Below are 57,671 nucleotides of genomic sequence, written 5' to 3' on the forward strand. Positions count from 1 at the left end.
CCCACTGGCCGGGGGGGGGCCCCTCCCCGGCCGCCCCAACCACGCCCCCCGCCCCGGGCGGGGGGGGGGGGGGGGGGGGGGGGGGGGGGGGGGGGGGGCCCCCCCCCCCACCCCACAGCTTCCGGCCTTTTCTTTGAGCGTCCCCGGTCTTTGAGTGTCCCCGGCCTCAGTGTCCCCGGCGCGGACCCGGTGGCAGGGCCGCCGGGGTGTGCCGCCCGCCCGGCTGGCGCGGGTCGCGCTGCCACGACCCCACGTACGGCGTGTGGCCGTGGCCGCCGCCGTACCCGCTGTGCGACGACGCGTGCAGTCCGGTGCCGAAGGCGGTGAAGCCCAGGTTCTCCTCGTTGCTCCGGTCCCCGGGCAGGGCCCGGAAGGACCGGCGGAACTCGGAGTACAGCGCGTCGTAGATGGGCGTCATGGAGTAGCCGTCCGCGACGTCCTGCGCGGGGCGCATCGAAGGGATCTGGCTCTGGTACTGCGGGCGTGGGGGGTCGTATGCGTGCACATATGTGCCAACGACCCCGGTGTCGGTCGGATGCGGGGTGCCCGGCGAATTCGCCGCTCGCGGGGGTTCTGTGAGCCGGACGGCCGGGCGCGCGGCCGTGGTCACGTGCCCGCCAGCGGCATCGCGGCCGCGACCAGCCGGCCGTTGGCCGCCGCCTTCTCCAGGGCCTCGCGCAGCAGGTCCTCGCGGGGCTGCTGGCCGATGGAGCCGACCGGCGCGGCGAAGACGAGGACGGTACTGGACCGGTTGGCCGCCGCCCGCCAGCCCTCGGTGACCTGGAGGGGCTGGTGCGCCTGCCACCAGGCGACGGAACCGCTGCCGCCGGTGCCCGGCTGGAGCACGGCGTGCAGCTGGCCCATGGCGAGCAGGACGGACCAGCCGGGCAGGAGGGTGGGCAGTGTCTCCAGGTCGGAGACGTGCCGGAAGCCCTGCTCGGCGAGGAGCGGCAGGAACTCGTCGGTGCTGCCGGCCGCGCCGGGCCGGGCGATCGGGGCGGTCGGTTCGACCACCAGCGCCGGGTGGAGATCGCCCTCGATCAGCACCAGGCCGCTGGTCACACCCAGAACGGCCTGGTCGCCGCCGGCCGCGCCGGGCTGCGCCGATTCGCCGCCGGTGATGGACCGGACGGCGCCCTGGAGCTGGTCCTCGGCGACCTGGACGACCTGGGAGGGGATGCAGGTGGCGTGGGCGAAGGCGAGGACGGCGGTCTCCTCGCCGACGAACAGCACAGTGCTGGTCCGCTCCTGTTCGGAGTCGCCGGGAGTGCGGCAGGACGTGCAGTCGTAACTGCCCGGGGAGTTGTCGCCGGCCAGCAGCCGGTCGGCTTCTTCGTCGCCGATCTCGGCGCGTACGTCCTCGCTGACATCGAGCATGCGCGGCACGGGTGGCTCCTCGAACTCGGTGCGTGGGCCGGGCTGTTCCCGGCTCGTAAAGAAGACAACGGGTGAGCGTGGCCCGGGTCACGCGGATCGGGGAACGGAAATCGAACCATCGGCACAGCGGGTGACCGACCGGCCGGAATCAGTCACCGCGTCCAACGCCTGGCGAGGACGGGCAAGTTGGCCCGGTGTCCCCGGTGGGACGGTCGCCACGTCGACGGATCGATTCGGCGCGTGCGGTGACCGGGTTGTCGTGGTCGACAAATCGGGAAGTCGCTGATCGGAAGAGGTGGCCGGAAAACGCCGGGTCTTTTCGGCACCGAACGCTCCATTCGAGCGTCTAACGGACCGAGCCGGTACGACCGGGACGACCAGGGGGACCCACCCACGTATGCGCCTTTCCTTCCTGCTCCACAACGCCTATGCCGTCGGCGGGACGATCCGGACGACGTTCACGCTCGCCGCCACGCTGGCCGAGCGGCACGAGGTCGAGATCGTCTCGGTCTTCCGGCACCGGGACGAGCCGGCCCTGGGCGCCCCCGCCGGGGTCGAGCTGCGGCACCTGGTCGACCTGCGGCCCGGCAGCCCCGGGTACGACGGTGAGGCCGGGGAGCACGGGCGCGCCAGGATCTTCCCGGCGGGCGACAGCAGGTACCGCCAGTACAGCGCCCTCACGGACCACCGGATCGGCGCCCACCTGCGGTCTCTGGAGGCGGACGTCGTCATCGGCACCCGCCCCGGGCTCAACGTCCACCTCGCCCGGCAGGCGCGCCGGGGTCCGGTCCGGATCGGCCAGGAACACCTGAGCCTCGACACCCACGCGGGCCGCCTGCGCCGCGAGATCCGCCACCGCTACCGGCTGCTCGACGCCGTCACCACCGTCACCGAGGCCGACTCCCGCGCCTACCGGACCGGGCTGCGGCTGCCCGGCGTACGGATCATGGCGATCCCCAACAGCGTGCCCGCGCCCACCGTCGCCCCCGCCGACTGCACCGGCAAATGGGTCGTCGCGGCCGGCCGGCTCACCAAGGTCAAGCGGTACGACCTGCTGGTACGGGCCTTCGCCCGGGTGGTGGAGGTCCGCCCCGACTGGCGCCTGCGGATCTACGGCGGCGGCGACGCGTCCGGCAACGAGAAGGACACGCTGCGCGCGCTGGTCGAGGAGCACGGCCTGCACGACCACGTCCTGCTGATGGGCTCCGCCAACCCGCTGGAGGCGGAGTGGGTCAAGGGATCCGTCGCCGCCGTCACCTCCAGCCGCGAGTCCTTCGGCATGACCATCGTCGAGGCGATGCGCTGCGGCGTCCCGGTCGTCGCGACCGACTGCCCGCACGGGCCCGCCGAGATCATCGAGGACGGCGTGGACGGGCGGCTGGTGCGCAACGGGGACCTGGACGCGATCTCCGGCGCGCTGCTCGCCCTGATCCAGGACGACGCGCTGCGCGGACGCGCCGGCCGGGCGGCGCTCGCCGCCTCCGCCCGGTTCGACCCCGCGCTGATCGCCACCCGCCACGAGGCGCTCTTCACCGAGCTGGCCAAGGGTTCGCGCGGCAGGCTGCACGACTCACTGCACCGGGGCCGGGGCGCCGTACTGGCCGGCACGCACTCCGCGCGCAACCTCGCCGTCGACGTGATCCGGAAGGGCAGGACCCCATGAGCGGGCAGAACGGACGGAGAGGGGCGGCGGAACGGGTCGCCGACTGCATCGCCGACTCCGCGGGAGGCATCACCTTCGACCTCGCGGGAGCCGCCGGGCCCGCCCCGGTGCTCGTCCTGCGCCGGCGCGACGGCGCCCCCGAGGACGGCACCGACCATGAGGTACGGCTGCCGCTGACCGGAGGCGGCGGGGACGCGCCGGGGGCGGGCGCGAGACCGGCGCTGCGGGCCGTGCTGCCCAGCACGGTGCATCTGGCCGAGGGGTACTGGGACGTCAGGACGGGAGCCGACGGCGAACACGCCGTACGCCCCGGGGTCAGGGACGTACGGGCGCTCGTGGACCGGATCCCCGGGTCCGACCGGGTCGCCGCCCGGATCCCGTACCCGACGGGCGACGGGCGCCTCGCCGTCCGCAGCTGGGTCCGCACCCCGCACGCCGAGGCCGGCGCGATCCGCTGCGAGCGGGGCGCGATGACGGTCGGGGGAGTGCTGTACGGCGCCGAGGCGCGGCCCGGCGCGGTGGCGGAGGCGCGACTGCGCGGCGGCGGCCGGGTCCACCGGGTCCCGGTCACCGGCCGGGGCACGTCCTTCGCCTTCACCCTGCCGTACGCCCTCCTGACCGACGTGCCGGTCGGGCGACGGCAGCGGTGGGACCTGTGGCTGCGGCCCGCGCCGGACGCGGCCGGCATCCGGATCTCCCGCATCCTGGACGACATCTGGGACAAGCGGAACATCCTCGTCTACCCACGCTTCGTCGGCCCGGGCCCGGAGACCTGGTCGGCCGCGCCCTGCTACGCGGCCGACAACGGACTCTGCGTACGACTGGAGCCCGCGCCGGACATGCCCTAGGGGCGCCCCAGCCGCGCCGCAGGGTCGAGAAGAAGGCCCGGACGTCCGCCACCAGCAGGTCGGGGACCTCCAGCGCGGCGAAGTGGCCGCCCCGTTCGAACTCCGACCAGTGGGTGAGGGGGTGGCCCGGCTCCGCGTACGCGCGGATCGCGATGTCCTCGCCGAAGTTCGCGACGCCCGTGGGCACCAGGGAGTTCTTCGGCGGGCCCCACAGGCCGCCGTGCGCGTTCTCCCAGTACATCCGCGCCGAGGAGCCGGCCGTGCCGGTCAGCCAGTACAGCGTCACGTTGGTCAGCAGGGTGTCCCGGTCGATCGCGTCCTCGGACAGAGGCTTGCGGACAGGAACGGTCCGCGACTCCTGGGAGACTGGCCCCATGCTGGACACCTCGGCGCGGCTCCTGCGCCTGCTCTCCCTGCTCCAGGCCCACCGCGCCTGGTCCGGCGCCGATCTCGCGGACCGGCTCGGCATCACGCCACGCACGGTGCGGCGCGACGTCGAGCGGCTGCGTGAGCTGGGCTATCCGGTGAACGCGAGCCCGGGCACGGGCGGTGGCTACCAGCTGGGCGCGGGCGCCGAGCTGCCGCCGCTGCTCCTGGACGACGAGGAGGCCGTCGCGGTCGCCGTCGGCCTGCGCACCGCCGCCGGGCAGGGCATCGAGGGCATCGGCGAGACGTCCGTACGCGCCCTGGCCAAGCTGGAACAGGTGCTGCCGGACCGGCTGCGCCGCCGGGTGAGCGCCCTCAACGCCTTCACTGTCCCCCTGCTGCGCGGCAGCCGGGGCACGCCGGTCGACCCGGCCGTGCTCACCGAGCTGGCCAACGCCTGCCGGGACAGCGAGCGGCTGCGCATCGCGTACCGGGACCACAACGGCGCCGACACCCGCCGCACGGTGGAACCGCACCGGCTGGTGTGCACCGAGCACCGCTGGTACCTGGTGGCGTGGGACACCGACCGGGCGGACTGGCGCACGTTCCGGGTGGACCGGATCACCCCCAAGCCGCCGCACGGGCCCCGCTTTCCCCCGCGCGAGGCGCCCGCCGAGGACCTGGCCGCCTATGTCTCGCGCGGCGTCTCGACCCGGGTCTACGCGGCCGAGGCGGTGATCAGGCTCCCCGTCTCCGCCGAGGAGGCGGCGCGGTCCGTGTCGCCCTCCACGGGCGTCCTGGAGGCCGTCGACGCGCACAGCTGCCTGCTGCGCACCGGCGCCGGGAGCATGGAGGTGATGGCCTTCCACGTGCTGTCGGTGGGCCTGGACTTCGAGGTGGTGGAGCCGCCGGAGCTGGTCGACCACATCAGGGCCCTGCGGGACCGGCTGTCGCGGGCCCTGCCCGGCACTGACGCGGCACTTACTTGAGACCGAAGTGACCGAAAACGAACGGGTCGGCCGTGTCCACCGTCGGGGGATCGTGCAAGGGAATCGTGAATTCCGCATGGTCCGACAATTCTCCGCCGCCCTTGCGGGGACGGCGGCGGCGCGAATTTGATAAGGGTGAATTTATGTGATCTTAGGGGGCGTGGAATTACTCCGGAGTGTCGAATCGGAGGGCCGAACGAGTGAAGTCGGGGCGTTGCGCCAGGAGGCGTGATCCTGTGACACAAGTGTGACGGCGGACCGGCGGGAAGGGCCCGTGTCCGGCGATTGCCCGGCTTCCTTCCTCGCCCGGGGGCGCCTACCGTGAGTGGCATGGCACCCACACCGACCCCCCAGGACCCGCCCTCCGACGACCTCGGTCCGTACGTGGGCCTCGACGCCGACGACGCCGGGAACCGGGCCCGGCGGCGGGGCTGGACAACGGTCCGGGCCCTGCCGCCGGGCGCGATCATCACGATGGAGTACGTGGTGGGGCGCCTCAATTTCGAGGTCGAGCACAACCGGGTGGTGCGCTGCTGGCGCGGCTGAAACGCCGTCCCCGCCGGCGTTTCCCCCGCCGCCCCCCGCCGTCCCCGCTCCCGCCCCGCGAGCACGGAAAAGGCCCCCGGCCATGGGCCGGGGGCCTTCCATGTCCTGAAAGCCCCTCCGGGGGCGTCCTGGGCGGCCGCTCAGCCGCCCGTCACCGGCCGCGAGCGCGGCGGACGGCGGCTGCCGGCCGGGGTGATGGGCGTACGTTCCGAGCGGACCGCGTGCGGACGCGGCTGCGTGAGCTGCGACGGGGGCCGCCCCGCTCCCGTCCGCCCGGGGTGACCGGCACCGATCGGTTCGCGCGGCGCGTCGTCGTCCTCGGGGTGACCGGCCCGCACCGGGGCCGGCCGGGGCCCGCCCGCGGCGACCGGGGCCGACGCCGCGAGCCTCCTGCGGGCGCGCAGCCGGTCCAGGACGGAGTCCCGTACGGCGAGGATCGCGCGCTCCATGCGGCCGATCATCGGCTCGCACCACGGCAGGGCGAGCAGGATCAGCAGCCCTGCCGCCCAGCCCAGCAGCACGTCGCTCAGCCAGTGCGTACCCAGGTAGACGGTGGTCGCGCCGACCCCCAGGGCCACCATGGACGACGTGATCGACAGATACCGCCTGGCCCGGGGCGTACTGGCCAGATAGGCCAGGATTCCCCAGGTCACGACGGCGTTGGCGGTGTGTCCCGAAGGAAATATATCGCCGCCCGCGAAGAGCTCCGCGGAGCCGATCTGGGTCGCGTAGTGGGGGCCGAGCCGCCCGAGGCCGATCTTGACCGCCCCGACGGTGATGTTGAGCAGCAGCAGGGCGGTGCCCAGGGCCAGCAGGGGCCGCACCGTGTGCTGGCGCCAGGAGCGCCACCCGAGCCAGGCCGCGATCATCACGGCCGTGGGGCCGCGCTGCCCGAGCACCACGAAGTAGTCGAGGAAGGCGTGGAGTCCCGGCCACTGCTGGTACGGCCGGAACAGCATGACCTTCCAGTCGAGGGTCACCAGCCAGGAATCGGCGAGCACGGCGACGACGATGGCGAGATAGAACGCCAACGTTCCGCCGAGGAGAGCCTTGCGGGTGCGACTCATCCGCGGGATCTCTATCTTCGGCGGCTCCGGCTCCCGATCCAGGCGGGCAAAGATGTTGGTGCGCACGTAATCGACGTTACAGCGAGTGAGTGACCGAACAGGGCGATCAGGTCTCTTTGTGATGACGATGTGATGTGGAGTATGTCTCAGGTCACGGTTTATCCGGCCCGGTTCCCGAAATCCACAGGACCCCGAACCCTATTAATCGGCATGGCGTTCGCGGAACTGTCTTTGTGCGGAACAGAATGAGTTCACCGGGACGCCGTGTGGAATTTCCCCGCCGCTTGCGGAAGCCCCGGCCGCGACGGAGGCGGCCGGTGTGGCGCACACCACACCGGATGGTCCGAACCGTGAGACCTGCACCACGTGACATGCGCGTTCCCTCGCGTACTGTGGCGGATCACCCGCGCGTCGATGCGGGGTCGCTGCGGGGTCGCCCGGAAGGTCTGGGGTCCCGGTCGGCCCTCCGAGTGCGGGGGACGCATCGGGAGGTACTCAGATGACCGGGACCACCACGGCCGCGGCACGGTCGCGCGCCGCCGTCGGCGGCGCCAACCGCTGGGTCGTCCTGGTCGTCCTCTGCGTCAGCCTGCTGCTGGTCGCGCTGGACGCGACCGTGCTGCACGTGGCCGTCCCCTCCGTCACCGAGGACCTGAACCCCAGCGGCGTCCAGCTGCTCTGGATCGTGGACGCCTACCCGCTGGTCTGCGCCGCGCTGCTGATCCTCTTCGGCACCCTCGGCGACCGCATCGGGCGCCGGCGCGTGCTGCTGCTCGGGTACGGGCTCTTCGCGGCCGCCTCCGCCGTCGCCGCCTTCGCGGGCTCGCCCATGGTGCTGATCGGGGCGCGCGCCCTGCTCGGCGTCGGCGGCGCGATGATCATGCCGGCGACCCTCTCCATCCTCCGCGCGGTCTTCCCCGACCGGCGGGAGCGGGCGGTGGCCATCGGGGTGTGGACGGCGGTCGCCGCCGTGGGCGCCGCAGTGGGCCCCGTCCTCGGCGGCTTCCTGGTCGAGCACTTCTGGTGGGGCTCGGTCTTCCTGATCAACCTGCCGCTGCTGGCGGTCATCCTGCCGCTCGGCCGCGTGGTGCTCCCCGAGTCCAGGGGCAGCTCCGACGGCCCCTGGGACGTGCTCGGCGCGCTCATGGCGGCGGCGGGCGTGCTCGGCCTGGTCTTCGGCGTGAAGCGCCTCGGCGCCGGGGAGGGCCCGCTCGGCCCCACGACCCTCGTCCCGCTCTGCGTCGGCGCCGCCCTGCTGGTCCTCTTCGTACGGAGGCAGCGCCGCCGGGCCAACCCGCTGATCGACATGCGGATGTTCGCCAGGCCCACGTTCTCCGTCTCCATCGGCTGCATCGTCCTCGCGATGCTGGCGCTGGTCGGCCTGGAGCTGATCGCCGTCCAGTACCTCCAGCTGGTGCTGGGGCTCAGCCCGCTGGAGACCGGGCTGCGGCTGCTGCCGCTCACCTTCGCCGCGATGGCCGCGGGCGCCACGGGATCGCTCACCCTGCGCCGGGTCGGGCCGCGCCGGATGGTGTCGTGGGGCTTCGTCCTCACCGCCGCCGCCGTGCTGCTGCTCGTGATGATGGGCCAGCACGACCGGCCGGGACTGCTGACCGCCGCGTTCGTCCTGCTCGGCTTCGGGGTGCAGTCCACGCTGTTCGGCGCGTACGAGTCGATGCTCAGCGAGGCCCCCGCCGAACAGGCGGGCGGGGCCGCCGCCATCGGCGAGACGTCGTACCAGCTCGGCGCGGGCATGGGGATCGCCCTGCTCGGCAGCGTGATGAACGCGTCCTACGCGCCCGCCCTGTCGTCCGTGAAGGGCGTCCGCACGTCCGACTCCACGGCCGCCTCCCAGTCCCTCGGCGAGGCCTACCAGGTCGCCAACCGGCTGGGCGGACCGGCCGGGGACTCCCTGCGGAGCGCCGCCCGCCACGCCTACGTACACGGCCTCCATGTCACGCTGCTGGTCAGCGCGGGCCTGCTGCTGCTCGGCGCGCTGGCCGCGCTGCGGCTGCCCCGGATCATGGAATGCCCGGCGCCGGGCCCGGCGGAGACCGCCGCCGCGGGGGCGCCGGAGCCGGTGGGCGTGATACCGGAACAGCGGGCGCAGGAGCGTCACGTACCGGACCTCCGCAAAGCGGCCCCCCGCGCGTCGGCCGACCGGGCGAGGCCACCGGACAAACAGCCGGCCTCGTCACGTCAGCGGCCCGCCCTGGTGCCCCGCGGCCCGTCCGGCTGACACCGGCCCCCGCCGCCGGCGCGTCCCGCGGGCGTTGCGGTCGCCGCACCGGGGCCGTAACGTCTGCGCCGAGCCGTAACTAACACTGCTAGTTTGAGCCGCGCGAGCCGCCGGAGGCAGCCCCTCATGCCCGTCCCTTCCTTCGACCCCGGTGATCCGCTCGGCCTCGACGACCTCCTCGAACCGGAGGACCTGGCGATCCGGGACACCGTCCGCGCCTGGGCGGCCGACCGGGTCCTGCCGCACATCGCCGAGTGGTACGAGAACGGCGAACTGCCCGTCCTGCGCGAACTGGCCAGGGAACTCGGCGGGCTGGGCGCGCTCGGCATGTCCCTGACCGGATACGGCTGCGCGGGCGCCACCGCCGTCCAGTACGGGCTCGCCTGCCTGGAGCTGGAGGCCGCCGACTCCGGCATCCGCTCCCTCGTCTCCGTCCAGGGCTCCCTCGCGATGTACGCGATCCACCGCCACGGCTCCGAGGAGCAGAAGCGGCGCTGGCTCCCCGGCATGGCGGCCGGCGAGCTGATCGGCTGCTTCGGCCTCACCGAGCCCGACCACGGCTCCGACCCGGCCGGGATGCGCACCCGCGCGCGCCGGGACGGCACCGACTGGGTCCTCGACGGCCGCAAGATGTGGATCACCAACGGCTCGGTGGCCGACGTCGCGGTCGTCTGGGCCCAGACCAGCGATCAGCCGGACGGGGTACGGGGCTTTCTCGTGCCGGCCGGCACCCCCGGTTTCTCCGCCCCGGAAATCACCCATAAGTGGTCGCTGCGAGCCTCGGTCACCAGCGAACTGGTCCTCGACGGGGTGAGGCTGCCGGCCGACGCCGTCCTCCCGGAGGTCTCGGGACTGCGCGGACCGCTCAGCTGTCTGAACCACGCGCGGTACGGAATCGTCTGGGGCGCCATGGGGGCCGCGCGCGCCAGCTTCGAGTCGGCGCTGGAGTACGCGAGGACGCGGGAGCAGTTCGGCCGGCCGATCGGCGGGTTCCAGCTCACCCAGGCCAAGCTCGCCGACATGGCCCTCGAACTCCACAAGGGCATCCTGCTCGCCCACCATCTGGGGCGGCGGATGGACGCCGGCCGGCTCCGCCCGGAACAGGTCAGCTTCGGGAAGCTGAACAACGTACGGGAGGCCCTCGAGATCTGCCGCACCGCGCGCACGATCCTCGGCGCCAACGGGATCTCGCTCGCCTACCCGGTCATGCGGCACGCGACGAACCTGGAGTCGGTCCTCACCTACGAGGGCACGGTCGAGATGCACCAGTTGGTCCTGGGCAAGGCGCTCACCGGTCTCGACGCCTTCCGGTGATCCGGGAGATTCCCGGATGAAACCGGACGGACCGGTGCGCGCCCCGCTCAGCTCTGGTTGAAGAAGCCGTCCTGCGCGCGGCCCGTGGGGTCACCGCTGACGATCTCGGTGTCGGCGGGGGTCAGCAGGAAGACCCGGGTGGCCACGCGCTCGATCGAGCCGCGCAGCCCGAAGGCCAGTCCCGCGGCGAAGTCCACGACCCGCTTGGCGTCGGAGGGCTCCATGGCGGTGAGGTTCATGATGACCGGGGTGCCGGCCCGGAAGAGCTCGCCGATGTGCCGGGCGTCCCGGAAGCCGTCCGGGGAGACCGTGGCGATCCTGCGGTCCTCATGGACGGCCTCGGAAGCGACCCGCGCCCGGGGGTCGGTCTTCCAGGTGTCGTCGCTCTCCGCACCCTCGGCGTACTCGTCGTCGTAGTAACGCTCGTCGTTGTCCTCGACGAGGCCCAGCCAAGCACTCGCCTTGCGCACCGATCCCATGGACGCCTCCTCTCACCGCGGTCACTAGTGGTTCCGCACTCCCTATGGTCGACCATGATGCGGATTCCGCGCCAAGGGGATAGCCGCCGCACAGGGCATTCGTGACGGTACTGGTGCAGAAGATGTGGCGGTTCGTCAAGGTTCCTCCTGCGTACGGGCCCTGAGGTCGTACAAAATATGACGTTCCGGCCAGATGGGTGACGCGGGGGTCGTACGGGTGAACGGTGTAGTCGATACGATGCCCTCCGCACAGACGAACGACTCCGGGGGGACCGTCGTGTTCGGGATCGTCAGACCATGCGGGCACCGCCTCACCGACGGCCTCAAGGCCGAGTGGACGGCCCATCTCTGCGGACTGTGCCTGGCACTTCGCTCCGGCCACGGGCAGCTGTCCCGGGTCGTCACCAACTACGACGGCCTGATCGTCTCGGTCCTGACGGAGGCTCAGTCAGCGCCCGCCCCCGGCCACCGGCGCACCGCGGGCCCCTGTCCGCTGCGCGGCATGCGGACCGCACCGGTCGCCCGGGGAGAGGGCGCGCGCCTGGCCGCCGCCGTCTCGCTCGTCCTGGCCTCGGCGAAGGTACGGGACCACGTGGCCGACGGGGACGGGCTGTTGAAGCGCCGGCCGCTCGCCGCCGCGGCGCGCAGGGTCGCCACCGGCTGGGACCGGGCGGGCGCCCGTACCGGCGCGGCGCTGGGATTCGACACGTCCGTCCTGGTCGACGCCGTCGACCGGCAGGCGGGGATCGAGGCCCTCGCCGGTCCCGGCACCGCGCTGACGGCCGTCACCGAGCCGACCGAGACGGCGACGGGCGCCGCCTTCGCGCACACCGCCGTGCTGGCGGGCCGGCCCGGGAACCGCGCGCCGCTGACCGAGGCGGGACGGCTCTTCGGACGGCTCGCGCATCTGCTGGACGCCGTGGAGGACCAGGAGACTGACGCCGCGTCGGGAGCCTGGAACCCGCTGACCGCGACCGGCACGCCCCGGGCGGAGGCCCGGCGGCTCGCCGACGACGCCGTGCACGGCATCCGTCTCGCACTGCGGGACGCGGAGTTCACCGACGGCCGGCTCGCGCACGTGCTGCTCGCCCACGAACTGCGGGTGTCGGTGGACCGGGCGTTCGGTACGACGGCGTGCGCGCACGCCGGGCACGGCGGCGCCCCGGCGGGGCACCTGCCGGGAACACCCCCGCGGGCACCGGGGACGCCGGGCATGCCGCAGACCCCGCAGGGGCCGCACGTCGAGCCGCCCCGGCCCGGACCGCGCGGATTCCTGGCCGGCTGCGCGGCCTTCGCCGCCCTGTGCTGCACGTGCCGGATGTGCTGCGCGGAGAGCTACGAGGGCCCGTGGTCACGCAAGAAGCGCGAGGGCTGCTGCCAGAGCTGCGACTGCGACGGGAACTGCTGCGACTGTGACGGCGGTTGCTGTGACTGCTGCGGATGCTGCGATTGCAGCTGCTGACCGTGGCGGGACGGCCGTGCGGGGAGACGGGACGGAGAGAGAGCCGGAGGCGGAGGCGGGAAGGGGGGAGCGAGGGGGGTGACGCGTGGAGCGGCGCTTGTGAAGGCACGCGGGAGACGGCGGGTGAGCGCCGGTGGTACGGAGGCCGTGCAGGGCGTCAGCTCAACAGGACGAGGACCACACTCGACCGAAGTCGATGTGGGAGCGGGTGACCAGCCACTGCTGCGCATACATGTGCCAAGTGGAACAGGCATCCGTTTCCCCGTCAACCGAGTGACCCGGGACGCCCGGAGTATGGACAAGCTTGACAGCGGACGGTACACACCGCTTAGCCTCTGAGCCACAAGCGGATCGTGCTGAGGGGCTCGGTCCGCCCGCGTTTTCCGTGAAGGCACATCCCGTGTTCGATCTCTGTATCCACGGAGCCTTCGCATGCCTGTGTCCTCGGATCCCACCCGCACCCCCGTCCTTGCGCGCCTCACCCGGTCCGTCGTCGTGGTCGGCGCGGGCCCGCGCGGCACGGGATTCCTGGAACGGTTCGCCGCCAACGCGCCCGCCCTGTACGACGGCCGCCCCCTCGACATCCACCTGGTCGACCCGTTCCCGCCGGGTGGTGGCCGGATATGGCGCCGCGAGCAGTCGCCGCTCCTCTGGATGAACTCGATGGCCGCCGACGTCACCATGTTCACCGACGACTCGGTGCGGCTCGGCGGTCCCGTCACCGAGGGGCCCGCGCTCCACGAGTGGGCGCGGAACGTCGCGGACGGGACCGCCGACCTCTCCGAGGAGACCGCGCGCGCCGATCCGGGACTGCGCGCCGAGATCACCGCCCTGAGCGACCAGGCCTTTCCCAGCAGACGGGCGCAGAGCGCCTATCTGAGCTGGGTGTACGAGCGGACCGTGGCCGCCCTGCCGCCGGGCGTCACCCTGCACCGGCACCCGACGCGCGCCCTGCGCGTCAGCGGTCCGCGCGGCGGGAGACAGCGGGTCTGGCTGGAGGACCGTACGGAACCGCTGCTCGCCGACCTGGTGGTCCTGACCCTCGGCCACCTCGACGCGGAACCGGAGCCCGAGCACGTGGAGCTGGCGGGGTTCGCCCGGCGGCACGGGCTGACGCACGTGCCGCCCGACTTCACCGCCGACAGCGACCTGTCGGCCCTGCCCGCCGGCGAGCCCGTGATCGTGCGCGGCTTCGGCCTCGCCTTCGTGGACCTCATGGTGCTGCTCACCGAGGGCCGGGGAGGGCGCTACTCCGTGGCCCCGGGCAGCCCGCGAGAGGGCGTCGGCGAGGAGCTGGTCTACCACCCCTCGGGGCGGGAGCCGGTGCTGTACGTGGGATCGCGGCGCGGTGTCCCGTACCACTCCAAGATCGGGTACGGCCTGAGCGGCGAGAGACCGCCACTGCCGCGCTTCCTCGGGCCCGAGCAGATCGACGAGCTGCTCCGCGGGCGCCGGCCGCTCGACTTCCGGCGCGACGTCCGGCCCCTGGTCGACAAGGAGCTGGGCTTCGCCCACTACCACCGGCTCTTCACCGCCCACCCCGAGCGCACCCGCATGGCCTGGACGGACTTCGAGGAGAAGTACGCCGCCGCGGCACCCGGCAGCCCGGAGCTGGACGCGCTCACCGCCGCCGCCGTGCCCGACCCCGCCGACCGGCTCGACCTCGGCCTCCTCGACCGTCCGCTGGCCGGCGTGCGCTTCGCGTCGCACGAGGCGCTCCAGGACGGCCTGCGCGACTACATCACCGCCGACCTGACCCGCCGGCACGACCCGTCCCACAGCGCCGACCTCGCCGTCTTCCTCGGACTGTTCTCCGTCTACGGACAGTTGACCCGGCTCGGCGACCTCGGGGACATGGGAGGCCAGTGGCACGGCTTCTTCAGCTACGTTGCCTCCGGGCCGCCGGGACCCCGGCTGCGCCAGCTCCTCGCCCTCTCACGGGCCGGGATCGTCCGCTTCCTCGGCGCCGACACGACGGTCGAGGCCGACGAGCGGAAGGGACTCTTCCGGGCGGGTGGCGCGTCCGTACCGGGGCACTACGTGGAAGCGCGCGCCCTGGTGGAGGCCCGGCTCCCCGACCCGGCGCCCGAGCGCACGCGCAGTCCGCTGCTGCGGGCGCTGTACGAGGAGGGGGCCGCCGCCACCTCCGCCGGGCTCGTCAAGGTCGACCCCGACGACGGGCGGCTCGTCGAGAGCGACGGGCGCCCGCATCCGCGCCGCTTCGCCCTCGGCCCGTACACCACCGCCCGGTCCAGCGGCGCCTTCACCCGGCCCCGCACCGGCGGCCCCGCCTTCCGGCAGAACGACGACGTGGCCCGCGCCGTACTGACCTTCCTCCGGGATCCCGCCGGCCATCAGGACCCCGGGGACGAGACCCGTACCGACCGTCCCCGTGTTGTGTCCGACTCCTGAACCGAACCTGAGAGGCCCGACATTGTCCGCCATCCGACCCCTGCATCTCGCCGCCGAGATCGGCGGTCCGCCGCGGTACGACGCCGCCGACTACGTCGACCTCGCCCGGCTCGCCGAGCGGGGCGCCCTCGACTTCGTCACCCTCCAGGACTCGTTCACCCGGCCAGGACTCGACGCGCTCGCCGTGCTGTCCCGGGTCGCCCCGGCCACCGAGCGGATCGGGCTGGTGGCGACGGTCACCACCACCCACACCGAGCCGTTCCACGTCTCCTCCGCCGTAGCCACCCTGGACTGGGTGAGCCGGGGCCGGGCCGGCTGGGTGGTCGACGTGTCGACCACGCCCGCGCAGGCCCGGCTCTTCGGCCGCCGCCACGCGGCCCCCGCCGAGGCCCTGTGGCGGGAGGCGGGCGAGGTCGCCGAGGTGGCGGCGCGGCTGTGGGACAGCTGGGAGGACGACGCCGAGATCCGCGACACGTCGACAGGGCGCTTCGTCGACCGCGCCAAGCTCCACCATGTCGACTTCGAGGGGACCACGTTCACCGTCCGAGGCCCGGCGATCGTGCCGAGGCCCCCGCAGGGCCACCCCGTCACCGTCGTGGACGCCGCCGGCGAGCACAGCGAGGACATCGCCGCGCGCCACGCGGACGTCGTCCTCATCCGGGCCACCCGCCCCGAGGAGGCGGCGGGGATCCGCGAGCGGCTCCGCGCCCGCGCCGCCGCCCACGGCCGGCGCCCCGACGCCCTGCGGGTGCTCGCGGCCCTCACGGTCAACCTCGGCGACGGCGAACGCCCGGCGGAACCGGGGCTGGAGAGCGCGCCCCGTACCACCGGCGGCGCCGGCGGCCCGTACTACCGGGGCGGCCCCGTCGACCTCGCCGAACTGATCGCGGCCTGGCACCGGGGCGGCGCCGTCGACGGCTTCCACGTCGCGCCCGCCGAGCCGGCCCGCGACCTCGAACGGCTGGTCAACGGTACGGTCGCGCTGCTCCAGCACCGCAGCCGGTTCCGCACCTTCTACCCGGGCGGCACGCTGCGCGAGCACCTGGGCCTGACCCGCCCCGCCAACCGGTACACCCACGCCGGGGGAGCGTCATGACCGCCGACACCCCCGCCGACACCCCCGCCGCCCCTTCCGGCCGCAGGACCCTCCACCTCGCCGCCCACTTCCCCGGCGTCAACAGCACCACCGTCTGGGCCGACCCCCGCGCCGAGTCGCAGATCGAGTTCTCCTCCTTCGAGCGGCTCGCCCGCACCGCCGAGCGGGGCCTGTTCGACTTCTTCTTCCTCGCCGAGGGGCTGCGACTGCGCGAGCACAAAGGCCTGATCCACGACCTGGACGTCGTCGGCCGGCCCGAATCGATCACCGTGCTCAACGCCCTCGCCGCCGTCACCGACCGGCTCGGCCTCGCCGCGACCGTGAACGCCACCTTCAACGAGCCGTTCGAACTCGCCCGCAGGCTCGCCACCCTCGACCGGCTCAGCGAGGGCCGCGCCGCCTGGAACGTGGTGACCTCCTCCGACGCCTTCACCGGGGAGAACTTCCGGCGCGGCGGCTACCTCGACCGCGCCGACCGCTACACCCGGGCCGCCGAGTTCGTCGCCACCGCCCGGGAACTGTGGGACTCCTGGACCCCGGCCACACCCGGCTCCCCGTACGGCGTCCCGCGCTCCTTCGCCCACACCGGTCAACACTTCGAGATCGAGGGCGAGTTCACCGTCCCCCGCTCCCCGCAGGGCCACCCCGTCGTCATCCAGGCCGGTGACTCCGAGGAGGGCAGGGAGTTCGCGGCCTCCACCGCAGACGTCGTCTTCAGCCGCCACAGCACCCTGGAGGCGGGCCGGGCCTTCTACGCCGACACCAAGGCCCGGCTGGCGCGGTACGGCAGACGGGCCGGCGACCTGAAGATCATGCCGGGCGTGACCTACGTCCTCGGCGACACCGACGCCGAGGCCCAGGAGCGCGCCGCCGAGATCCGCCGCCGGCAGGTCTCCCCGCAGAACGCCCTCCTCGCCGCGGAACGCGTCTGGGGCCGCGACCTCTCCGCGTACGACCCCGAGGGACCCCTCCCGGACACCGACCCGGACCCCGCCGCCGTCATCGGCCAGGGCCGGGTGACGGACGGCGACCCGCTCGCGGTCGCCGCGCGCTGGCGCGCCCTGTCCGAGGCCAAGGGGCTGTCCATCCGGGGGACGGTCATCGAGACCACCGCCAGGCAGTCCTTCATCGGCACCCCCCTGACCGTCGCCGAGGCGCTCGACAGCTTCGTCCAGCAGGAGGCGGCGGACGGTTTCATCCTCATCCCCCATCTCACCCCGGGCGGCCTGGACGACTTCGTCGACCGGGTCGTACCGCTGCTCCAGGAACGCGGTGTCTTCCGTACGGAGTACGCGGGGACCACGTTGCGGTCCCATCTGGGGCTTCCCGACCCCGTCTGGAAAGGCTGATCAGCATGACCACCGACACGCCCGGCGCACCCGGCACAGCGACCGACACCGACCCCGCCCAGGAGTGGAAGCACTGGCACGAACAGCGCGTCTTCGCCGTCTCCGCGCCGTACGGACCGCTCTCCCTCACCGGTACCCACTGGCTCACCGACTTCCCCGAGGGCCGCCTGCCCGCCGTACCGGGCGTGTGGCGCGCGGACGGCGACGAGGTGGTGCTCACCGCCGGGGACGGCGACGGGCTCACCGCCGACGGCGTACCGCTGACCGGTGAGATCCGGCTGACGGCCGACACCAGGGCGTTCGAGGACTCCAGGATTGCGGCCGGGGCGCGCCGGCTGGTCGTGCTGCGCCGCGAAGGCCTGTGGGCGGTACGCGACTTCGACCCAGGATCCCCGGCCCGGCGGTCGTTCCTGGGCATCGAGGCGGTTCCGTACGACAGCGACTGGGCGCTGACCGGGCACTTCCGGCCGTACGAGAGCCGTACGATCCTGCTGCCGAACGCGGACGGGCGCGAGCGGGACTTCACCCTCGGCGGTGAGGTCTCCTTCACGGTGGACGGGACGGACCACACCTTCCAGGCCGCCGTGGAGCCCGACGGCTCCCTGTGGGTCGTCTTCGCCGACACGACCAGCGGGACGGACAGCTTCCGGTTCCGCTTCCTGCGGCCGCCGGCCCCGGACGCGGACGGCACGGTGAGCGTCGACCTCAACCGGGCGGTGCTGCCGCCCTGCGCCTTCGCGGATCACTTCCTGTGCCCGTTCCCCCCGCCCGGCAACCGGCTCCCGATCGCGGTCCCGGCCGGCGAACGGCGGCTCGTGACCGGCTGATCCGGCACTTCCGGCCCTCCGGCACCACCCGTCGCGGCGGTCCGGAGGGCGCTCTTGCGCGGGGGAGTCGGCGGCCTCGATACTCCCCAAAGTGTTTGCCGGGGAGACGCCTGTCCGGGACCCGGACGGGCGCCCCGGCTGCGCCTCACGGGCCGGGCACCCCACCGCCGGGCCCCCGATTCCCCCCGGAGGAACGACACGTGAGGATCAAGCGCACCAACCCCCCAGGCTCACAGGCGAGAAGGACCCGGCTGTTCGCCGTCACCGCCGGACTGGCGGCCGCCGTGGCACTCGCGATACCGGCCGCCGGAGCGAGCGCACAGGACCGGGCCACCGTCTTCGGCGCCCAGCAGCTCACCGCCGCGAACGACGCCGTCCTCACCGCCGACGTGGCGGGCACCGCCTGGTACACCGACCCGGCCGGCGGCGAACTGGTCGTCACGGCCGACAGCACGGTCTCCGCGACCGAGATCCGGTCGATCCGGCGGGCGGCCGGGGCCAACGCCGGCGCGCTGCGCATCGAACGCACCCCGGGCACGCTCTCCCGCTTCATATCCGGTGGTGACGCCGTCTACGCCCCCAGCTGGCGCTGCTCCGTGGGATTCAACGTCCGCAGCGGCTCCACCTACTACTTCCTGACGGCGGGCCACTGCACGGAGGGCTACCCGCCCTGGTACGCGGACCCGGCGCACACCATCAGCATCGGCCCCACGGTGGGCTCCAGCTTCCCGGGCAACGACTACGGCCTCGTCCGGTACGACAACCCCGCCGTGACCCACCCGGGCACGGTCGGCAGCGTCGACATCACCGGCGCGGCCAACGCCACGGTCGGCATGTCCGTCACGCGCCTCGGTTCCACCACCGGGACCCACAGCGGCACGGTGACGGGCCTGAACGCCACGGTCAACTACGGCGGAGGCGACATCGTCTCGGGCCTGATCCGTACCAACGTCTGCGCGGAGCCGGGCGACAGCGGCGGCCCGCTCCACTCGGCCGGCCGCGCCATCGGGCTGACGTCGGGCGGCAGCGGCAACTGCACCTCCGGCGGCACCACGTACTTCCAGCCGGTCACGGAGGCGCTGAGCGCCTACGGCGTCAGCGTCTACTGACGGCGGCCCGGCGCCCGGTGAGCCCCTGTCCCGACCGGACGGGGGCTCACCTCTGCGAGAATGCCGGGTGGTCGGTGGTACGGAACGGGGGGCCGCGGGCAGTGAAAAGCATCGGAGTGACCGGTCACCGGGACATCCCCGCGGCGGCCAGATCACACATCAGGGCCGCCATCCTGGCCGTGCTCCGTGCCCACTCGGGCTCGCTGGAGGCCCTCTCCAGCCTGGCCGCCGGCGCGGACCAGCTCTTCGCGGACCTCGCGCTCGACCGGGGCGCGGAACTGACCGTCGTCATCCCCAGCGGGGACTACGAGGACGGCTTCGACGACCCCGAGGAACTGGCCCGCTACCGGCACCTCAAGGACCGGGCCACCCTGGAGGTCAGGATGGAGTTCCCGCACTCCACGGACGAGGCCTACTACGCGGCGGGCGCGTACATCGCCGACCACTGCGACCGGCTGCTGGCGGTGTGGGACGGCCGCCCGGCCCGCGGCCTCGGCGGGACGGGCGACATCGTGCGGTACGCGCGTGAGCGCGGGAAGCCGGTGACGGTGATCTGGTGCGACGGGGTGGAGCGGGCCTGACCGCCCGGCCGCGTGTGCCTTGAACTTCCCGCGCCTCAACTCCGATGCCGTACCAGCCAGTCCGTGTGCTGGGGCGAGACGATCCGCTCGGTCTCGTACACGGCGTTCGCCCACTGCGCCTCGGTGACCATCGTCGCCATCGCCGTGTGCATCGCCGCCAGGTCGTCCTCCACCAACGAGTGTGCGGAGATGAGCGGTTGATGCCGCCGGATCTCGTTCCACGCCAGACAGGCCGCCGCGGACGCCGACAGCAGCCCCAGTACGGCGGAGGATCCGGTGACGGAGAAGGTGCGCAGCACGGCCAGGAAGAGCGCCAGCAGGGTGAGGAGGGTGATGGTCACCCCCCAGAGGGTGGTGGCGTGACGGGAGATCACCGTGCGCCGGTGGTACCAGTTGCGCTGCTCGATGAGCCGGTCCCTGACGTACGTTTCCTTGCGGGCGCTGAACGCCTTGTCGCGCAGCATCTGCATGGGGGGAGTGATGAGTTGAGCCGCTCCCGCCGGGGCCGCGTCCCCGTCCCGCGGATCCTCCCAGCCGACTTTTTTGAGTTCCCTCAGGCCCGCCTCCATCCGGGTGGTGAAGAGTCCCGCCGGATCCTCGGCCCCGGAATCGAAGGGGGCCCCGTGCACCGCGTACCGCCAGGACATCGACTTGATGAACTCGGCCGCCGAGCGGTTGAGTTGCCAATGCGACTTTGCTCGGTGCCCGGCGGACCTGAGGGTGAATAGGAGTACGCCCGCGTACGCCAACGCGCTGAGCGCGCCCACGAGTTGGAACGTGTCCCCGAGCTTCCCCTCCCACGGCAGCGCGGCCAGCGCGGCGGCCAGGACCAGCAGCACCAGCTGGCTGCGGTTGGCGTTGACCGCCTGCCGCTGGCGCGTGATGGCGATCGCGTCCGCGTAGTGGAAGAGAACCGGCAGATCAGCGTTTCGGAAGACCATACTGTGCAGTGGTCCGCGTAACTCGGCCATGCGCGCCCCCGTCTGCTGTTGTGTTGTCACTCGTTCAGCTGAATGGCGCCTTCCGCACCGCGTCGCGAATTCCTGACAACGCTTTTGTCTCGGCCGCCCGTGCCGAGTTGCTGTACGAGTTCTGAAGAGTAAAGTCGAGCCGCTGACACTGCAACGGTGCCGTGTCTCCTGTTCGCACCTGATGATCAAGGACGGCCGTCGTGACCTTTCAGACCTCTGTCACCTTCGCTCCTGCGAAGAAGAACCGAGTCCCCCTCGCGGAGATCGACGTACGCGACGCCGAGGTCGCCAAGAAGCTCAACCGGGTGCTTCCCATGCCCACCGGCCGTGTCGCGCGCGTTTCGAGCTTCAACTCGGCCCTCTAGACTGGCGGAATGACTGGACCCCTGGTCCCATTCCGCGAGATCGTCTTAAAGGTCCACAGCCGGTGCGATCTCGCTTGTGACCATTGCTACATCTATGAACACGCCGATCAGAGCTGGCGCACCCGCCCCAAGGTGATCTCTGACGAGGCGATCTCCTGGACGGCTCTGCGACTGGCAGAGCACGCCAAGACTCATGCCCTGCCCTCCGTGTCAGTGATCCTGCACGGAGGGGAGCCTCTGCTGGCGGGTCCCGCCCGGCTGCGGCAGGTCTGCGCCGAGCTGACCGCGGCTCTCGAGGGAATCGCTGCCCTCGATCTGCGCATCCACACCAACGGGCTCCAACTTTCTCCCCGTTATCTCGATCTGTTCGACGAATTCGACGTCCGGGTGGGTATCTCCCTGGACGGCGACCGGACGGCCAACGACCGGCACCGCCGCTACGCGGACGGCCGCAGCAGCCACCCCCAGGTACTCAAGGCCGTCGCCCTGCTCCACGAGGAGCGCTACCGCCATCTCGACCTCGGGCTGCTCTGCACGATCGACGCGGCCAACGACCCGCTCGCGGTGTACGACGCGCTCGCCGCCCTCGATCCGCCGCGCATCGACTTCCTGCTCCCGCACGCCACCTGGGACGAGCCCCCGCCGCGCCCCGACGGCTCGCCCACCGCGTACGCCGACTGGCTGCTCGCCGTCTTCGACCGCTGGCAGGAGCAGGGCCGGCCCATGCCGGTACGGCTCTTCGAGTCGGTGCTCTCCACTCTCGGCGGCGGCCCCAGCCTCACCGAATCCCTGGGACTGGCCCCCACCGACCTGGTCGTCGTGGAGACGGACGGCACGCTGGAACAGGTCGACTCGCTCAAGAGCGCCTACGACGGCGCGGCGGCCACCGGGTTCGACGTCTTCTCCCACACCTTCGACGAGGTCGCCGGCCACCCCGGCGTACGGACCCGTCAGCTGGGCCTCGCCGGGGTGAGCGAGACCTGCCGGCAGTGCCCGGTCGTCCGCTCCTGCGGCGGAGGCCTCTACACCCACCGCTACAGCTCCGGCGCCCCGTCCGGGCCCGGGGCGGGACCCGCCGGATTCGACCGGACCTCGGTCTACTGCGCGGACCTCGAAGCCCTGATCCGCGGCATCGAGTCCCGTACGGCCGCCGCGACCACCTCGCCCGCCGTCACGGACACCGGGGAACTGCTCGCCGCCCAGCTGGACCTGACCCGCTCGCTCCTCGCGGAGCTGCACTCCGAACTGGCCGGCCGGGGCGGCGCGTCCTGGCAGGAGGCCTGGGAGCTGGCCGGGGTGGTCGAGGGGTGCTCCGACGGACTGGACGAGCTGCTCGCCCACCCGTACACCCGCCCCTGGCTGGTCGACTCCGTCGCGGCCCTGCGCGAGGAGCGCCCCGAGGCACCGGGCACCGCGCGCCGCCTGGCGGCCTATGTCGCCGCCGCCGTGATCCGCGGCGGCCTGGACGTGCCCGTCCGGGTCGCCCACCGGGACGGCGCCCTGCACCTCCCGACGCTCGGGGTGCTGCGCCTGGACGACGGGGCGGGTCTGCACGGCGCGGGTCTGCACGGCGGGGGACCGTACAGCGGAGGACCGTACGGCACGGGACCGTACGGCGCCGGCTCGTACGGGGAGGCCGAGGTGCGTGTCACGGAGAAGGGCTTCCTGGTGCGCGCCGGCGCGGTGGAGCGGCTGGTCGTACGGCCCGAGGAGGCCACCCCCTACTGGCGGCCCGTGCGCCGGCTCGGCCGGGACGGCGCCCCCGACCTCGCCCTCGACGACCTCGACCCGTACCGCGACCGCTTCGGCGCACCCGTCCACCCGGGGCTCGGGGACGCGGAGGCCGCGGGCTGGAGCGCCCGGCTGGCGGCGGCCTGGCGGCTGCTTCGGGACGCCGTACCGGACCAGGCGGCGGAGGCGGCGGGGACGCTGTCCACGCTGACGCCGCTGCTGTCGGCGGACACGGGAGCGGTGAGTGGCCCGCCCGGCTACGGAGCCCTGGGCGTCCCCGTCCACGGGGACGCCGGGGAGCTGGCGCTCGCGCTCCTGCGGGGCTTCCGCGCGGCGAAGCTGCGGGCGCTCACCGAGGTCGCCGACCTGTACGCGCCGGACGGCGGCCGGAGCCGCCGGGCGCCCTGGCGGGAGGCGCCGGTCCCGGTGTCGGAGCTGCTGGCGGGGGCGTACGAACGGGTCGGGCTCGCGGCGTACGACAGCTCCTACCGGGACCACGCCCGCCGGGCGCTGGGCACGCTGGAGGACACGGACGAACTCACGGTCAGCGGGAAGAGCCTGCTGGCCGCCCTGTGGAAAGAGGTCGACCATGCCTGACGCGACGGACGAGGCGACGGCGAGTACGGCGGGCGGGGCGGCGGCCGACCCGGAGGGCCGGGCCGCCACCGTGGCCGCGCTGGTGGCCGAGCTGCGGGCCCTGGGGGTCACGGACGGGACGATCCTCCTCGTCCACGCCTCCCTCGGCTCCACCGGCCTCGACGCCGACACCCTGCGCACCGCCCTGCTGACGGCCGTGGGCGGCGAGGGCACCCTGGTCGTGCCCGCCTTCACGGAGGAGAACTCCGACACCTCCTCGGCCCATCTGGCCCGTATCCGGGGGAAGACACGCCGGGAGGCGGCCGCCTTCCGGGAGCGGATGCCCGCCTTCGACGCGGCGACCACGCCCTCCACGGGGATGGGCCGGCTGGCCGAGTCCGTACGCACCCATCCGGCCGCGGTGCGCAGCGCCCATCCGCAGACCTCTTTCGCGGCCGTGGGACGCCAGGCGCGGGAATTGCTGGCCTCGCATCCCCTGCACAGTCATCTGGGCGAGGACTCCCCGCTGGGCGCCCTGGCCGCGTCCGGTGCGCGGGTTCTGATGATCAATGTGGGATTCGGCGTCTGCACCGCGTTCCATCTCGCGGAATACCGCGCCGGTGCGCCGACGCGTTCCTATCGCTGTGTGGTGAAAGGCCCTGACGGGATCGCGCGGTGGGTGGAATATGAGGATGTCACCCTCGACGACAGCGATTTTGAGTCCGTGGGCGCTTCGTTCCCCTGGGGTATGGAACAGAAGGGACAACTGGGAGGAACATCCGCCAGGCTGTTCCCGATCAAAGACGCGGTGGATCACGCGGAGTCGTGGATGACCGAAAAGCGGCGTTGATTGACCGAACGTCAAGGGGAGGGAGCGGGCTCCGCTCCGGAATGATGAGTTCGCCAAGACACAGGACGGGGGTCGTGTGCAGGCGTCACCACAGCAGCGAGCGGCTGACCATCGGCCGTATTTCTTTCTGAGTTACGCACACACACCGAGGGACGGGGCGGGAGGGCCCGACCCGGACATGTGGGTCGAGCGGCTCTTCCGGGATCTGTGCGGCCATGTGCTGGCCATGACCGACCTGCCGGCGGGTGCGCCGCCGGGCTTCATCGACCGGGAGATACGCTCCGGCGAGGGCTGGTCGGAACGGCTCGGCGAAGTCCTCTCCACCTGCCGGGTGTTCGTGCCGCTGTTCTCGCCGCGCTACTTCGCCAGCGAGATGTGCGGCAAGGAGTGGTACGCGTTCGCGCAGCGTGTCATCTACCAGCAGGCGAAGAGCAACAACCCGTCGGACGCGATCGTGCCGGCCCTCTGGGTGCCGGTGCCACCGCAGCAACTCCCCGGTCCCGCCGAGCGGTTGCAGTTCAACCACCGTGACTTCGGGGACCGTTACGTCACCGACGGGCTCTACGGGCTGATCAAGCTCCGGATATTCGCCGAGGAGTACGAGCGGGCGGTCTACGAACTCGCCAAACGCATCGTCAGTGTCGCCGATACCGCGGCCGTCGGCCCCGGCCGGCCCCTCGACTACCGCCAGGTGCCCAGCGCGTTCGGGGCCAACGGCGGTCCGCGCCCCATGCAGGTCACCGTGGCCGCGCCCACCCACCACGACCTGCCCGAGGGGCGGACCCCGCACTACTACGGCGGTACGGCCCAGGACTGGAATCCCTACCACCCCGACTCCGTCAGGCCGTTGGCGTACGTCGCACGGGATCTGGTGCGCTCGCTCAACTACCAGGCGGACATCATGTCGTTCGACGACGTCGCCGTACCGCACGACGGCAAACAGGCGCCCACCCGGCCGGAGATCCTGCTGGTCGACCGGTGGGCCCTGCACGACGAGGAACAGCGCGAGCGGCTCGCCGCGTTCGACGCCGAACACCGGCCCTGGGTGAGCGTCGTCGTGCCGTGGAACCGCGAGGACCAGCAGAGCAGGGCGGCCGAGACGGAGCTGAGCGAACAGCTGGAGCGGACCATGCCCAGGAAGATGGGCCAGGGCCGCACCGCCTGCCGGGCCGCCGCCAAGGGCGTGCCCAGCATGGAGGCGTTCGGCCAGATCCTGCCGCAGGTCGTCGAGGCCGCCGCCCAGCAGTACCTGAGACACGCGGCGGTCTACCCGCCGGCCGGCGGCAGCCACACCGAACGGCCGCGCCTGCGCGGCCCGATGGCCGCCGAGTACGCGACGACGTACTACTTGCCCGAGACGCACGACCTGGCGCCCGATGCGGAGGACACGGATGACAGAACGTCGTGACGGACGCATCGTCACCTTCTACTCGTACAAGGGAGGTACGGGCCGGACGATGGCCCTGGCCAATACCGCCTGGATTCTCGCCGCGAACGGAAAGCGTGTCCTGGCGGTCGACTGGGACCTGGAGGCACCCGGCCTGCACCGGTTCTTCCACCCCTTCCTCGACCCCTCCACCCTCGGTGCCACCACCGGGGTCATCGACCTGATCACCGAGTACGCGTGGGCCGCGACCAGCCCCGTCGAGCGGTCCGACGACTGGCACCGCGACTACGCGCGTATCCAGCCGCACGCCGTCTCCCTCACCCCGGAGAACCTGGGCTGGGAGTTCCCGGCCGGCGGCACGCTCGACTTCGTCTCCGCCGGGAAGCAGAACCGCGAGTACTCCGCGACGGTCTCCACCTTCGACTGGGACAACTTCTACGACCGGCTCGGCGGCGGCCACTTCTTCGACGCGCTGCGCGACGACATGAAGGCCAACTACGACTACGTCCTCATCGACAGCAGGACCGGTCTGAGCGACATCGCCGACATCTGCACCGTCCACCTGCCCGACGCCCTCGTCGACTGCTTCACCCTCAGCGACCAGTCCATCGACGGCGCCGCGGCCGTCGCCCGCCAGATCGACGAGCGCTACGGCGGCCGGGGCATCAAGATCTTCCCCGTGCCGATGCGCATCGACGAGGGCGAGAAGGAGAAGGCCGACGCCGGACGCGCCCTGGCCCGGCTCAAGTTCGACCGGTTCCCCGGCGGGCTCTCCGGGGAGGAACTCACCGCCTACTGGGGCGCGGTGGAGATTCCGTACCGCCCCTACTACGCCTACGAGGAGACCCTCGCGACCTTCGGCGACGAGGCCGGGCTGAGCAACTCGCTGCTCTCCGCCTTCGAGCGGGTCACCGCCTATGTCACCGAGGGCGCCGTCACCGCGATGCCCCCCGTCGGGGAGGAGGCGAGGCTGCGCATCAGGGACGCCTTCACCCGCCGCCGCCCCTCGCTGCCCGCCGACCTCTTCCTCAGCTATGTGGCCGAGAATCGGATGTGGGCCGACTGGGTCGAATCGGTGCTCACCCGGGCCGGGTTCCGGGTCGTGCCCCGGGACGTCTCCGCCGATCCGGCCGCCGCGGGGACCGGCAAGGGCGCGGCCGCGACCGCCACGGCCGCCGAGACGGCGGCCCGTACCGTCGTGCTGCTGTCCACCGCCTACCTCAAGTCCGCCCGCGCCGTGGAGGTGTGGACCCGCGCCGCGTCCGAGGACCCCGGCGGCGGCCGGCGGCAGCTGGTGCCGCTGCGGGTCGGGGACGTACGGCTCACCACGCCGTACATCGACCGCAACCCCGTCGACCTCTACCGGCTGGACGAAGTCCACGCCACCACCGCCCTGTTACGAGCGCTGGAGCGGCCCGTCCAGCTCACCGACGCGGTCGCGCCGGGCCCGCGCTTCCCCGGCACCGTCCCCAAGATCTGGAACGCGCCCGCCCGCAACCCCGGCTTCACCGGGCGCTCCCTCGTGCTGGAGCGGATGCGCGACCAACTGGGCGGCGGCATGGCCGTGGTGCTGCCCCAGCCGCAGACCCTGTACGGACTCGGCGGCATCGGCAAGACGCAGGTCGCCCTGGAGTACGTGCACCGCTTCATGGCCGACTACGACCTGGTCTGGTGGATCTCCTCCGAGCAGGTCGCGGACGTGGTGGCCGGCCTCGCCGAACTGGCCGTACGGCTCGGGGCCCAGGGCGGCGAGGACATGGCGGCCGCCTCGCAGGAGGCCGTCGACCTGCTGCGGCGCGGCGTACCGTCCTCGCGCTGGCTGCTGGTCTTCGACAACGCCGACGACCCCGAACTCCTCAAGCGCTTCTTCCCGTCGGGCGGTCCCGGCCACGTGCTGGTGACCTCGCGCAATCAGACCTGGTCGCAGTACGGCGACGCGCTGCCCGTCGACGTCTTCCTGCGGGAGGAGTCCGTCGAACACCTCCAGCGGCGCGCGCCCGGGCTGAGCGCCGTGGACGCCGACAAGGTCGCCACCGCCGTCGGGGACCTGCCCCTCGCCGTCGAACAGGCCGCCGCCTGGATCGCGGAGACCGCCACCCCCGTCGCGGACTACCTGGAGCAACTGGCCCAGCAGGCACCCAGCGTGCTGGCGCTCAACCAGCCCGCCGGCTACCCGGAACCGGTCGCCGCCACCTGGAACATCTCCATCCAGCGGCTCAAGGAACGCTCGCCCGCGGCGGTACGGCTGCTCCAGCTCTGCGCCTTCTTCGCCCCCGAGCCGATCTCCGCGAACCTCCTCTACAGCAAGGAGATGATCGAGGCGCTCAAGCCGTACGACGCCTCGCTCCAGGAGACGCTGGTCCTCGGCCGGGTCATCCGGGAGATCGGCCGGTTCGCGCTGGCCAAGGTCGACCAGGTCGGCAACAGCATCCAGGTGCACCGGCTGGTCCAGGCGATCATCAAGGCCCAGCTCACCGAGGAGGAGCAGCAGGACGCCCGGCACGCCGTGCACCGGATCCTGGCGGGCGCCAGGCCCGACGACGACGAGCCGATCGACAACCCCGGCACCTGGGAGCGGTTCAATACCATCTGGCCGCACCTCGTGCCGTCGGACGCCGCCCGGTGCAGGAAGCCGGAGACCCGCCGGCTGATGATCGACCGCGTGCGCTACCTCTGGAAGCGCGGCGACCTGCCCGCCGCCTTCGAACTCGCCAACGACCTGCGGGACGTGTGGCGGGAGAAGCTCGGCAACGACGATCTCCAATACCTCTACCTGCGGTTCCACCTCTCCAACATCCTGCGCTCGCAGGGCCGTTACGTGGAGGCGCGGGAGCTGGACGAGGAGACCCTGGCGCGCCAGCGCGTGGTGCTGGGGGCGTCCCACCCGCACACGTACATGACCACCAGCGGACTCGCCATGGACCTGGGCACGCTCGGCGAGTACGGCAAGGCGATGGAGCTGGCGACGGAGGCGCACGAAGGGTTCAGCTCGATCTTCCACGAGTCGCACCCCCGGACGCTCGCCGCCGCCAACAACCTCGCCCTGAACCTGCGGATGGTCGGATACTTCTCCCGTGCGCGGGAGTTGGACCAGGACGTCTTCGACCGGCGTACCGAGGTGCTGGGCCCGGTGCACCCGTACACCCTCTCCTCCGCCGCCAGCCTCGGGCGGGACCTGCGGGAGATCGGCCGGTACGAGGACTCGGCGGCGCTGCTCAGCCGGACGTACGCGACGCTCAAGGAGCAGATGGGGCAGGCGTTCCCGGGCACGCTCGTCGCGGCCAAGAGCCTGGCCGTGTCGCTGCGCAGGGCGGGCCGCCTGGAGGACGCGCGGCGGCTGACCACGGCCACCCGCAACCGCTACCGCGCCAAGTACGGCACGGAGGTCAATCCGGACTCGCTGGCCTGCGACCTGAACCTGGCCGCCGACCACTTCTCGGCCGGGGAGCCGGTGGCGGCCAGGGACCTGGCGCAGGAGGTCGTGGACCAGTACATGAAGGTGCCGGGGGAGCGGCACCCGTACACTCTCGCCGCGATCAACAACCTCGGGATCTACCACTGGGGTTGCGGGGCACCCGAGCTGGCGGAACAACTGCTCCAGGGCGCTCTGCGGGCCATGCGGGAGGTGCTGGGGGACGAACACCCGCACACGCTCTTCTGCACGGTCAACCTCGCCAACGCCAAGGCGGACCTGGGGGAGTTGGAGGAGGCGCTGGCCATCGAGCGGGCCGCTGTCGCCGGGTTGCGCGAGGCGCTGGGCGCGCACCACCCCGAGATGCTCGCCGTCGTCTCCAACCTCTGTGTGACGCTGGGGTCCTTGGGCCGCAAGGACGAGGCGGCGCCGATCCGCGCGGAGACGGTGGAGGAGCTGACCCAGCTGCTCGGCGAGGACCACGCGCTGACCCGGCTGGCGCGGGACGAGCGCAGGGTGCACCGCGACCTGGAGCCCCTGGTGGTGTAGCCGTCTCCTTCCGGGTGCCGGACGGGCTCGGGCCGGCACCCGGGAGCGCGGGGGAGCTTCGGTGGTCGCCAGGATTGGGCTTGGCGCTGGCCCAGCACGAACAGAACGAACCCGAGGAGCTTTCGGAATCAACCTTTGGCTGACCGGAGGGCGGACGTTGAACGCGATCCCGGCATGGAGGCGCTGACCCCTGCCTACCGCCCCACCGCCGGGTCGAAGCGGTCCCAGGCGCGGTGGTGTGCCAGCAGTTCGGTGACGCCGTCCAGTACCGCCGTGGGGTCGGTGGCGGTGGTCACCACGCCGGGGGCGTCGGGTGCGATGCCGGCGGTTTCCAGGGCGTCGGCCCCGTCCGCCCACGCGCCCAGTGCCTTGCCGTGCCGGTACGCCTCCGTGATCAGCAGAAGGACCCGAGGGTCGATCCCGGCGGCCACCGCCAGGTCGTCGTCGACCTTGGCGTCGCGGGCACCGCTCGCGTCGGCGCCGGGGGCCGGTGCGCCGGCGAGGAGGATGGCGTCGAACTCGGTGGAGCGGGCGGTGGCGAACGTGCGCTGCACGGTGACGGGTTCGCCGTCCTGGTCGAGCTTCCCGCCGGTCGGGGCGATGACCAGCGGGACCATGCCGGCGTCCAACACCGCCCGGCGGACCGCCCGTACGCCGGACAGATCCTGGTCGCCGGCGGTGACGATGCCGATGATCCGGCCGTCGCTCGGCCACCTGCCGCCCAGCTGTGACAGGGCGGGGCTGGGCTGCGGCTCGGTCAAGGGTACGGTCGCCCCCGGCGCCGGCAGACCCAGTCCGGCGGCGACCTGCTCGCACAGCTCGCCGTCGATGTTGGCGAGGACGAGCAGGGCCCGTTCCTTGATCGTCTGCTCCCAGCACTTGTTCAGTTCGAAGGTGTACGCGGCCACGATGTGCTCGCGCTCCGTGGGCGTCACGCTGAGCCAGAACAGCCGGGCCTGGCTGAAGTGGTCGTCGAACGACGCCGGCGCCTCGCGGACCTTGCGGGACGCCGGCACCTCGACCGGTACCTCGATGTAGGCACCGGTGTCGGCGCCGGCCAGGAACGGGCAGCCACCGTCGAGGGAGTTCGGCCGGTAGGGTGCCACACCGCTGTGGACGGCGCTCTGGTGCATGCCGTCGCGCAGCATGTCGTTGACCGGCGCGTGGGTGCGGTTGACCGGCAGCTGGCCGAAGTTGGGTCCGCCCAGCCGGCTGATCTGGGTGTCGAGGTAGGAGAACAGGCGGCCCTGGAGCAGCGGGTCGTTGGTGACGTCGATGCCGGGCACCAGGTGGCCGACGTGGAAGGCGACCTGTTCGGTCTCGGCGAAGTAGTTCGACGGGTTCGCGTTGAGCGTCATCAGACCGATCGGCTGGATCGGCGCGAGCTCCTCGGGCACGAACTTGGTCGGGTCCAGCAGATCGATGCCCTCGAACATCTGGTCGTCGGTGTCGGGGAAGGTCTGCACTCCCAGTTCCCACTGGGGGAACGCGCCGGCCTCGATCGCGTCGGCCAGGTCCCGGCGGTGGAAGTCCGGGTCGACGCCCGCGGTGATCTGCGCCTCCTCCCAGACCAGCGAGTGGACGCCCAGCTTCGGCTTCCAGTGGAACTTCACCAGCGTGCCGGCGCCCTCGGCGTTCTCCAGCCGGAAGGTGTGGACGCCGAAGCCCTCCATCATGCGGTAGGACCGCGGGATGCCCCGGTCCGACATGTTCCACAGCGTGTGGTGGGTGGCCTCGGTGTGCAGGGTGACGAAGTCCCAGAACGTGTCGTGCGCACTCTGGGCCTGCGGGATCTCGCGGTCGGGGTGCGGCTTGCCGGCATGGATCACGTCGGGGAACTTGATCGCGTCCTGGATGAAGAAGACCGGGATGTTGTTGCCGACCAGGTCGAAGACGCCCTCGGAGGTGTAGAACTTCGTCGCGAAGCCCCGGGTGTCGCGAACGGTGTCGGCAGAACCGCGTGAGCCGAGCACGGTGGAGAAGCGGACGAACACCGGCGTCTCGACGTCCTTCGCGAGGAACGCGGCCTTGCTGATCCCCGACGCGGTGCCGTAGCCCTGGAAGACGCCGTGTGCGGCGGCGCCCCGGGCGTGCACCACCCGCTCGGGGATGCGCTCGTGGTCGAAGTGGGTGATCTTCTCCCGCAGGTGGTGGTCCTGCAACAGCACCGGTCCGCGCGGGCCGGCCTTGAGCGAGTGATCGGTGTCGTACAGCCGGGCGCCCTGCGCGGTCGTCAGCCGCTCTCCGCCCTGCGCCACCTTCTTCGGCGGGACTCCGGTCTCCTGCCCGGTCGGGCTGTACGTGTCAGGCCCGCGCTGGTCGGACTTGGGCGGCAGCGGACCGGCCGGCTCGGTCGGCTCGTCCAGCGGCGGCGGCACGGGTCCCGGCGCACCCGGGATCTCGTTGCCGGGCCGGACGGCGTCCTGCACCTTCTCGGCCACCTTGTCGGCGACAGCCGTCACGGGGTTCTTCTTCGCGTTCACTGCGTTCCGATCGTTGAGGGAGGGGGCGGAGTGACACCGTCGGAGGTCTGGGGCCAGTGGGGTCCGCAGGAGCCGGGTACCCCCTTCCGGCGTCGTGACGCGACAGCGCACCCGCTCGACGGACGGATTCACCCGATCGGTGTCCCCGACAGTCACTGTTCACGGCTGTTCACCGCTGCTGACAGCGGCCCTCACCGTGAGCCGGACGTCGCACGGGCGAGCGTGGGCGCGAACCGTGCGGAGGGGAAGACACCCTCTGGGCTTCAGCGAGTCCGACCGGGGGCGAGCCGAAGCCTCTCAGTGCGCCTGCGGCGCCCGTACCTCCACCGTGCCGTCGTCGGCCGTGCGGGTCTCGAACGAGGGCTGTGGCGAGGTGGCGGGACCGCGCACGTTCCAGCCGTCCGAGAGCCGGAAGACGCTGCCGTGCCAGGGGCACGTGACGCAGCCGTCGGCGAGTGTCCCCTGCGAAAGCGGGCCGGAGTCGTGACTGCACCGGTCGGCCAGGACGTTGATGTGCCCCCCCGCCTCACGCACCACCAGCAGGGCCACCTCACCCACGAGCCGGCGTACCGCCTCACCGACGGGGAACTCCTCCATCCGCCCCAGGGTCTGCCAGCCCGGGTCCATCACATGCGACACCGGCTCCGCCTTGTTGGCACCGGCGGCCTGCCGATAGGCGAGGTGCCCGCCCAACGCTCCCCCGAGGCCCAGCGCTCCGAGGCCGGCGAGACCGAGCGCCCGGCCGAGCACGGGCCGGCGACGGCCACGGGCCACCCAGGACGCCGTGTACAGGCCGATGGCCGCGCCGTTCGCCAGCGCGTGCACCAGTCCGACACGACCCTGTTCCTCGTGCTGCTCCGCCCAGTCCACCCATCCCGCCAGGGCGGCCGGGAGGGCCGACACCACGCCGAGCCCCACCAGAAGACGTGCGTGACGGCCCCCACCGGGCACGGCGTCCAGCACGGCGGCCGACAGCCAGGAGCCCGTCGGGATCTGGACCAGGATCGGATGGAGAGGGTGTCCCAACGGCCTGCCGTGCAGTACGTCCCGGGAGCGGCCCAGGGGCAGCGCGTGCACCAGCCGTCGCATCCCGGTGATCAGCGGGTCCAGCTTTTCGAGGTGGCCGAGGCGGTCCACGGACGCGAGCAGGGCCGTCTCGGCCCGCCTGACCGTCTCGTCCGCCCGTTCCACACGAGCGGTGGCAGGGGCCGGCTTCGATGTGCGCATGGACAAGGAGTTGCCGATGTCGCTGTTTTTGAAACAAGTGGCGCGGCTGTCCGAACGGGTCACACCGATGGCGCCGGTCCTCCGGTCCCTCACAGACTGAAGCCCCGGAGCGAATGCCTCCGACTCGCCGGCCACGGGAGGCGACGGACCATGGCACACCCTTCCGGCGGCGACGCGGCGAACGGCGGCGAAGGTCCCCGCCGCACCACGGCGGCGGCCAAGGGACCCATGAACCTGCGCATGGAGTCCTGGCGCGGGGCGTTGAAACGTACCGTCAGGGAATTCAAGGAAGACAACCTCAGCGACTGGGCCGCCGCCCTCACCTACTACGGGGTTCTTTCCCTCTTCCCGGCGCTCCTGGCACTCGTGTCCATCGTGGGGCTGCTGGGCAGCTCGGACATCCAGTCGCTGATCGACAACGTCGGGAAACTCGCGCCCGGGTCGGTCCGTGACCTCCTGGACCGTGCGCTGACGCAGATCCAGAACGGCCGGACCGAGGCCGGGGTGGGTCTCGCGGTCGGGATCGTCCTCCTGGCGGCCGTCGCGATCGGGGTGGTGTTCACCGGTTCGCTGGCACGCGAGACGGGGCGTGTCCTGGGGGTGGGGAACACCGGCGTCACCGTGTGGAACTACGCCAAATGGCCCGTGATGGTCGTGCTGTTCAGCCTGGTGATCGCTGTGCTGTACTGGTTCGCTCCCAACGTCCGGCGCGGCTTCCGGTGGATCACCGTCGGCAGCGTCCTCGCGGTCCTCCTGTGGATTCTCGCCTCCGCCGCGTTCGCCGCGTACGTGGCGAACTTCGGCAGCTACAACAAGACCTACGGCAGCCTCGCCGCGATCATCATCTTTCTCGTCTGGCTGTGGATCTCCAACATCGCCCTGCTCCTGGGCCTCCAGTGCAACGCCGAACTCGAACGGGGACGCGCCATCGAGGCCGGGCACCCTCCCGACGAGGAGCCGTACTCCGAGCCGGGCGACACGCGGAAACTCTGACAGGCGCCCGTACTCATTCGCCGACGAGCGGTCCGGCGCGGAGCCGGGACAGGATGCGCGACAGGAGACGTGAGACGTGCGTCTGGGAGATGCCGACCCGCCCGTACGTGAAGGATCCACGCACCGGCGACCGTACGACCACCCCGGCTTCTCGCCGGAAGCCGGACGGTACTCATGATCACGCGGAGTGCTCACGGAACCGCGGAACCTGGACGGGACCAGTGTGAGGCGGGCGCGGCGGTCAGTCGTTGAGCAGCCAGGTGAGGGTACGGGGCAGGGCGTGCAGCGCGGCGAAGTGCGCGGCGGCCGGCTCCAGCACGGTGGTGACGTCCGGGATGCGCTCCGCCAGCCAGCGGGTGTGACCGACCGGTGAGAAGACGTCCTTCTCGCCGTGCCACAGCAGCACAGGCCCCTGGATGTCGGCGGGGTCGAAGCCCCACGGGCTGCAGAAGGCGAGCGCGTCGTCGATCCAGCCGTACGCCGAAGTCCTCAGCGCCTCCTGGTAGTTCCGCAGCAGCATCGTCCTGACACCGATGTCGGAGACCACCCTACGGTCGGAGTCGGTCAGCTCCCTGCGCAGATCGTCCAGCAGCCGCACCGGGTCCTTCCTGATCGCGTCGGCGCGCGGGGTGAGCCGGGCCGCCACCCCGTCCGGGTCCACGGACGCGGTGGTGTACTCCAGGACGTTCGAGGCGGCCATGCCCTCGAACCAGTCGAGCCCGGCCGCGTCCCGCGGCGCGAGGGTGACCAGCGCGGCGGTACGGGTCACCCGGTCGGGCAGCAGCGCGGCGCAGGCCAGCGCGTGCGGAGCGCCGCCCGAGCGGCCCACCACGGCGAACCGCTCCAGGCCCAGGGCGTCGGCGATCGTCGTCACGTCCTGGGCCACGTCGGCGACGCTGCGCCCCTGGAGCCGGTCGGAATCCCCGTACCCCGGACGGTCGTAGGCGATCAGCTGCATCCCCCGCTGGTACAGGACCAGGCCGCGGGGGGCGGGGCCCAGTCTGCTGCCCGGCGTGCCGTGCAGCAGGAAGATCGGTCTGCCGTGCGGGTCGCCCAATCGCTCCACCATCAGATGCCGCCCGTCCGCCCCGCGCACGCGACGTCGCAACCCCCGCCCCTTCCTCGTGTACAAGCACCGTGTTCCTGCATTCCCCGCCGGTGTGCTGATCACCCCTCAGGGCGGGCGGCGAGGCCGGTTCACGCCGTTTGTCCCGGGGCAGCCGTGGGGCTCCTGGGACGGATGGGAGGAGTGAGGGTCGGTTTCAGGACAGGACTAGTCCTCACCCCCTGCTGCTCCGCTGGTCGCACCGGGTGTTCGCAGATGGAACCGTTCCTGTCCCGCCCCGGATGGCCGAGAGGCCCGGGGCCGTTCGGCTGGCGGTGAGCGCGTCCTGAACTCGACCTTGTGTGCTACTCGCCGGTCTCGGAATAGTGGGCGCCTCATCCCCGTGCCAGGACACCCCACATGTTCCGGCACGGTTCCCCCCACAGGAGGTCGATGGTGCAGCACCGGCGCATTTCGAAGAAGCGGGCGACGCTGGCAGGTGGTGCGGTGGTCGCGTTGGTGGCGGCCGGCCTTACCTTCCAGACTGCGAACGCCAGTGAAGGAACGGCTCCTCCCGCCCTGAAGTCGCTGACGGCGGCGGCGGCCGGAAATCTCGCCTCGACGCTCGACGACAGCCTGGGCGGCGACACGGCCGGCTCGTACTACGACGCCTCGACCAAGGCGTTGGTGGTGAACGTGGTCGACGAGCAGGCGGCCGAGACGGTCCGCGAGGCCGGCGGCCGGGCCAGACTGGTCGAGAACACCCTGGGCGAGCTCAAGGACGCGTCGCGCACCCTCGCCGACCGGGCGGCCCTCCCCGGCACGTCCTGGGCGGTCGACCCGGTGACCAACAAGCTCGCCGTCACGGCCGACAGCACGGTCGTGGGCGCCGCCTGGGACCGGCTCGGCGGTGTGGTGAAGGACCTGGGAGGCAAGGCGGAACTTTCCAAGGTGGCGGGGGAGTTCCAGCCCTTCGTGGCCGGCGGTGACGCGATCACGGGCAGCGGCGGACGCTGCTCGCTCGGCTTCAACGTGGTCAAGGACGGCCAGCCGTTCTTCCTGACGGCGGGGCACTGCACGGAGGCCATCCAGACCTGGTCCGACGCGCAGGGCACCCAGATCGGGACCAACGCGGGTTCCAGCTTCCCGGACAACGACTACGGCCTGGTGAAGTACGCCGCCGGGGTCGCCCACCCCAGCGAGGTCGATCTCTACAACGGCACCGCGCAGGCGATCACCGGGGCGGGCGCGGCGACGGTCGGGCAGCAGGTGACCCGGAGCGGCTCCACCACCCAGGTGCACAGCGGCCAGGTCACCGGGCTCGACGCCACCGTGAACTACGGCAACGGCGACATCGTCAACGGGCTCATCCGGACCACGGTCTGCGCGGAGCCGGGCGACAGCGGCGGCTCGCTGTTCGCGGGCTCCACCGCGCTCGGGCTGACCTCGGGCGGCAGCGGCGACTGCACGGCGGGCGGGACGACGTTCTTCCAGCCGGTGCCGGAGGCGCTCGCCGCGTTCGGGGCGCAGATCGGCTGACCCGCGTCACCTCTGAGCATCACCTCTGACCGGCCTCACGCGCCGGACGGGCCCGGATCGGACCCGTCCGGCGCGTGAGCCGTTCCCGGGCCGGTGGTGGCGGGCTCCCCGCCCGGCGGCCGGCCGTCGCCGGCCGTTCCGCTCCGCCCGCCCTTCCCGCCCTTCCCGCGCAGCGAGGACATGACCAGCAGGAGCAGGGTGCCCCCGACCGCCCAGGCGGAGAGCACGATCAGCCGCACGGCGATCGCGTTGCCGTGGAAGTACGCGATCGAGCGGGCGACCCAGGTGGCGGAGCCCGGCGGCAGCGCGGGCCCGATCGAGCGCCAGAAGTCCGGCAGCAGCGGGATCGGTACGGCCCCGCCCGCGCTCGGGTTGCCCGCGACGACGATCAGCAGGATCGCCGCGCCGATGCCGACGATGCCGAAGACCGACTGGAGGGCCAGGGTGGCCGCGCCGACCGCGAAGACGGTGAGCGCGCCGAGTCCCCACAGCCCGAACAGGCTGCCCGGCAGCGCCGACAGGATCGGCCCGGTGATCACCGCGCCGAGCAGGCCGCCGACGATCGCGTACACCGCCGTCACGAGCAGCCGGATCGTCGCCCTGCCGCGGTTGGCCGGCCGCGCCCCGGCGCTGATCGCGAGGGCACCCGCGCACAGGTAGCCGCCGACACACCAGCCGACGACCAGGTAGAACGAGGACAGGCCGTGGGCGTCGTGCGGGGAGGCGGGCGCGACGTCGTCCAGCCGGAGGCCCCGCCGCTGCCGCTGTTCGATCTGGTCGAAGACGCTCACCACGACGCTGGTCTCGGTGGACCCCTGCCCCGAGGCGACCAGCAGGGTGTCGGTGGTGCCCCGGGTGTCGATGATCAGCGCGGCGTCGATGTCGCGGTTCAGCATCTGGTGGCGCGCGGTCCCCTCGTCGGGGAGCGTGCGCGGGGAGAGCGGCTTGCCCGGCAGCTGCCCCAGCTCGGCCGCCAGCTGTCCGGCGAGCTGCCCCGGGGCGACGACGGCGACCTTCACGTCCGTGGGCTTCGGACTGTGCAGCGCCCCCACGTAGGACGCGATGAAGAGCAGCTGCAACCCCAGCACCCCGACGATGAGCAGCGCGGCCCTCGGGGTGACCGCCGTCTTCACCTCGTCCAGGAAAGTCATGCCCCCACGGTCCGGGGCCGGGGGTATCCCCGCAGGTGGGAGGGGGCCGAATGGTCGAGGGAACGCTAATCGTACGCACGTTCGAAACTTGGTCTATGGTGGGGACGGGGGAGGTGAGAACGGTGAGAACGGACGGAGCCAGGAGGTGCGGATGCCCAGGTTCACGCATCTGCGTACCGTCTCCGGGTTCTCCCTGCGGTACGGGGCCTCGCACCCGGAGCGGCTGGCCGAGCGCGCGGCCGCGCGGGACATGGACGCCCTCGCGCTGACCGACCGCGACACCCTCGCGGGCACGGTCCGCTTCGCCAAGGCGTGCGCCGAGGAGGGGATCCGTCCGCTGTTCGGGGTGGAGCTGGCGGTGGGCGAGCGGGGGGCCGAGGGGGCCCGTACGGCGGCGCGATCCGGCGTCGGCGAGCGGGCCCGTACGGGAGGCTCCGGCGGGGTTCGTACGGCGGATTCCGGCGTCGGCGAGCGGGCCCGTACGGCAGGATCCGGCGGCGCCGCCCGCCGGCGGGTGCCCGTGCGGGGCGGTGCCTTCGTGGACGAGTCCGCGCCCCGCGCGGTTTTCCTCGCCCGGGACGGTGCGACCGGCTGGGCGGACCTGTGCCGCCTCGTCTCCACCGCGCACGCCGCCGGGGAGGGCAGCCCCCTGCTGCCCTGGCAGGACAACCACGGCGACGGGCTGACCGTGCTCCTCGGCCCCGGCTCCGAGACCGGCCGGGCCCTCGCGGCGGGACGCCCCGACCGGGCCGCGCGCCTCCTCGCGCCCTGGCGGGAGGTCTACGGGGACGCGCTGCGCCTGGAGGTCGTGCACCACGGCCGTACGGGCACAGGACCGGGATCGCTGCGGCACGCCGCCCGCACGCTCGGGTTCGCCACCGAGCAGGGGGTACGGGCCGTGCTCAGCAACGCCGTGCGCTACGCCGACCCCGGGCAGGGGCCGGTCGCCGACGTGCTCGACTCGGCCCGCAGGCTCATGCCCATCGACCCGCGCGGCGTCCTCGACAGCGGGGAGCGCTGGCTCAAGGAGCCGGACGCGATGGTCCGTACCGCCGAACTGGTCGCCGAGGCCGCCGGATTCCGGCGGGACATCGCGCACCGGCTGCTCGCCCTGACCGAGGAGACCGCCGCGAGCTGTGTGGTCGACCCCGAGGACGACCTGGGCATCGGCACCGTCCACTTCCCCGAGCCCCGGCTGGTCGGCGCGGACCGCCGCAGCGCCGCGCGGGTCCTGCGCTCACGCGCCGCCGCCGGGATGGTGCTGCGCGGCTACGACCGGCGCGACAATCACCGGGAGTACTGGGACCGGATGGACGGCGAGCTGCGCACGATCGACCAACTCGGCTTCGCCTCCTACTTCCTGACGGTGGCTCAGGTCGTGGACGACGTGAAGGGGATGGGGGTCAGGGTCGCCGCGCGGGGCTCCGGCGCGGGGTCCCTGGTCAACCATCTGCTGGGCATCGCCCACGCGGACCCGGTCGCGCACGGCCTGCTGATGGAACGTTTCCTCTCCACTCGCAGGCAGCCGCCCAGGCAGCCCACCGGATGGCGTGAGCTGGAGCTCCCCGACATCGACATCGACGTCGAGTCCGCGCGGCGGCTGGAGGTCTACCGCGCGATCCTCGACCGGTTCGGCCCCGAGCGGGTCGCGGCCGTCGCCATGCCGGAGACGTACCGGGTGCGTCATGCCGTACGGGACGTGGGCGCGGCCCTCTCCATGGACCCCGCCGACATCGACCGGATCGCCAAGTCCTTCCCGCACATCCGGGCCAGGGACGCCCGCGCCGCGATGGAGGAACTGCCCGAACTGCGCGCGCTGGCCGGGGAGTCGGAGCGGGGCGGCGCGAAGTACGGCCGGCTGTGGGACCTGGTGGAGGCGCTCGACGCGCTGCCGCGCGGGATCGCCATGCACCCGTGCGGGGTGCTGCTCTCGGACGCCTCGCTGCTGCGCCGTACCCCGGTGGTGCCGACCAGTGGCGAGCACTTCCCCATGGCCCAGTTCGACAAGGAGGACGTCGAACGGCTGGGGCTGCTCAAACTCGACGTCCTGGGCGTACGGATGCAGTCGGCGATGGCGCACGCCGTCACGGAGATCGCGCGCGCCACGGGCGAGGAGCTGGACCTGGACGATCCGGCACAGGTGCCGGAGGGCGACCCGGAGACGTACCGGCTGATCCGCTCCGCCGAGACCCTGGGCTGCTTCCAGATCGAGTCGCCGGGACAGCGCGATCTGGTCGGCCGGCTCCAGCCCGCGACCTTCCACGACCTGGTGGTCGACATCTCGCTCTTCCGGCCAGGACCGGTGGCGGCCGACATGGTGCGCCCGTTCATCGAGGCCAGACACGGCCGGGCGCCCGTCCGTTACCCCCACGCCGACCTGGAGAAGGCGTTGAGCGAGACGTACGGGGTGGTCGTCTTCCACGAACAGATCATCCGGATGGTGGACATCATGACGGGCTGCGGCAAGGAGGAGGCGGACAAGGTGCGGAGAGGACTGTCCGACCCCACGTCGCAGGGCCGGATCCGGGTCTGGTTCGAGCGGCTGACGCGGGAGCGGGGGTACGCGCCCGACGTGATCGCGCGTACCTGGGAGATCATCGAGGCGTTCGGCTCGTACGGCTTCTGCAAGGCGCACGCGGTCGCGTTCGCCGTACCGACCTACCAGTCGGCGTGGCTCAAGGCGCACCACCCGGCCGCCTTCTACGCCGGGCTGCTCACCCATGACCCGGGGATGTATCCGAAGAGGCTGCTGCTGGCGGACGCGCGGCGGCGGGGGGTGCCGGTACTGCCGCTGGACGTGAACCGGTCGGCCGTCACCCATCGAATCGAACTGGTGTCTGGTAGAGGGTCTGATGGGGAGTCCCGGCCGTCCGGCGGGGACTCCCGGCCGGGGACCTGGGGGCTGCGGCTGGCGCTCTCCGACGTCCATGGCATCAGCGAGGCGGAGACGGCACGGATCGAGGCGGGGCAGCCGTACTCCTCGCTGCTGGACTTCTGGCAGCGGGCCAGGCCGGGCCGCCCGGTGGCCGAACGGCTCGCGCAGGTGGGCGCGTTGGACGCCTTCGGCGCCAACCGCCGGGATCTGCTGCTGCACCTGTCCGAACTGCACGGAGCGCAGCGGAGGGTGGGCTCCCGCGGTGACCAACTCCCGCTCGGCGGAGGGCAGCGGACCGCTCCCGTCGGACTGCCCGACCTGGGCGACGCGGAGCGTCTCAGCGCCGAGTTGGGCGTGCTCGGCATGGACGCCTCCCGTCATCTGATGGGGGACCACTACGCGTTCCTCAAGGAACTGGGCGCGATCTCGGCCAAACGGCTGCGGGACGTGCCCCACGGCAGGACCGTCCTGGTGGCGGGGGCCAAGGTGGCGACCCAGACCCCGCCGATCCGCTCCGGGAAGCGGGTCATCTTCACGACGCTGGACGACGGGACGGGCCTGGTGGACCTGGCCTTCTTCGACGACAGCCACGAGGCGTGCGCGCACACGGTGTTCCACTCCTGGCTGCTGCTGGTACGGGGGGTGGTGCAGCGGCGCGGGGCGCGGAGCCTGAGCGTGGTCGGGGCGGCGGCGTGGAACCTGGCGGAGCTGGTGGAGCTGCGGAAGGAGGGCGGCCTGGAGGCGGTCGCGGCGGCGCTGGACGCGCAGGCGCCGGCTTCTTCGCCTTCTTCGCCTCCTTCGCACGGCTCGCCTTCTTCGTCCGACTCGGCTTCGGTACCGGCCTCTTCGGCCGCCGCCGCCCCGTCCGGGGACAACGGCCGGCGGATCAAGATGTCCACCGGTTACGAGATGAACCCGTGGTCCGACCTCCGGCCGCCCGGCGAAGGCCTGCCCACCGGGCGGAAGTTGTGGCACTCCAGCCCGGGGAGCGCGGGATGATCCTCTGTGTACGCCTGCCCCGCGACGCCGAGCCGGCCCTGCCCGCGCTGCTCGGGCTGATCGAGGACATCAGCCCGGTCGTCCAGGTGCTGCCACCCGGCTCCGCGCTGGTCGATGTGCGCGGCGCCGAGCGGTACTTCGGCCTCGACGCGGCCGGGATCGCCGCCGTCCTGCGGGTGCGGGCGCTCGCGCACCTCGGCACCGGCTGTGTGATCGGGGTGGCCGCCACCCCCATGCTGGCCCGGATGGCCGCGGACGAGGCCGCGCCGGGGACGACGTTCGTCGTGCCCGACGACGAGCGCGCGGTCGAGCGGTTCCTGGCGCCGGGACCGGTCGGCGCGCTGCCCGGGATCGGTACGGCGACGGCCCGGACGCTGCGGTCGTACGGCCTCGACACCATCGGCGCGGCCGCCGCCGTACCGCTCTCGACACTCCAGCGGATCATCGGGGTGCGCCTGGGGCGCGAGGTGTACGAGAAGGCGCACGGCATCGACCGTACGCCGGTTGTCCCGAACGCCGCCGCGCGCTCGATCGCGGCCGAACGGACCTTCCCGCTGGACGAGTTGCACCAGGAGCGGCAGCGGCGCGCGCTGCTCTCGATCACGGAGGAGCTGGGAGTCGGGATGCGGGGGGCGGGCCAGGTGTGCGGTGCCCTGACCCTCACCGTGCGGTACGCGGACCGGTCCACGACCGTCCGTACCCGCGCGCTGCGTGAGCCGACCGCACACTCCGCGGCGCTCGCCGGAGCCGTATACCGGATCCATGGGTCGCTCGGACTGCAACGGGCGCGGGTGCGGGCTCTTTCCGTACGGGCCGAGGGGCTGATCCCGGCCGGCCGGGCCGCCCGGCAGCTGACGTTCGACCCGGCCGACGACCGGGCGCGGCGGATCGAGGCGGTGGCCGACCTGGTCCGGGCGAAGTTCGGGGCCGGAGTGTTGCTGCCGGGATCGCTGGCCGCGTGAGGTTAACGTGAAGCACGTCACATTTTACTGACGCGTAACTTCCCTTCTGCTTTCTACTCGTGCGTAACTTGCGGGAGAACAGCCAACCTTGTGGTCCGGGCCATGTGGGCTGACAGTCATCGCCATTTCCCTTGAGCCGCAAGGAGATCGCCCGATGCTGCCCTGGAACGACCCGAACAGACGGTCGTGGACGCGTGTGCCGGTGCTGCTGGCCGCGCTGCTGACCGCACTGACGATCACCGTGACCCCGGCCGCCGCGACCACGATCGACACCCCCACGCGCGTCACCGCTTCCGCCGCCTCCGTTTCCGCTCCCCCCGCCCCCGCCTCCGCATCCGCCGTGAGCAGTGGGTGGAACAACTACTCCTGCAAACCCTCGACTGCGCACCCCCGTCCGGTTGTCCTCGTCCACGGCACCTTCGGGAACGCCGTCGACAACTGGCTCGGCCTCGCGCCCTACCTGGTCGACCGGGGTTACTGCGTCTTCTCGCTCGACTACGGCCAACTCCCCGGCGTGCCGCTGTTCTACGGCCTCGGCCCCATCGACGCCTCCGCCGCGCAGCTCGCCACGTACGTCGACAAGGTCCTCGCCGCGACGGGCGCCCCCGAGGCGGACCTCGTCGGGCACTCGCAGGGCGGGATGATGCCGCGCCACTACCTGAAGTTCCTGGGCGGGGCGGCGAAGGTGAACGCCCTGGTCGGGATCGCCCCCGACAACCACGGCACCACACTGCTCGGGCTCACCCGCCTCCTGCCGTACTTCCCCGGCGCGCAGGACCTGTTGACCGAGACGACACCGGGGCTCGCCGACCAGGTGGCCGGATCCCCCTTCCTGACCCGGCTCAACGAGGGCGGTGACACCGTCCCGGGTGTGCGCTACACCGTCATCGCCACGCGGTACGACCAGGTGGTCACGCCGTACCGCTCCCAGTTCCTGACCGGTCCCGGTGTGCGCAACGTGCTGCTCCAGGACCTGTGCCCGGTCGACCTCTCCGACCATGTGGCGATCGGGATCCTCGACCGGGTCGCCTTCCACGAGGTGGCCAACGCGCTGGACCCGGGCCGGGCGACCCCGACCACCTGCGCGTCGGCGATCGGCTGACCCGCGCCACGCCGGGCCCGTGCCGGGTTTCGTAACTCGTTGTGATGAAGGGCCGTTTGATTACGGTTGGTGAGCGGCCAGGAGCAGCATTCTTCCCCTCGGCGGACGCACCCCGTGTCCGCGTTCCGACGGAAGGACACCCCCATGCTGCGTATTCTGGCCGGCTCCCTCGCCACGGTCGCCGCTCTCGGCATCGGCCTGACCAGCCCCGCGACCGCCACGACGACGGCTAAGACCGCTTCGACGGCGGCCGTGCCCACGGTCGCGGCTCCGGTTCCGGTGGCGGGGCTGTCGTGTGACGGGGACACGTACAAGTGCACGGCGGATCTGAAGTTCGGTGACGGTCGGTGGAAGGCGCGTTGGGACGCGTCGGTGTTCCACCAGGCGCCGGGCTCGGCGGAGCGGAGTGCGGCGGCGGTCGCGGCTCCGGTTCCGGTGGCGGGGCTGTCGTGTGACGGGGACACGTACAAGTGCACGGCGGATCTGAAGTTCGGTGACGGTCGGTGGAAGGCGCGTTGGGACGCGTCGGTGTTCCACCAGGCGCCGGGCTCGATGGAGCGGAGTGCGGCGGCGCTCGCCGCTCCGGTCCCGGTGACCGGTCTGACGTGTGACGGCGACACCGGCGCGTGTACGGCGGATCTGAAGTTCGGTGACGGCGGCTGGCGGGGGGGTGGGGGCGCCACCATGTCCCCCGCGGCGTTGCGGGTATCCCGTCCGCCCCGGGCCGCCGGGCCCGCCCCGGGGGGGGCCCCGGTGTGACGAGCGCTCGTCACACCGGGGCCCACCGCTGTCCGCGTGGGGTCAGCGGCCGTGGCGCCCGGAGGGTACGGCCCTGCGGCGGACCGTGCCGAACATCACCGCGGCGCCGATGGCCAGCGCCGCCGTGCCACCGATCGCGAAGTACGGGGTGGCGCCGTCGGCGCCGGTCTCGGCGAGGTTCTCCTCGGTGCCGGTGGGCTGCGCGCCGGCCGCGGCGGCGGTGTCGGTGCCGGCGTCGGTGGCGGTGGCGTCGGGGGCCTGTCCGGCCGGGGCGGCGGCGTTCTTGGCCTCGGGGTAGTTGGCGTCGTCGTCGCCCTCCGCCTCGGCCGCCGGCTTCTCCGCGGCGGCCGTGTCCGTACCCGCGCCGTTTCCGCTGCCGGGGCCGGTGGAGGCGTCGTTGTCGCCGTGCCCGTTGTGCTCGATGGTCGACTTGTCCGCGCCGTCGGCGACTTCCTGCTCGGTGGGCGCGGACGGGGCCGGTACGGCGCCGTCGACCGTGCCGTTGTCCTTCCCGAAGACCACGTCGGAGCAGGTGTAGAAGGCCTCGGGGCTGTCCGAGCGCTGCCAGATCGAGTAGATCAGGTGACGGCCGGTCTTCTTCGGGACGATCCCCGTGAACACGTAGTCACCGTTCACCAGCTTCGGGTCGGTGACCTTGAGGAAGGGCTTCGCCTCCAGGTCCGACCACGTGAGCGGCTTGGCCGGGTCGTACCCGTCCTTCGTGACGTACAGCTCGAAGGAACCCCGGTGCGGCGCGGTGCCCTTGTAGCGGAAGGTGCGGTTGCCCGCCGTCATCGGGGACGACGGCCAGTCGGCGCGCGCCAGGTCGAGCCCCTTGAACTTGTCGTTGCCCGCGCTGCACAGCTTGCCGTCCGGGATCAACTGCTGGTGCTTCCCGGCCGCGTTGGCGATGTTGACGCCGTTCCAGTCGTACAGCGCCTGGGTGCCACCGACCGCCACCGCCGCCTTGCACGCCTCCGACTTGGGGCTCTCGGGACCCTCCGCGTAGCACGCGGCCACCCGGCTGACCGGGTCCGTCATCGAACCGTGCGCGGCGGCCGGGCCGGCGGCGAGAGCGGCCAGCGCGAGGGGAGCGACGCCCAGGACGACGATCCCGGTGGCGGTACGACGAACGGTCATGAAGTGGTTCTCCTTCTGAGCGGCACCAGCTGCGAGAGCTGTACAGGCGAACAGTCCGGAGCGGGAGGCACCCGGGAACAAGGCAACCTCCCGATGCCCCACCCCCCGGTCCCGACCCCGCTCCGGCGCTCAGCAAACTAGCCGCTCCCGACCCCCGAATCCGCCGTCACCAGGGGGCGGAGCCGATCCTTATGTCTCTGTTAAGGAAGACCTAAGAAGCCCCTGAGGAAACCACCGCGCCGGCTCCGCCACACCGCACCGCACCTCAGCCGATCCACCGGTAGCGCCGCTCCGGCCGCCCCGTACCGCCGTACTTGAGCGTCACCCGCGCCCGTCCCGTGTCCGCGAAATACTCCAGGTAGCGCCGGGCGCTCACCCGGGACAGGGCGCCCGCGTCCGCGCACTCCGTCGCCGACAACCCGTCCGGGTACTCACGCAACGTACGTTCCACCAGGTCCGCCGTATGGGCGGCCAGCCCCTTCGGCAGCTCCCTGCTCCCCGGCGGCCGGGTGCCGAAGATCTGGTCGACGTCCTCCTGGCGCGCCTCGCCCAGCCCCGCCAGCCGGGTCCGCAGCGCCGCCACGTGCCGCAGCTGCTCCTGGAGGGCGGTCTGGTTGAACGGCTTGATCAGATAGTGCAGCGCTCCGGTCCGCAGCGCGGCCCGGATCACCCCCGCGTCCCTGGCCGCCGTGATGAACAGCGCGTCGGCCACCGCCCGGCCCGTGTCCCGCTCCTCCGCCGCCCGCAGCTCGCGCAGCACGCTGATGCCGTCCATGTCCGGCAGGTAGATGTCGAGCAGGACCACGTCGGGGCGCAGCGCCTCGGCGGCGCGCAGCGCGTCGGCGCCGTTGTGCGCCACCCCGACGACCGTGAAGCCGTCCATCGCCGACACAAAACGGCTGTGCAGCTTCGCGACCATGAAGTCGTCGTCCACCACCAGCACTTTCATCACGCCGTCACCGTAGGGCGCGACCACAACGACCACAACGTCCGTTGATTCCGGAAGAGAGACAGGTTGTTAACACGCGGGCAACATGTGGGCCACTTCACAGTTTTCCGAGGGAAATCCGAAAGGAAATCCGAAAGGCGGCACACGTGCGACTCCGCACTCCCCTCGCCCTGCTCGGGTCGGCACTGCTGGTGCTGGTGGGGCCGCCCCTGCTCAGCGCGGGCAGCGGCGACGACACCGGCACACAGATCCCCGGCCTGCGTTTCATGGTCCCCAACACGCCCGGCGGCGGGTACGACATCACGGCACGCACCCTGGCGAAGAACGCCGAGGACGCGGAGCTGACCCACAACATCGAGGTGTTCAACCTGCCGGGCGCCGGTGGCACCGTGGGCCTCACCCGGCTCGTCGGGGAGCACGGCAACGGCAAGCTCGCCATGTCCATGGGCCTCGGCGTCGTCGGCGCCGTCCACACCAACAAGTCCCCCAAGACGCTCGCCGACACCACTCCGATCGCCCGGATCACGGAGGAGTCGGACATCGTCGTGGTCGGCAAGAACTCCCCGTACCGCACCATCGCCGACCTGCTCACCGCCTGGAAGAAGAACCCCGCCAAGGTGCCGGTCGGCGGCGGTTCCTCGCCCGGCGGGCCCGACCACCTCGCCCCCATGCTGATGGCGAAGGCCGCGGGCATCGCGCCCAAGACCGTCAACTACATTCCCTTCGACGGCGGCGGGGAACTGCTCGCCTCCATCCTCGGCGACAAGGTCGCCTTCGGCGTCTCGGGCCTCGGGGAGTACCTCGACCAGATCAAGGCCGGTGAGCTGCGGCTCCTCGCCGTCACAGGACCGGAACGGATACCGGGCCTGGACGCCCCCACCCTGCGCGAGGCGGGCCTCGACACCGACTTCACCAACTGGCGCGGCATCGTCGCACCGCCCGGCCTCTCCGACGCCGAGAACGCCAAACTCCTCACCTTCGTCAAGAAACTGCACGACTCGCCCGAGTGGCGCGAGTCCCTCAAGAAGAACGGCTGGGACGACGCCTTCCTCACCGGCGACGCGTTCGGCGACTTCCTCGCCGCCGAGGACCGCCGGGTGGACTCCGTCCTCAAGGAGCTGGGACTGTGACCACACCGACCGAATCCACCGCCACCTCCCCCGCGACACCCGCCGGCGGGCCCGGCGCGCGCCGCACCTGGCTGCGTGAGCACTCCGAGATCGGTGTCGGCGTCCTGCTGCTCGCCCTCGGCGTCCTCGTCCTCACCGACGCCCTCACCATGGACGTCGAGATCACCCAGCGCGGCCCCGTCGGCCCCAAGACCGTCCCGATCGTGGTCGGTGTCGGCCTGGTCGTCGTCGCCGTCCTGCTCACCCTCGACGTCCTGCGCGGCGGCCGGGGCGAGGCGGAGGGCGGCGAGGACATCGACCTGAGCGAACCGGCCGACTGGCGTACGGTCCTGCTCCTCGCCGGAGTCTTCCTCGGCAACGCCGTCCTCATCGGCCCCCTCGGCTTCCCGATATCCGGCGCCCTGCTCTTCTGGGGCTCGGCGTACGCGCTCGGCAGCCGCCACCTCGACCGCGACCCGCTGATCGCCGCGAGCCTCTCCCTCGTCACCTACTTCGTCTTCGACAACCTGCTCGGTGTCCCCCTCCCCGGTGGCCCGCTGATGGGGGTGCTGTAAAAAACATGGACTCCCTCAACTCCCTGATGGACGGGTTCGGTACGGCTCTCACGCCGATGAACCTGCTCTGGGCCGCGATCGGCGTGCTGCTCGGCACGGCGATCGGCGTCCTGCCCGGCATCGGCCCGGCGATGGCCGTCGCCCTGCTGCTCCCGGTCACCTACGGACTCGAACCCACCGGCGCGTTCATCATGTTCGCCGGGATCTACTACGGCGCGATGTTCGGCGGCTCCACCACCTCGATCCTGCTCAACACCCCCGGCGAGAGCGCGGCCGTCGTCGCGGCGATCGAGGGCAACCCGATGGCCAAGGCGGGACGCGGCGCGCAGGCGCTCGCGGCCGCCGCCGGCGGGCACTTCGCCGGTGGCATGATCGGTACGATCCTGCTCGTCGTCCTCGCCCCGACCGTCGCCTCCCTCGCGGTGGACATCGGCGCCCCCGACTACTTCGCGATCATGGTGCTGGCGTTCATCGCCGTCACGTCCGTCCTGGGCTCGTCCCGGATCCGCGGACTCGCCTCGCTGCTCATCGGCCTCACCCTCGGCCTCGTCGGCCTGGACCAGATGACCGGCCAGCAGCGCCTCACCTTCGGCTCGCTCCAACTCGCCGACGGCATCGACGTGGTGATCGTCGCGGTCGGCCTCTTCGCGATCGGCGAGGCCCTGTGGGTCGCCGCCCACCTGCGCCGCTCCTCGGGCGAGGCCATCCCGGTCGGCCGCCCCTGGCTCGGCAAGGAGGACGTACGGCGCACCTGGAAGCCCTGGCTGCGCGGGCCGCTCATCGGCTTCCCGTTCGGCGCGATCCCGGCCGGCGGCGCGGAGATCCCGACCTTCCTCTCGTACGTCACCGAGAAGCGGCTTTCCAAGCACAAGGACCAGTTCGGCAAGGGCGCCATCGAGGGCGTCGCGGGCCCCGAGTCGGCGGCCTCGGCCTCGGCCGCCGGGACCCTCGTCTCGATGCTCACCCTCGGCCTGCCCACCACGGCCGTCGCCGCCGTGATGCTCGCCGCCTTCCAGCAGTACGGCATCCAGCCGGGACCGCTCCTCTTCGAACGCGAACCCGACCTGGTCTGGGGCCTGATCGCCTCGCTCTTCGTCGGCATGGTGCTGCTGCTCGCGCTCAACCTGCCGCTCGCGCCGGTCTGGGCGAAGCTGCTGCGCATCCCCAGGCCCTACCTCTACGCGGGGATCCTCTTCTTCGCGGCCGTCGGCGCGTACGCGGTCGGCGGGGAGGCGCTGGACCTGGTGATCCTGCTGATCATCGGTCTGATCGGGTTCGGGATGCGGCGGTACGGGCTGCCCGTGCTGCCGGCCGTCATCGGGGTGATCCTCGGCCCGGCGGCGGAACAACAGCTGCGGCGCGCGCTCCAGATCAGTGACGGGAGTGTGAGCGGCCTCGTCAACACACCCTTCTCGGTCACCGTGTACGCGGTGGTGGTCCTGTTGCTGGTGTGGCCCCTGGTGAGCAAGCTGATCGCCCGCGGGCGGGGGCGTGGCGAGTCCACGCCATAGCCGTCCACGTGGGCCGGAAGCCGGCCACCGCCCGCCGTCGTCCGGGGGCGCCGAGGGACTCCCCGAGGCGCCCGACGACACACAGCGTGGCCGAAAACCGCTCAACTCGGGCATGCGCCACGGAAAAGGTGACCGCGGGTGACCGTGAATGGGCTCCCGCTGTCAGTGGTGGCTGGCACCATCGGAACATGACCTCGATCGACTGGGACGCTCTCGCAGACTCCTTCGACCAGGAGCCGGACCACGGGCTGCTGGACTCCGCCGTCCGGATGGCCTGGGCCGAGCGCATGCGTGACTGGCTGCCCCGGGAGCCCTCCCAGGTCCTCGACCTCGGATGCGGTACGGGCACGCTGGCCCTGCTCGCCGCCGAGCAGGGCCACCGCGTGACCGGTGTCGACCTCTCGCCCGCCATGGCCGGGCAGGCGAGGGCCAAGCTCGCCGGGCGGGACGCCGAGATCCTGGTGGGGGACGCGACGAGGCCGCCGGTGGGGGAGCGGACCTTCGACGTGATCCTCGCCCGGCACGTGCTGTGGCTCCTGCCGGACCCGGGCGAGGTGCTGCGCCACTGGGCGTCCCTGCTCAGGCCGGGCGGCAGGTTCGTGCTGATCGAGGGGGTCTGGTCCGGTACGGGACTGGCCCCGGCCCGGCTCATGGAGGCGCTGGCCCCGCTCACCGAGCGGGTCCACTACGAACGCCTGTCCGCCGACCACGAGCTGTGGGGCCGGCCCGTCGACGACGAGCGGTACGTCCTGGTGGCGCAGGCCGCCCGGCCCGGGCGTCACACCGAGGTGGTCGACGTCCATCTGATCCTGCGCAGGGGCGACGAGGTGCTGCTGGCCCGCCGCTCCGGCACGGGGTACGGGGACGGGCTGCTCAACGGCCCCTCCGGGCACGTCGAGGCGGGCGAGGACGTCAGGGCGGCCATGATCCGCGAGGCGGACGAGGAGATCGGCGTCGAGCTGGCGCCCGACGACCTGAAGGTCGCCCTGGTCATGCAGCACCGGGGCCCCGGCGGCGGCGCCCGGATCGGCTGGTTCTTCGAGGCGGAGTACGGCCGGGGAGGAGAGCCGTACAACAGAGAGCCGCAGAAGTGTTCCGGCCTCTCCTGGCACCCTCTCGCCGACCTCCCGGACGACATGGTCGCGTACTGCCGTGCGGGGCTGGAGGCCTATCGGGCCGGCGAGCGGTTCCTCATCCACCGGCACGAGGACCACGACCCGATCGTGTACGCCCCCGACGGTCCGGCCCGGGCCGTCCCGCTGCCCGCCACCACCGGCGGCGTTCTCCACCACATAGAGCTGTGGGTCCCCGACCTGCCGTCCGCCGAGGCGCGCTGGGGCTGGCTGCTCGGCGAGCTGGGCTATGCCCCGTACCGCCGCTGGGAGCACGGACGCAGCTTCCGCCGGGCCGACACGTACGTGGTGATCGAGCAGTCGCCCGGCATGCTGCCCGGAGCCCACGACCGCCGCGCACCGGGGCTCAACCACCTCGCGTTCCACGCGGCGGACCGGACCGCGCTCGACGCCCTGGTGGCCAGGGCGCCGGAGCACGGCTGGACGCTGCTGTACGGAGACCGCCACCCGTTCGCGGGCGGGGAGGACCACTACGCGGCCTACCTGGAGGACCCCGCCGGGTACGAGGTGGAGCTGGTGGCGGAGGCCACGCCCGTCGTACGGCTCTGACGGCCGGGCGCCCACGTGCTCGGTACGGCCCCGGACGTCAGCCGAGCGTCCGGACGTACCGGACCTCGCTCGCGCAGATCTCGTAGCCGAACCACTTGTTGACCGCCAGCATCGGGCCGTTGTCCCCGTCGTTGGCGGTGAACGCGTCCGTGTACCCCGCCGCGCGGGCGCGCCGCAGGGAGTCGGACTTGGCGAGCTTGGCCAGGCCCCGGCCCCGGAACGCGCGCCGGGTCCCGGTCATACCGGTGGCGTAGGTGGTCAGCCCGTCCGTCACCACCACCGTGAACGCGGCGACCTGGCCGTCCGCCGTCACCACCACCGTCGACAGCCCGCGGTCGAGCGTCGGATCGTTCCAGGTGTGGTGAAGCCAGTCCTCGTAGTCGTCCAACTCGGCGCTGATGTCGCTCGGCACGTCGGACGTCGACTCCGCGTCCGCCTCGAACAGCGAGCGGGGGTTGTCCGCGAAGTCCGCGGCCGTGCCCAGGGTGAGGCCCGGCGGCAGCGGCGGCGGTTCCGGCAGAGCGGCCCCGGCCAGGTCGAGTCGCTGGAAGTGTGAGCCGCGCGAGGGCCGGTAGCCACAGCGCCCGGCGAAGGCGCGGGACGACGGCTCGTCGATCACCCAGGCGTACACACTGGTCGCCCCTTCGGCGGCCAGGTGCTCCTCGGCCGTGCGGAGCAGCAGCGACCCGGCGCCCCGGCCCCGCCGGTCCGGATGGACGACCGGCGTGACGGACGACTGACCGGGATCACTGCTGTCGTACGCGATGCCCACATGGGCCGTGCCGATGATCACCCCTTCCTCCTCGGCGACCAACAGCCGGTACTTCTTCGCCGGGTTGGCGGTGGCCACCCCGAACAGGATCAACTCCTCGGTCACCACCTGGTGGGGAACGCAGACGCGCCGCAGGGCGGTCACGGCCTCGGCGTCCTCGGTACGGAAATCACGGACGAGCACAGTCATGGGGCGGCACGTTACGGGGACGGGGCGGCGGATCGCCTCTCCTTTTTCCCGCCCTCGGGGGAGAATCGGACCGTGACCCTGAAGATCGTGATCGACCCGGCCGCCGCGACGGCTCCGTACGAGCAGCTGCGTACCCAGATCTCGGCGAAGGCCCGCTCGGGCGCGCTGCCCGTGGGGTACCGGCTGCCGACCGTGCGGGGACTCGCCGAACAGCTGGGGCTGGCGGCCAACACCGTCGCCAAGGCGTACCGGGCGCTGGAGGGCGACGGGGTGATCGAGACCCGGGGGAGGAACGGCACGTTTGTGGCCGCCGCCGGGGACGCGGCCGAGCGCGAGGCGGCCGCCGCCGCCCAGGCGTACGCGGAACGTGCCCAGCGCCTCGGGCTCAGCAGGGACGCGGCGCTGGGAGCCGCGGAGGACGCGGTACGGGCCGCGTACGCGAAGTGAGCGGCCGGCGGCCCAGGGCGTCCGCTCAGAGGTAGAGGCCCGCGTCCGAACCCGCGTGCTGGGCCGGGACCGACGCCGGGCCGCTGCCCCGCCGCATCGCGTACAGCTCCGCCAGCGTCGCCCCCTCCCGGCCGACCGCCGACTCCCGCTCGCCGTCCTCCGGACCCAGCCAGGCCAGCGCCTCCGCCCGCGTCAGCGAACCGACCTCGATCCTCGCCATGCACCGCCCCGGCCTGACCACCGCCGGGTGCAGCCGCTCCAGATCCTCGTTGGTCGTCACCCCCACCAGAACGTTCCTGCCCTGCCCGAGCAGCCCGTCGGTGAGGTTCAGCAGCCGCGACAGCGCCTGGCCGGCGGTGTGCTTGGCCTCGCCCCGGATCAGTTCGTCGCAGTCCTCCAGGAGGAGCAGCCGCCAGCGCCCCTTCGCCGAGCCGTCGTCCTCCCCGATGGCGATGTCCATCAGGTACCCGACGTCGTTGAAGAGCCGCTCCGGGTCCAGGACGCAGTCCACCTGGCACCAGTCGCGCCACGAGCGGGCCAGCGTGCGCAGCGCGGAGGTCTTGCCCGTGCCGGGCGGCCCGTGCAGCAGGAGCAGCCGCCCCGCGATGTCGTCCGGGGTCACCTTCATCAGCCGGTCCATCGCCTCGGCCACCGGCGCGGTGTAGTTGGGCCTGACCTCGTCCCAGGTCCCGGCGGCGATCTGGCGGGTGGTGCGGTGCGGGCCGCGCCGGGGCGACACGTACCAGAAGCCCATCGTCACGTTCTCGGGCTGTGGTTCCGGTTCGTCCTGGGCGCCGTCGGTCGTCTGCTGGTGGATCTTCTCGGCGAGTTCGGCGCTGAGGGCGGTCACCGTCACGTCCGCGCCCCGGTTCCAGCGGGACACCAGCAGCGTCCAGCCGTCGCCCTCGGCCAGGGTGGCGCTGCGGTCGTCGTCCTTGGCGCGGCGCAGGATCGTCGCGCCGGGCGGCAGCAGGGGCGCGCCCGACTTGACCCGGTCGATCGTCGAACTGTGCGAGAACGGCTGCTCGCCCGTCGCGAAGCGACCGAGGAACAGCGCGTCGACCACGTCCGACGGCGAGTCGCTGTCATCGACGTTGAGCCGGATCGGCAGTGCGTCCTGAGGCTTGGCAGACATGTCGCCCATGATCCGGCACACCAAGGCCCGGCGCACGGTGTTTTGCCCCGTGGCGGGTGCGCGGGTGCCTGGGGCCTGGGTGCCTGGGTGCCTGAATGCCTAGGTGCGCGATGGCGCGGTGGCGCGGTGGCGCCCGCGCACCCGCCTCCGGTCAGCCGCGGCCCGTGCCCGCCACCCGGCGTGCGGCGGCGCGGGTCCTGCGGACGACCGCGTACCCCTTGGTCAGGGCCCGGTCCCTCGCGAAGTTCCGGCCGAGCGACCGGCCCTCGACCAGACGTGCGAACTCCGCCATGCCGGTGGAGCGCCGGACGGTGACCCGCTCCAGCGCGTACGGGCCCTGTCGCGGCCGGGCGAGCGCGTTGCCCACGGCCAGCGACTGGGCGAACCCGGCCTCGCGGACCGTACGGCGGACCCGGCGGCTGGAGTAGCCGTACGGATACGCGAAGGAGACCGGCGGCGCGCCGCCCAGCCGGCCGCCGATGACCTCCCGGCAGTGGAGCGCCTCGAACCGCAGGCGCTCCGGGGCGAGTTGGTCCAGCTGGGGGTGGGTGTGGCTGTGGCCGCCGATCTCGGTGCCGGCCGCCGCCAACTCCCGTACCTGCGCCCAGTCGAGCATGGTGTCGAGCGCGCCGCCGGTGTGGTCGGGCCCGCGCAGCCACCCGGTCGTCAGGAACACGGTGGCGGCGAAGCCGTGCGCGGTGAGGACGGGGAGGGCGTGGCGGTGCACGCCCTCGTAGCCGTCGTCGAAGGTGATCAGCACGGGGCGCGGAGGCAGCGCACGGCCGGTGCGCCAGGCGTGGGCGAGCGCCGCCGTGGTGACCGGGGTGAACCCGCGCGCGTCGAGCAACTCCATCTGTTCCGCGAAGGCTTCGGGGGAGACGGACAGGGCGTGGGTGGCGTCGGCGGGCCGGTGCGCCACGGCGTGGTACATCAGGATCGGCACGGACTCACGCGCGTCCGGGACCGCACCCGCCGGACCTGCCCCCGCATCATCCGCGTCCCCTGAACCCGCCGGACCCGCCGGACCCGCCGGACCCGCCGGACCCGCCGCACGGGGCCGGTCCGGCGGGTCCGTTGGTTCCTCCGTCACGCGGCGGCTCCCCTGGGGCTGCCGAGGCGCCCCGTCCTCTCGATCGGGCCCGACGAGAACGTGGCCCTGCCCCCGCGCGCCCGGTAACTGCCCAGCAGGTAGCCGCCCGCCGCCGCCGACACGCCGACCACGATCGCGCCGGCCCGCCCCAGGCCGCCGGGCCGGCCCCGTACCGTGTCGCGCAGCCCCCGTACCACTCCGGCGGGCAGCACCCGGCTGGTGTAGCGCCGTTCGGACTCAAGTCCCTTGCCCGCGCCGACACTTCGGGCCACCAGGGCCTTCGAGAGACCCTCGGCGTAGGCGCGGGTACGGAAGTACCCGAACCGCTCCCGCGCCTCGGGGACCTTGTGGCGGATCAGTGCCCGGTCGTCGATCAGCAGCACCGCGTCCGGTACGGCCTTGGCGAGCCGGATGCACAACTCCGTCTCCTCGCACCCCAGGGGCCGCTTGTCGCCGTCGCGGCCGATACCGGTCGCGAACCCCCCGGCGGCCTCGAACGCCGACCGCCGGAAGGACGCGTTCCCGCCCAGGACGTTGCGGACCCGGGCCTTGCCCCCGGGCAGACCCCGGTACGTACACCCGACGACCCAGTCGAACTCCTCGGGGAACCACACCGGCCTGTGGCCCGACGCCCAGGCGGGCAGCGTGCGCCCGCCGACCGCCAGCACCCGTGGATCGTCGTACGACTCGTCGAAGAACCGCAGCCAGTCGCGCCCGGCCACGGCGTCGTCGTCCAGGAACGCCACGATCTCGCCGCGGGCGGCGGCGATCCCGGTGTTGCGGCCCGCGGAGAGACCGCGGACGCCCGCGTTGGCGAGCACCCGCACCTCCCCGCGCGCCGCGAACTCCCCGTACTCCACGCGGAGTCGCTCCAGCAGCGCGGGGTGGTGATCGACCACGACGAGGATCTCCAGAGCCGGCAGCGACTGGTGCCGTACGGAGTCCACCGCCGCGAGGATGTCCTCCCAGCGGTCCTCGGTGTAGACGCAGATCACCACCGAGAACGGCCGGTGGTGGTGACGGTGGTGAGGGCGAGGGAGCTGATGGTGACGGCCGGTCAAGACACCTCTCCCCGCAGCGCCGTGATCCGAAGTCCCACCGGCCGCCGCCGCGTGGCCCGCGGGACGCCCTTCTCCTGGAGGATCACCTTGAGGACACGGAGTCCGTCCCTGACGGCCCGCAGATTGCTGACCCCGTGGATGCGGTCGTACTCGTGGCTCGGGATCTCCTGCACCTTCAACCCGGCCTGCACGACCCGGATGTTCATCAGTGTCTCGACCTCGAAGCCCGTGCAGTCGAGGGTGATGTCGTCCAGGCAGCGCCGCCAGAACGCGTTATAGCCGTAGCAGAGATCGGTGTACCGCGCGCCGAACTTGGCGTTGACGACGGCGCACAGGGCACGGTTGCCGAGCCGGCGGATCGGCGTCATGTCGTCCGTGCCACCGCCGTTGGCGAACCGCGAGCCCTTGGCGAAGTCGGCCCCCGAGACCAGCGCGGAGACGTAGGACACGATCTCGTTGCCGTCGGCCGAGCCGTCCGCGTCGATCATGACGATGATGTCCCCCGTGCAGGCGGCGAACCCGCTGATCAGCGCGTCCCCCTTGCCCGTGCCGCGCTGGGTGACGACCTTGACGTCCGGCCGCAGTTCCCGGGCCACCTGGACGGTGTTGTCGGTCGATCTGCCGTCCACCAGGACCACTTCGTGAATCCAGTCGGGCAGCGTCTTGAAGACGTACGGAAGGTTCTCCGCCTCGTTCATGGCCGGGATGACGACGCTCACGGGCGGAGCGATCGCCAGATGGAGTGAGACCGGGCGGTACGGACGCGCTGTTCGATGGGACCCGTTCCTGACGGCGAGCGTCTGCGCGGAACTGGCTGAATTCCGCGACCGCGCCGTTAACGGATCTTCGCCCGGCACGGCCGGGCGCACAAAAGAGCTCACGAGTCTGTTTCCCTCTCGTCCGGTGGACCGCCCACCCCCGGGCGGTCCGGCTGTGTTTCCGGTTCGAAAGGGGGGTTCTCACCCCCGGCGACAACAAGACCCCTGCCATGACGGCACGGATCTCCCTGGCGCATGGGTGAGTTGAAGAACTGGCCGCGCGGCACGCGACTCGGCACTAAGTGCGGTCACCGAGCACGGCACCCCCCTACCGCGCCCCGCCCCGGGAGCCATCGCGACGCTTGAGCCCTCCCCAGGATGCCGCTTTGCGTGATGGACCGACGCGGGTGGTCGTAAGACGGTATTGAGGGCGGGGACGGTATGGCAAGGGCTAGAACGTGCCGTAATGTTCTTGACATGGACACTTCCAGTGAGGGGTGGGGCCTGGTACCAAAGGAGAGGCAGAAATCCTGCTAAAGGGAGGTTCCATGAA

46 protein-coding genes (1 of these 46 cut by a window edge) are annotated in these 57,671 nt (G+C 72.3%); 30 read left to right on the forward strand and 16 right to left on the reverse strand.

What is annotated here, in order from left to right:
• Window positions 1-166: 166 nt before the first annotated feature.
• Window positions 167-454 (reverse strand): hypothetical protein, encoded by a 288-nt coding sequence (locus tag ACIO1C_RS32035; protein ID WP_401870191.1) that lies wholly within the window; start codon window positions 452-454, stop codon window positions 167-169.
• 152 nt (window positions 455-606) lie between these two features.
• Window positions 607-1,386, reverse strand: a complete 780-nt coding sequence (locus ACIO1C_RS32040; RefSeq protein WP_401870193.1) for a hypothetical protein — start codon at window positions 1,384-1,386, stop codon at window positions 607-609.
• Between the two features lie 388 nt (window positions 1,387-1,774).
• Between ACIO1C_RS32040 and ACIO1C_RS32045 the strand changes: the two genes are divergently transcribed.
• The 4 genes from ACIO1C_RS32045 (at window position 1,775) to ACIO1C_RS32060 (ending at window position 5,789) form a co-directional block, all read left to right on the forward strand.
• Window positions 1,775-3,040 carry a glycosyltransferase gene (locus tag ACIO1C_RS32045; RefSeq protein ID WP_401870196.1) on the forward strand — a complete coding sequence of 422 codons (1,266 nt, stop codon included), beginning with the start codon at window positions 1,775-1,777 and terminating at the stop codon, window positions 3,038-3,040.
• Window positions 3,037-3,888 carry a hypothetical protein gene (locus ACIO1C_RS32050; RefSeq protein ID WP_401870197.1) on the forward strand — a complete coding sequence of 284 codons (852 nt, stop codon included), beginning with the start codon at window positions 3,037-3,039 and terminating at the stop codon, window positions 3,886-3,888. The genes ACIO1C_RS32045 and ACIO1C_RS32050 overlap by 4 nt, the downstream gene beginning before the upstream one ends.
• 374 nt (window positions 3,889-4,262) lie before the next feature.
• Window positions 4,263-5,243, forward strand: coding sequence for a helix-turn-helix transcriptional regulator (locus ACIO1C_RS32055; RefSeq protein WP_401870452.1), 981 nt, complete (start codon window positions 4,263-4,265; stop codon window positions 5,241-5,243).
• Between the two features lie 330 nt (window positions 5,244-5,573).
• Window positions 5,574-5,789, forward strand: a complete 216-nt coding sequence (locus tag ACIO1C_RS32060; RefSeq protein WP_401870200.1) for an I78 family peptidase inhibitor — start codon at window positions 5,574-5,576, stop codon at window positions 5,787-5,789.
• A gap of 140 nt (window positions 5,790-5,929) precedes the next feature.
• Here ACIO1C_RS32060 and ACIO1C_RS32065 read toward each other — a convergent pair whose 3' ends face one another.
• A complete protein-coding gene (locus tag ACIO1C_RS32065; RefSeq protein ID WP_401870203.1) occupies window positions 5,930-6,922 on the reverse strand; it encodes a phosphatase PAP2 family protein in 993 nt (330 codons plus the stop codon).
• Between the two features lie 433 nt (window positions 6,923-7,355).
• Here ACIO1C_RS32065 and ACIO1C_RS32070 point away from each other — a divergent pair, with 433 nt between their 5' ends.
• A complete protein-coding gene (locus tag ACIO1C_RS32070) occupies window positions 7,356-9,095 on the forward strand; it encodes an MFS transporter (protein WP_401870205.1) in 1,740 nt (579 codons plus the stop codon).
• Between the two features lie 126 nt (window positions 9,096-9,221).
• Window positions 9,222-10,409, forward strand: coding sequence for an acyl-CoA dehydrogenase family protein (locus tag ACIO1C_RS32075; RefSeq protein WP_401870207.1), 1,188 nt, complete (start codon window positions 9,222-9,224; stop codon window positions 10,407-10,409).
• 47 nt (window positions 10,410-10,456) lie between these two features.
• On the opposite strand, the gene ACIO1C_RS32080 is transcribed toward ACIO1C_RS32075, so the two are convergent.
• The gene (locus tag ACIO1C_RS32080; protein ID WP_401870210.1) at window positions 10,457-10,888 is read right to left on the reverse strand and encodes a cell division protein SepF; all 432 of its coding nucleotides are present in this window, start codon (window positions 10,886-10,888) and stop codon (window positions 10,457-10,459) included.
• Between the two features lie 238 nt (window positions 10,889-11,126).
• On the opposite strand from ACIO1C_RS32080, the gene ACIO1C_RS32085 reads away from it, so the two are divergent.
• The 7 genes from ACIO1C_RS32085 to ACIO1C_RS32115 all read left to right on the forward strand — a co-directional run bounded on the left by ACIO1C_RS32085 (window position 11,127) and on the right by ACIO1C_RS32115 (window position 19,724).
• A complete protein-coding gene (locus tag ACIO1C_RS32085; protein ID WP_401870213.1) occupies window positions 11,127-12,350 on the forward strand; it encodes a DUF5685 family protein in 1,224 nt (407 codons plus the stop codon).
• Between the two features lie 432 nt (window positions 12,351-12,782).
• Complete coding sequence (locus tag ACIO1C_RS32090; RefSeq protein WP_401870215.1) at window positions 12,783-14,762, forward strand: FAD/NAD(P)-binding protein; 1,980 nt, start codon at window positions 12,783-12,785, stop codon at window positions 14,760-14,762.
• A gap of 22 nt (window positions 14,763-14,784) precedes the next feature.
• On the forward strand, window positions 14,785-15,858 hold the full coding sequence (locus ACIO1C_RS32095) for an LLM class flavin-dependent oxidoreductase (protein WP_401870218.1): 1,074 nt from the start codon (window positions 14,785-14,787) through the stop codon (window positions 15,856-15,858).
• The gene (locus tag ACIO1C_RS32100; protein ID WP_401870221.1) at window positions 15,855-17,207 is read left to right on the forward strand and encodes an NtaA/DmoA family FMN-dependent monooxygenase; all 1,353 of its coding nucleotides are present in this window, start codon (window positions 15,855-15,857) and stop codon (window positions 17,205-17,207) included. Before ACIO1C_RS32095 ends, ACIO1C_RS32100 begins: the two co-directional genes overlap by 4 nt.
• Before the next feature lie 5 nt (window positions 17,208-17,212).
• Window positions 17,213-18,034: a DUF1684 domain-containing protein gene (locus ACIO1C_RS32105; protein ID WP_401870223.1), complete on the forward strand. Its 822-nt coding sequence runs from the start codon at window positions 17,213-17,215 to the stop codon at window positions 18,032-18,034.
• A gap of 200 nt (window positions 18,035-18,234) precedes the next feature.
• Complete coding sequence (locus ACIO1C_RS32110; RefSeq protein WP_401870226.1) at window positions 18,235-19,143, forward strand: S1 family peptidase; 909 nt, start codon at window positions 18,235-18,237, stop codon at window positions 19,141-19,143.
• A 101-nt stretch (window positions 19,144-19,244) separates the two neighbouring features.
• Window positions 19,245-19,724, forward strand: a complete 480-nt coding sequence (locus tag ACIO1C_RS32115; RefSeq protein WP_401870229.1) for a hypothetical protein — start codon at window positions 19,245-19,247, stop codon at window positions 19,722-19,724.
• 35 nt (window positions 19,725-19,759) lie between these two features.
• On the opposite strand, the gene ACIO1C_RS32120 is transcribed toward ACIO1C_RS32115, so the two are convergent.
• Entirely contained in the window at window positions 19,760-20,665 is a 906-nt protein-coding gene (locus tag ACIO1C_RS32120; protein WP_401870232.1) for a DUF4231 domain-containing protein, read from the reverse strand.
• A gap of 230 nt (window positions 20,666-20,895) precedes the next feature.
• On the opposite strand from ACIO1C_RS32120, the gene ACIO1C_RS32125 reads away from it, so the two are divergent.
• The 5 genes from ACIO1C_RS32125 (at window position 20,896) to fxsT (ending at window position 29,565) form a co-directional block, all read left to right on the forward strand.
• Complete coding sequence (locus ACIO1C_RS32125; protein WP_401870234.1) at window positions 20,896-21,060, forward strand: FXSXX-COOH protein; 165 nt, start codon at window positions 20,896-20,898, stop codon at window positions 21,058-21,060.
• Window positions 21,061-21,069: 9 nt separating this feature from the next.
• Complete coding sequence (fxsBH, locus tag ACIO1C_RS32130) at window positions 21,070-23,388, forward strand: radical SAM/SPASM protein FxsBH, inactivated beta-hydroxylase extension form (protein ID WP_401870237.1); 2,319 nt, start codon at window positions 21,070-21,072, stop codon at window positions 23,386-23,388.
• Window positions 23,381-24,217: an aminoglycoside N(3)-acetyltransferase gene (locus ACIO1C_RS32135; protein ID WP_401870240.1), complete on the forward strand. Its 837-nt coding sequence runs from the start codon at window positions 23,381-23,383 to the stop codon at window positions 24,215-24,217. Before fxsBH ends, ACIO1C_RS32135 begins: the two co-directional genes overlap by 8 nt.
• A 76-nt stretch (window positions 24,218-24,293) precedes the next feature.
• A complete protein-coding gene (gene fsxC, locus ACIO1C_RS32140) occupies window positions 24,294-25,625 on the forward strand; it encodes an FxsC protein (protein WP_401870243.1) in 1,332 nt (443 codons plus the stop codon).
• Window positions 25,609-29,565, forward strand: a complete 3,957-nt coding sequence (gene fxsT / locus ACIO1C_RS32145; protein WP_401870246.1) for an FxSxx-COOH system tetratricopeptide repeat protein — start codon at window positions 25,609-25,611, stop codon at window positions 29,563-29,565. The genes fsxC and fxsT overlap by 17 nt, the downstream gene beginning before the upstream one ends.
• A 194-nt stretch (window positions 29,566-29,759) precedes the next feature.
• On the opposite strand, the gene ACIO1C_RS32150 is transcribed toward fxsT, so the two are convergent.
• Together ACIO1C_RS32150 and ACIO1C_RS32155 are read right to left on the reverse strand one after the other, a co-directional pair.
• The gene (locus ACIO1C_RS32150) at window positions 29,760-32,027 is read right to left on the reverse strand and encodes a catalase (RefSeq protein WP_401870249.1); all 2,268 of its coding nucleotides are present in this window, start codon (window positions 32,025-32,027) and stop codon (window positions 29,760-29,762) included.
• Window positions 32,028-32,345: 318 nt separating this feature from the next.
• On the reverse strand, window positions 32,346-33,275 hold the full coding sequence (locus ACIO1C_RS32155; RefSeq protein ID WP_401870252.1) for a Rieske 2Fe-2S domain-containing protein: 930 nt from the start codon (window positions 33,273-33,275) through the stop codon (window positions 32,346-32,348).
• Between the two features lie 150 nt (window positions 33,276-33,425).
• Between ACIO1C_RS32155 and ACIO1C_RS32160 the strand changes: the two genes are divergently transcribed.
• Window positions 33,426-34,268, forward strand: coding sequence for a YihY/virulence factor BrkB family protein (locus ACIO1C_RS32160; protein ID WP_401870255.1), 843 nt, complete (start codon window positions 33,426-33,428; stop codon window positions 34,266-34,268).
• Between the two features lie 241 nt (window positions 34,269-34,509).
• Here ACIO1C_RS32160 and ACIO1C_RS32165 read toward each other — a convergent pair whose 3' ends face one another.
• Window positions 34,510-35,376, reverse strand: coding sequence for an alpha/beta fold hydrolase (locus tag ACIO1C_RS32165; RefSeq protein ID WP_401870257.1), 867 nt, complete (start codon window positions 35,374-35,376; stop codon window positions 34,510-34,512).
• Between the two features lie 393 nt (window positions 35,377-35,769).
• Here ACIO1C_RS32165 and ACIO1C_RS32170 point away from each other — a divergent pair, with 393 nt between their 5' ends.
• Window positions 35,770-36,852: a S1 family peptidase gene (locus tag ACIO1C_RS32170; RefSeq protein ID WP_401870454.1), complete on the forward strand. Its 1,083-nt coding sequence runs from the start codon at window positions 35,770-35,772 to the stop codon at window positions 36,850-36,852.
• 35 nt (window positions 36,853-36,887) lie between these two features.
• Here the strand turns inward: ACIO1C_RS32170 and ACIO1C_RS32175 are convergent, their stop codons facing one another.
• Window positions 36,888-38,003, reverse strand: coding sequence for an ABC transporter permease (locus ACIO1C_RS32175; protein ID WP_401870259.1), 1,116 nt, complete (start codon window positions 38,001-38,003; stop codon window positions 36,888-36,890).
• A 151-nt stretch (window positions 38,004-38,154) separates the two neighbouring features.
• Between ACIO1C_RS32175 and ACIO1C_RS32180 the strand changes: the two genes are divergently transcribed.
• The 4 genes from ACIO1C_RS32180 to ACIO1C_RS32195 all read left to right on the forward strand — a co-directional run bounded on the left by ACIO1C_RS32180 (window position 38,155) and on the right by ACIO1C_RS32195 (window position 44,700).
• Window positions 38,155-41,877, forward strand: a complete 3,723-nt coding sequence (locus ACIO1C_RS32180; protein ID WP_401870261.1) for a DNA polymerase III subunit alpha — start codon at window positions 38,155-38,157, stop codon at window positions 41,875-41,877.
• Complete coding sequence (locus ACIO1C_RS32185) at window positions 41,874-42,839, forward strand: DNA polymerase thumb domain-containing protein (protein ID WP_401870264.1); 966 nt, start codon at window positions 41,874-41,876, stop codon at window positions 42,837-42,839. Before ACIO1C_RS32180 ends, ACIO1C_RS32185 begins: the two co-directional genes overlap by 4 nt.
• A gap of 154 nt (window positions 42,840-42,993) precedes the next feature.
• Complete coding sequence (locus ACIO1C_RS32190) at window positions 42,994-43,941, forward strand: esterase/lipase family protein (RefSeq protein WP_401870266.1); 948 nt, start codon at window positions 42,994-42,996, stop codon at window positions 43,939-43,941.
• A gap of 144 nt (window positions 43,942-44,085) precedes the next feature.
• Complete coding sequence (locus ACIO1C_RS32195) at window positions 44,086-44,700, forward strand: hypothetical protein (RefSeq protein WP_401870269.1); 615 nt, start codon at window positions 44,086-44,088, stop codon at window positions 44,698-44,700.
• Window positions 44,701-44,742: 42 nt separating this feature from the next.
• On the opposite strand, the gene ACIO1C_RS32200 is transcribed toward ACIO1C_RS32195, so the two are convergent.
• Window positions 44,743-45,840 carry a lytic polysaccharide monooxygenase gene (locus tag ACIO1C_RS32200; RefSeq protein WP_401870271.1) on the reverse strand — a complete coding sequence of 366 codons (1,098 nt, stop codon included), beginning with the start codon at window positions 45,838-45,840 and terminating at the stop codon, window positions 44,743-44,745.
• Between the two features lie 265 nt (window positions 45,841-46,105).
• Window positions 46,106-46,789, reverse strand: a complete 684-nt coding sequence (locus ACIO1C_RS32205) for a response regulator (protein ID WP_401870457.1) — start codon at window positions 46,787-46,789, stop codon at window positions 46,106-46,108.
• A 146-nt stretch (window positions 46,790-46,935) separates the two neighbouring features.
• Here ACIO1C_RS32205 and ACIO1C_RS32210 point away from each other — a divergent pair, with 146 nt between their 5' ends.
• The 4 genes from ACIO1C_RS32210 to ACIO1C_RS32225 all read left to right on the forward strand — a co-directional run bounded on the left by ACIO1C_RS32210 (window position 46,936) and on the right by ACIO1C_RS32225 (window position 51,666).
• Window positions 46,936-47,919 carry a Bug family tripartite tricarboxylate transporter substrate binding protein gene (locus ACIO1C_RS32210; RefSeq protein ID WP_401870274.1) on the forward strand — a complete coding sequence of 328 codons (984 nt, stop codon included), beginning with the start codon at window positions 46,936-46,938 and terminating at the stop codon, window positions 47,917-47,919.
• Entirely contained in the window at window positions 47,916-48,473 is a 558-nt protein-coding gene (locus tag ACIO1C_RS32215; RefSeq protein WP_401870276.1) for a tripartite tricarboxylate transporter TctB family protein, read from the forward strand. Before ACIO1C_RS32210 ends, ACIO1C_RS32215 begins: the two co-directional genes overlap by 4 nt.
• A 5-nt stretch (window positions 48,474-48,478) precedes the next feature.
• A complete protein-coding gene (locus ACIO1C_RS32220; RefSeq protein ID WP_401870279.1) occupies window positions 48,479-49,984 on the forward strand; it encodes a tripartite tricarboxylate transporter permease in 1,506 nt (501 codons plus the stop codon).
• A gap of 188 nt (window positions 49,985-50,172) precedes the next feature.
• Entirely contained in the window at window positions 50,173-51,666 is a 1,494-nt protein-coding gene (locus tag ACIO1C_RS32225; protein WP_401870281.1) for a trifunctional class I SAM-dependent methyltransferase/NUDIX hydrolase/VOC family protein, read from the forward strand.
• A 37-nt stretch (window positions 51,667-51,703) separates the two neighbouring features.
• Here ACIO1C_RS32225 and ACIO1C_RS32230 read toward each other — a convergent pair whose 3' ends face one another.
• A complete protein-coding gene (locus tag ACIO1C_RS32230) occupies window positions 51,704-52,627 on the reverse strand; it encodes a GNAT family N-acetyltransferase (RefSeq protein ID WP_401870284.1) in 924 nt (307 codons plus the stop codon).
• Between the two features lie 72 nt (window positions 52,628-52,699).
• Here ACIO1C_RS32230 and ACIO1C_RS32235 point away from each other — a divergent pair, with 72 nt between their 5' ends.
• Window positions 52,700-53,074 (forward strand): GntR family transcriptional regulator, encoded by a 375-nt coding sequence (locus tag ACIO1C_RS32235; RefSeq protein WP_401870287.1) that lies wholly within the window; start codon window positions 52,700-52,702, stop codon window positions 53,072-53,074.
• A 25-nt stretch (window positions 53,075-53,099) separates the two neighbouring features.
• Here the strand turns inward: ACIO1C_RS32235 and ACIO1C_RS32240 are convergent, their stop codons facing one another.
• The 4 genes from ACIO1C_RS32240 to ACIO1C_RS32255 form a co-directional block, all read right to left on the reverse strand.
• Window positions 53,100-54,209, reverse strand: coding sequence for a DUF5925 domain-containing protein (locus ACIO1C_RS32240; RefSeq protein ID WP_401870290.1), 1,110 nt, complete (start codon window positions 54,207-54,209; stop codon window positions 53,100-53,102).
• Between the two features lie 151 nt (window positions 54,210-54,360).
• Complete coding sequence (locus ACIO1C_RS32245) at window positions 54,361-55,140, reverse strand: polysaccharide deacetylase family protein (protein WP_401870460.1); 780 nt, start codon at window positions 55,138-55,140, stop codon at window positions 54,361-54,363.
• A 155-nt stretch (window positions 55,141-55,295) separates the two neighbouring features.
• Window positions 55,296-56,360 carry a glycosyltransferase family 2 protein gene (locus ACIO1C_RS32250; RefSeq protein WP_401870293.1) on the reverse strand — a complete coding sequence of 355 codons (1,065 nt, stop codon included), beginning with the start codon at window positions 56,358-56,360 and terminating at the stop codon, window positions 55,296-55,298.
• On the reverse strand, window positions 56,357-57,241 hold the full coding sequence (locus tag ACIO1C_RS32255) for a glycosyltransferase family 2 protein (protein WP_401870296.1): 885 nt from the start codon (window positions 57,239-57,241) through the stop codon (window positions 56,357-56,359). Before ACIO1C_RS32255 ends, ACIO1C_RS32250 begins: the two co-directional genes overlap by 4 nt.
• 425 nt (window positions 57,242-57,666) lie before the next feature.
• On the opposite strand from ACIO1C_RS32255, the gene ACIO1C_RS32260 reads away from it, so the two are divergent.
• Window positions 57,667-57,671: the start of an SGNH/GDSL hydrolase family protein gene (locus ACIO1C_RS32260; protein ID WP_401870299.1), read on the forward strand. Its footprint extends 805 nt past the window's final position; only the first 5 of its 810 coding nucleotides appear in the window; it begins with the start codon at window positions 57,667-57,669; its stop codon lies beyond the right edge, outside the window.

Origin of the sequence: Streptomyces sp. NPDC087420 (assembly GCF_044744165.1) — a bacterium.
Classification (GTDB): domain Bacteria; phylum Actinomycetota; class Actinomycetes; order Streptomycetales; family Streptomycetaceae; genus Streptomyces.

Bases quoted from the DNA above. Each gene is read 5' to 3' on its own strand.
- ACIO1C_RS32035 (WP_401870191.1), bottom strand. From the start codon at position 454: ATGCGCCCCGCGCAGGACGTCGCGGACGGCTACTCCATGACGCCCATC.
- ACIO1C_RS32045 (WP_401870196.1), top strand. From the start codon at position 1,775: ATGCGCCTTTCCTTCCTGCTCCACAACGCCTATGCCGTCGGCGGGACG.
- ACIO1C_RS32050 (WP_401870197.1), top strand. From the start codon at position 3,037: ATGAGCGGGCAGAACGGACGGAGAGGGGCGGCGGAACGGGTCGCCGAC.
- ACIO1C_RS32055 (WP_401870452.1), top strand. From the start codon at position 4,263: ATGCTGGACACCTCGGCGCGGCTCCTGCGCCTGCTCTCCCTGCTCCAG.
- ACIO1C_RS32060 (WP_401870200.1), top strand. From the start codon at position 5,574: ATGGCACCCACACCGACCCCCCAGGACCCGCCCTCCGACGACCTCGGT.
- ACIO1C_RS32070 (WP_401870205.1), top strand. From the start codon at position 7,356: ATGACCGGGACCACCACGGCCGCGGCACGGTCGCGCGCCGCCGTCGGC.
- ACIO1C_RS32075 (WP_401870207.1), top strand. From the start codon at position 9,222: ATGCCCGTCCCTTCCTTCGACCCCGGTGATCCGCTCGGCCTCGACGAC.
- ACIO1C_RS32080 (WP_401870210.1), bottom strand. From the start codon at position 10,888: ATGGGATCGGTGCGCAAGGCGAGTGCTTGGCTGGGCCTCGTCGAGGAC.
- ACIO1C_RS32085 (WP_401870213.1), top strand. From the start codon at position 11,127: ATGCCCTCCGCACAGACGAACGACTCCGGGGGGACCGTCGTGTTCGGG.
- ACIO1C_RS32090 (WP_401870215.1), top strand. From the start codon at position 12,783: ATGCCTGTGTCCTCGGATCCCACCCGCACCCCCGTCCTTGCGCGCCTC.
- ACIO1C_RS32100 (WP_401870221.1), top strand. From the start codon at position 15,855: ATGACCGCCGACACCCCCGCCGACACCCCCGCCGCCCCTTCCGGCCGC.
- ACIO1C_RS32105 (WP_401870223.1), top strand. From the start codon at position 17,213: ATGACCACCGACACGCCCGGCGCACCCGGCACAGCGACCGACACCGAC.
- ACIO1C_RS32120 (WP_401870232.1), bottom strand. From the start codon at position 20,665: ATGGTCTTCCGAAACGCTGATCTGCCGGTTCTCTTCCACTACGCGGAC.
- fxsBH (WP_401870237.1), top strand. From the start codon at position 21,070: ATGACTGGACCCCTGGTCCCATTCCGCGAGATCGTCTTAAAGGTCCAC.
- ACIO1C_RS32135 (WP_401870240.1), top strand. From the start codon at position 23,381: ATGCCTGACGCGACGGACGAGGCGACGGCGAGTACGGCGGGCGGGGCG.
- fxsT (WP_401870246.1), top strand. From the start codon at position 25,609: ATGACAGAACGTCGTGACGGACGCATCGTCACCTTCTACTCGTACAAG.
- ACIO1C_RS32155 (WP_401870252.1), bottom strand. From the start codon at position 33,275: ATGCGCACATCGAAGCCGGCCCCTGCCACCGCTCGTGTGGAACGGGCG.
- ACIO1C_RS32160 (WP_401870255.1), top strand. From the start codon at position 33,426: ATGGCACACCCTTCCGGCGGCGACGCGGCGAACGGCGGCGAAGGTCCC.
- ACIO1C_RS32175 (WP_401870259.1), bottom strand. From the start codon at position 38,003: ATGACTTTCCTGGACGAGGTGAAGACGGCGGTCACCCCGAGGGCCGCG.
- ACIO1C_RS32180 (WP_401870261.1), top strand. From the start codon at position 38,155: ATGCCCAGGTTCACGCATCTGCGTACCGTCTCCGGGTTCTCCCTGCGG.
- ACIO1C_RS32185 (WP_401870264.1), top strand. From the start codon at position 41,874: ATGATCCTCTGTGTACGCCTGCCCCGCGACGCCGAGCCGGCCCTGCCC.
- ACIO1C_RS32190 (WP_401870266.1), top strand. From the start codon at position 42,994: ATGCTGCCCTGGAACGACCCGAACAGACGGTCGTGGACGCGTGTGCCG.
- ACIO1C_RS32195 (WP_401870269.1), top strand. From the start codon at position 44,086: ATGCTGCGTATTCTGGCCGGCTCCCTCGCCACGGTCGCCGCTCTCGGC.
- ACIO1C_RS32200 (WP_401870271.1), bottom strand. From the start codon at position 45,840: ATGACCGTTCGTCGTACCGCCACCGGGATCGTCGTCCTGGGCGTCGCT.
- ACIO1C_RS32205 (WP_401870457.1), bottom strand. From the start codon at position 46,789: ATGAAAGTGCTGGTGGTGGACGACGACTTCATGGTCGCGAAGCTGCAC.
- ACIO1C_RS32220 (WP_401870279.1), top strand. From the start codon at position 48,479: ATGGACTCCCTCAACTCCCTGATGGACGGGTTCGGTACGGCTCTCACG.
- ACIO1C_RS32225 (WP_401870281.1), top strand. From the start codon at position 50,173: ATGACCTCGATCGACTGGGACGCTCTCGCAGACTCCTTCGACCAGGAG.
- ACIO1C_RS32230 (WP_401870284.1), bottom strand. From the start codon at position 52,627: ATGACTGTGCTCGTCCGTGATTTCCGTACCGAGGACGCCGAGGCCGTG.
- ACIO1C_RS32240 (WP_401870290.1), bottom strand. From the start codon at position 54,209: ATGTCTGCCAAGCCTCAGGACGCACTGCCGATCCGGCTCAACGTCGAT.
- ACIO1C_RS32245 (WP_401870460.1), bottom strand. From the start codon at position 55,140: ATGTACCACGCCGTGGCGCACCGGCCCGCCGACGCCACCCACGCCCTG.